At 65.6% G+C, this 53,747-nt stretch carries 59 protein-coding genes (2 of these 59 cut by a window edge); 31 read left to right on the top strand and 28 right to left on the bottom strand.

What is annotated here, in order from left to right; genetic code table 11:
- Positions 1 to 881, top strand: the 3' portion of a protein-coding gene (carA, locus tag ACSQ3P_RS21395) for a glutamine-hydrolyzing carbamoyl-phosphate synthase small subunit (protein ID WP_436167493.1). It extends 328 nt beyond the left edge of the window; the window shows 881 of its 1,209 coding nt (coding positions 329–1,209); the start codon falls outside the window, past its left edge; the stop codon is at positions 879 to 881.
- A 157-nt stretch (positions 882 to 1,038) separates the two neighbouring features.
- A complete protein-coding gene (locus tag ACSQ3P_RS21390) occupies positions 1,039 to 1,377 on the top strand; it encodes an NIPSNAP family protein (protein ID WP_436167492.1) in 339 nt (112 codons plus the stop codon).
- Positions 1,378 to 1,588: 211 nt separating this feature from the next.
- Here the strand turns inward: ACSQ3P_RS21390 and ACSQ3P_RS21385 are convergent, their stop codons facing one another.
- The gene (locus tag ACSQ3P_RS21385; protein ID WP_436167491.1) at positions 1,589 to 2,026 is read right to left on the bottom strand and encodes a type II 3-dehydroquinate dehydratase; all 438 of its coding nucleotides are present in this window, start codon (positions 2,024 to 2,026) and stop codon (positions 1,589 to 1,591) included.
- An 85-nt stretch (positions 2,027 to 2,111) separates the two neighbouring features.
- Positions 2,112 to 2,945: a transporter substrate-binding domain-containing protein gene (locus ACSQ3P_RS21380; RefSeq protein ID WP_436167490.1), complete on the bottom strand. Its 834-nt coding sequence runs from the start codon at positions 2,943 to 2,945 to the stop codon at positions 2,112 to 2,114.
- Positions 2,946 to 3,189: 244 nt separating this feature from the next.
- Here ACSQ3P_RS21380 and ACSQ3P_RS21375 point away from each other — a divergent pair, with 244 nt between their 5' ends.
- From ACSQ3P_RS21375 to ACSQ3P_RS21365, 3 genes are all read left to right on the top strand, one after another.
- Entirely contained in the window at positions 3,190 to 3,882 is a 693-nt protein-coding gene (locus ACSQ3P_RS21375) for a GntR family transcriptional regulator (protein ID WP_436167489.1), read from the top strand.
- A 195-nt stretch (positions 3,883 to 4,077) separates the two neighbouring features.
- Positions 4,078 to 4,911 (top strand): prephenate dehydrogenase/arogenate dehydrogenase family protein, encoded by an 834-nt coding sequence (locus ACSQ3P_RS21370; RefSeq protein ID WP_436167488.1) that lies wholly within the window; start codon positions 4,078 to 4,080, stop codon positions 4,909 to 4,911.
- Between the two features lie 186 nt (positions 4,912 to 5,097).
- Positions 5,098 to 6,696 carry a methionine--tRNA ligase gene (locus tag ACSQ3P_RS21365; protein WP_436167487.1) on the top strand — a complete coding sequence of 533 codons (1,599 nt, stop codon included), beginning with the start codon at positions 5,098 to 5,100 and terminating at the stop codon, positions 6,694 to 6,696.
- Between the two features lie 60 nt (positions 6,697 to 6,756).
- On the opposite strand, the gene ACSQ3P_RS21360 is transcribed toward ACSQ3P_RS21365, so the two are convergent.
- Both ACSQ3P_RS21360 and ACSQ3P_RS21355 read right to left on the bottom strand, forming a co-directional pair.
- A complete protein-coding gene (locus ACSQ3P_RS21360) occupies positions 6,757 to 8,754 on the bottom strand; it encodes a phospholipase D-like domain-containing protein (protein WP_436167486.1) in 1,998 nt (665 codons plus the stop codon).
- A gap of 230 nt (positions 8,755 to 8,984) precedes the next feature.
- Positions 8,985 to 9,917 carry a LysR substrate-binding domain-containing protein gene (locus ACSQ3P_RS21355; protein ID WP_436167485.1) on the bottom strand — a complete coding sequence of 311 codons (933 nt, stop codon included), beginning with the start codon at positions 9,915 to 9,917 and terminating at the stop codon, positions 8,985 to 8,987.
- Between the two features lie 90 nt (positions 9,918 to 10,007).
- Here ACSQ3P_RS21355 and ACSQ3P_RS21350 point away from each other — a divergent pair, with 90 nt between their 5' ends.
- Genes ACSQ3P_RS21350 through ACSQ3P_RS21340 form a run of 3 tightly spaced genes read left to right on the top strand, consistent with a single transcriptional unit; the run spans position 10,008 to position 12,034 of the window.
- A complete protein-coding gene (locus ACSQ3P_RS21350) occupies positions 10,008 to 10,910 on the top strand; it encodes a DMT family transporter (RefSeq protein WP_436167484.1) in 903 nt (300 codons plus the stop codon).
- Positions 10,911 to 10,953: 43 nt separating this feature from the next.
- Positions 10,954 to 11,508 (top strand): DUF1697 domain-containing protein, encoded by a 555-nt coding sequence (locus tag ACSQ3P_RS21345; protein ID WP_436167483.1) that lies wholly within the window; start codon positions 10,954 to 10,956, stop codon positions 11,506 to 11,508.
- Positions 11,501 to 12,034 carry a GNAT family N-acetyltransferase gene (locus ACSQ3P_RS21340; protein ID WP_436167482.1) on the top strand — a complete coding sequence of 178 codons (534 nt, stop codon included), beginning with the start codon at positions 11,501 to 11,503 and terminating at the stop codon, positions 12,032 to 12,034. Before ACSQ3P_RS21345 ends, ACSQ3P_RS21340 begins: the two co-directional genes overlap by 8 nt.
- Before the next feature lie 290 nt (positions 12,035 to 12,324).
- On the opposite strand, the gene ACSQ3P_RS21335 is transcribed toward ACSQ3P_RS21340, so the two are convergent.
- Positions 12,325 to 13,581: a class I SAM-dependent methyltransferase gene (locus ACSQ3P_RS21335; protein WP_436167481.1), complete on the bottom strand. Its 1,257-nt coding sequence runs from the start codon at positions 13,579 to 13,581 to the stop codon at positions 12,325 to 12,327.
- Positions 13,582 to 13,734: 153 nt separating this feature from the next.
- Between ACSQ3P_RS21335 and ACSQ3P_RS21330 the strand changes: the two genes are divergently transcribed.
- From ACSQ3P_RS21330 to ACSQ3P_RS21315, 4 genes are all read left to right on the top strand, one after another.
- Complete coding sequence (locus ACSQ3P_RS21330; protein WP_436167480.1) at positions 13,735 to 14,088, top strand: PilZ domain-containing protein; 354 nt, start codon at positions 13,735 to 13,737, stop codon at positions 14,086 to 14,088.
- A gap of 145 nt (positions 14,089 to 14,233) precedes the next feature.
- Positions 14,234 to 14,926, top strand: a complete 693-nt coding sequence (locus ACSQ3P_RS21325; protein WP_436167479.1) for a class I SAM-dependent methyltransferase — start codon at positions 14,234 to 14,236, stop codon at positions 14,924 to 14,926.
- Positions 14,927 to 15,027: 101 nt separating this feature from the next.
- Positions 15,028 to 15,684, top strand: a complete 657-nt coding sequence (locus ACSQ3P_RS21320) for a DsbA family protein (protein WP_436167478.1) — start codon at positions 15,028 to 15,030, stop codon at positions 15,682 to 15,684.
- Positions 15,685 to 15,782: 98 nt separating this feature from the next.
- Positions 15,783 to 16,478, top strand: a complete 696-nt coding sequence (locus ACSQ3P_RS21315; RefSeq protein WP_436167477.1) for an aspartate/glutamate racemase family protein — start codon at positions 15,783 to 15,785, stop codon at positions 16,476 to 16,478.
- Positions 16,479 to 16,566: 88 nt separating this feature from the next.
- Here ACSQ3P_RS21315 and ACSQ3P_RS21310 read toward each other — a convergent pair whose 3' ends face one another.
- The 3 genes from ACSQ3P_RS21310 to ACSQ3P_RS21300 all read right to left on the bottom strand — a co-directional run bounded on the left by ACSQ3P_RS21310 (position 16,567) and on the right by ACSQ3P_RS21300 (position 18,781).
- Positions 16,567 to 16,989: a GtrA family protein gene (locus tag ACSQ3P_RS21310; RefSeq protein ID WP_436167476.1), complete on the bottom strand. Its 423-nt coding sequence runs from the start codon at positions 16,987 to 16,989 to the stop codon at positions 16,567 to 16,569.
- A gap of 168 nt (positions 16,990 to 17,157) precedes the next feature.
- Positions 17,158 to 18,219 carry a methyltransferase domain-containing protein gene (locus ACSQ3P_RS21305; protein ID WP_310148496.1) on the bottom strand — a complete coding sequence of 354 codons (1,062 nt, stop codon included), beginning with the start codon at positions 18,217 to 18,219 and terminating at the stop codon, positions 17,158 to 17,160.
- A 157-nt stretch (positions 18,220 to 18,376) separates the two neighbouring features.
- The gene (locus tag ACSQ3P_RS21300) at positions 18,377 to 18,781 is read right to left on the bottom strand and encodes an ArsR/SmtB family transcription factor (RefSeq protein WP_436167475.1); all 405 of its coding nucleotides are present in this window, start codon (positions 18,779 to 18,781) and stop codon (positions 18,377 to 18,379) included.
- A gap of 91 nt (positions 18,782 to 18,872) precedes the next feature.
- Here ACSQ3P_RS21300 and ACSQ3P_RS21295 point away from each other — a divergent pair, with 91 nt between their 5' ends.
- From ACSQ3P_RS21295 to ACSQ3P_RS21275, 5 genes are all read left to right on the top strand, one after another.
- Positions 18,873 to 20,090 (top strand): MFS transporter, encoded by a 1,218-nt coding sequence (locus ACSQ3P_RS21295; protein WP_436167474.1) that lies wholly within the window; start codon positions 18,873 to 18,875, stop codon positions 20,088 to 20,090.
- A 144-nt stretch (positions 20,091 to 20,234) separates the two neighbouring features.
- Entirely contained in the window at positions 20,235 to 23,597 is a 3,363-nt protein-coding gene (gene carB / locus ACSQ3P_RS21290; RefSeq protein WP_436167473.1) for a carbamoyl-phosphate synthase large subunit, read from the top strand.
- Between the two features lie 115 nt (positions 23,598 to 23,712).
- Positions 23,713 to 24,189 (top strand): transcription elongation factor GreA, encoded by a 477-nt coding sequence (gene greA / locus ACSQ3P_RS21285; RefSeq protein ID WP_436167472.1) that lies wholly within the window; start codon positions 23,713 to 23,715, stop codon positions 24,187 to 24,189.
- 188 nt (positions 24,190 to 24,377) lie between these two features.
- On the top strand, positions 24,378 to 24,893 hold the full coding sequence (locus ACSQ3P_RS21280; RefSeq protein ID WP_436167471.1) for a hypothetical protein: 516 nt from the start codon (positions 24,378 to 24,380) through the stop codon (positions 24,891 to 24,893).
- A 159-nt stretch (positions 24,894 to 25,052) separates the two neighbouring features.
- The gene (locus ACSQ3P_RS21275; RefSeq protein WP_436167470.1) at positions 25,053 to 25,532 is read left to right on the top strand and encodes a hypothetical protein; all 480 of its coding nucleotides are present in this window, start codon (positions 25,053 to 25,055) and stop codon (positions 25,530 to 25,532) included.
- Here ACSQ3P_RS21275 and ACSQ3P_RS21270 read toward each other — a convergent pair.
- Complete coding sequence (locus ACSQ3P_RS21270) at positions 25,517 to 25,978, bottom strand: N-acetyltransferase family protein (RefSeq protein ID WP_436167469.1); 462 nt, start codon at positions 25,976 to 25,978, stop codon at positions 25,517 to 25,519. The two genes, ACSQ3P_RS21275 and ACSQ3P_RS21270, sit on opposite strands and share 16 nt — an antisense overlap.
- A gap of 7 nt (positions 25,979 to 25,985) precedes the next feature.
- A complete protein-coding gene (locus ACSQ3P_RS21265; protein WP_436167468.1) occupies positions 25,986 to 26,450 on the bottom strand; it encodes an Lrp/AsnC family transcriptional regulator in 465 nt (154 codons plus the stop codon).
- Between the two features lie 90 nt (positions 26,451 to 26,540).
- On the opposite strand from ACSQ3P_RS21265, the gene ACSQ3P_RS21260 reads away from it, so the two are divergent.
- From ACSQ3P_RS21260 to ACSQ3P_RS21250, 3 genes are all read left to right on the top strand, one after another.
- On the top strand, positions 26,541 to 27,530 hold the full coding sequence (locus ACSQ3P_RS21260; RefSeq protein ID WP_436167467.1) for a mitochondrial fission ELM1 family protein: 990 nt from the start codon (positions 26,541 to 26,543) through the stop codon (positions 27,528 to 27,530).
- An 87-nt stretch (positions 27,531 to 27,617) separates the two neighbouring features.
- Positions 27,618 to 28,583: a thioredoxin-disulfide reductase gene (gene trxB / locus ACSQ3P_RS21255; protein WP_436167466.1), complete on the top strand. Its 966-nt coding sequence runs from the start codon at positions 27,618 to 27,620 to the stop codon at positions 28,581 to 28,583.
- A gap of 142 nt (positions 28,584 to 28,725) precedes the next feature.
- The gene (locus ACSQ3P_RS21250; RefSeq protein ID WP_092167121.1) at positions 28,726 to 29,616 is read left to right on the top strand and encodes a LysR family transcriptional regulator; all 891 of its coding nucleotides are present in this window, start codon (positions 28,726 to 28,728) and stop codon (positions 29,614 to 29,616) included.
- A 477-nt stretch (positions 29,617 to 30,093) separates the two neighbouring features.
- On the opposite strand, the gene ACSQ3P_RS21245 is transcribed toward ACSQ3P_RS21250, so the two are convergent.
- The 6 genes from ACSQ3P_RS21245 to ACSQ3P_RS21220 form a co-directional block, all read right to left on the bottom strand.
- Positions 30,094 to 30,657, bottom strand: coding sequence for a methylated-DNA--[protein]-cysteine S-methyltransferase (locus ACSQ3P_RS21245; protein ID WP_436167465.1), 564 nt, complete (start codon positions 30,655 to 30,657; stop codon positions 30,094 to 30,096).
- A gap of 152 nt (positions 30,658 to 30,809) precedes the next feature.
- A complete protein-coding gene (msrP, locus tag ACSQ3P_RS21240; RefSeq protein ID WP_436167464.1) occupies positions 30,810 to 31,766 on the bottom strand; it encodes a protein-methionine-sulfoxide reductase catalytic subunit MsrP in 957 nt (318 codons plus the stop codon).
- Positions 31,767 to 31,965: 199 nt separating this feature from the next.
- Positions 31,966 to 33,075: a 3-isopropylmalate dehydrogenase gene (leuB, locus tag ACSQ3P_RS21235; protein WP_436167463.1), complete on the bottom strand. Its 1,110-nt coding sequence runs from the start codon at positions 33,073 to 33,075 to the stop codon at positions 31,966 to 31,968.
- A gap of 222 nt (positions 33,076 to 33,297) precedes the next feature.
- On the bottom strand, positions 33,298 to 34,887 hold the full coding sequence (locus ACSQ3P_RS21230) for an ABC transporter substrate-binding protein (RefSeq protein ID WP_436167462.1): 1,590 nt from the start codon (positions 34,885 to 34,887) through the stop codon (positions 33,298 to 33,300).
- A 121-nt stretch (positions 34,888 to 35,008) separates the two neighbouring features.
- Entirely contained in the window at positions 35,009 to 35,395 is a 387-nt protein-coding gene (locus ACSQ3P_RS21225; protein ID WP_436167461.1) for a RidA family protein, read from the bottom strand.
- A 100-nt stretch (positions 35,396 to 35,495) separates the two neighbouring features.
- Entirely contained in the window at positions 35,496 to 36,674 is a 1,179-nt protein-coding gene (locus tag ACSQ3P_RS21220; protein WP_436167460.1) for a lytic murein transglycosylase, read from the bottom strand.
- 189 nt (positions 36,675 to 36,863) lie between these two features.
- On the opposite strand from ACSQ3P_RS21220, the gene ACSQ3P_RS21215 reads away from it, so the two are divergent.
- From ACSQ3P_RS21215 to ACSQ3P_RS21200, 4 genes are all read left to right on the top strand, one after another.
- A complete protein-coding gene (locus ACSQ3P_RS21215; protein ID WP_148663597.1) occupies positions 36,864 to 37,049 on the top strand; it encodes a hypothetical protein in 186 nt (61 codons plus the stop codon).
- A 10-nt stretch (positions 37,050 to 37,059) separates the two neighbouring features.
- Positions 37,060 to 37,293: a hypothetical protein gene (locus ACSQ3P_RS21210; RefSeq protein WP_436167459.1), complete on the top strand. Its 234-nt coding sequence runs from the start codon at positions 37,060 to 37,062 to the stop codon at positions 37,291 to 37,293.
- Positions 37,294 to 37,814: 521 nt separating this feature from the next.
- A complete protein-coding gene (locus ACSQ3P_RS21205; RefSeq protein WP_280141730.1) occupies positions 37,815 to 37,946 on the top strand; it encodes a hypothetical protein in 132 nt (43 codons plus the stop codon).
- On the top strand, positions 37,943 to 38,137 hold the full coding sequence (locus tag ACSQ3P_RS21200) for a hypothetical protein (protein ID WP_436167458.1): 195 nt from the start codon (positions 37,943 to 37,945) through the stop codon (positions 38,135 to 38,137). Before ACSQ3P_RS21205 ends, ACSQ3P_RS21200 begins: the two co-directional genes overlap by 4 nt.
- A gap of 15 nt (positions 38,138 to 38,152) precedes the next feature.
- On the opposite strand, the gene ACSQ3P_RS21195 is transcribed toward ACSQ3P_RS21200, so the two are convergent.
- A complete protein-coding gene (locus tag ACSQ3P_RS21195) occupies positions 38,153 to 38,968 on the bottom strand; it encodes a transglutaminase-like domain-containing protein (RefSeq protein ID WP_436167457.1) in 816 nt (271 codons plus the stop codon).
- 92 nt (positions 38,969 to 39,060) lie between these two features.
- Positions 39,061 to 40,011 (bottom strand): hypothetical protein, encoded by a 951-nt coding sequence (locus tag ACSQ3P_RS21190; RefSeq protein ID WP_436167456.1) that lies wholly within the window; start codon positions 40,009 to 40,011, stop codon positions 39,061 to 39,063.
- Between the two features lie 164 nt (positions 40,012 to 40,175).
- Here ACSQ3P_RS21190 and ACSQ3P_RS21185 point away from each other — a divergent pair, with 164 nt between their 5' ends.
- Positions 40,176 to 41,378, top strand: coding sequence for a pyridoxal phosphate-dependent aminotransferase (locus ACSQ3P_RS21185; protein WP_436167455.1), 1,203 nt, complete (start codon positions 40,176 to 40,178; stop codon positions 41,376 to 41,378).
- 5 nt (positions 41,379 to 41,383) lie between these two features.
- A complete protein-coding gene (locus ACSQ3P_RS21180) occupies positions 41,384 to 41,830 on the top strand; it encodes a rhodanese-like domain-containing protein (RefSeq protein WP_436167454.1) in 447 nt (148 codons plus the stop codon).
- A gap of 186 nt (positions 41,831 to 42,016) precedes the next feature.
- Here ACSQ3P_RS21180 and ACSQ3P_RS21175 read toward each other — a convergent pair whose 3' ends face one another.
- Positions 42,017 to 42,778, bottom strand: a complete 762-nt coding sequence (locus ACSQ3P_RS21175; RefSeq protein ID WP_436167453.1) for a class I SAM-dependent methyltransferase — start codon at positions 42,776 to 42,778, stop codon at positions 42,017 to 42,019.
- Entirely contained in the window at positions 42,775 to 43,134 is a 360-nt protein-coding gene (locus ACSQ3P_RS21170; protein WP_069692696.1) for a DMT family protein, read from the bottom strand. Before ACSQ3P_RS21170 ends, ACSQ3P_RS21175 begins: the two co-directional genes overlap by 4 nt.
- A 173-nt stretch (positions 43,135 to 43,307) precedes the next feature.
- Between ACSQ3P_RS21170 and ACSQ3P_RS21165 the strand changes: the two genes are divergently transcribed.
- The 3 genes from ACSQ3P_RS21165 to ACSQ3P_RS21155 all read left to right on the top strand — a co-directional run bounded on the left by ACSQ3P_RS21165 (position 43,308) and on the right by ACSQ3P_RS21155 (position 46,165).
- Positions 43,308 to 43,784 (top strand): YaiI/YqxD family protein, encoded by a 477-nt coding sequence (locus tag ACSQ3P_RS21165; protein ID WP_436167452.1) that lies wholly within the window; start codon positions 43,308 to 43,310, stop codon positions 43,782 to 43,784.
- Between the two features lie 164 nt (positions 43,785 to 43,948).
- Positions 43,949 to 44,938 (top strand): Bug family tripartite tricarboxylate transporter substrate binding protein, encoded by a 990-nt coding sequence (locus tag ACSQ3P_RS21160; protein WP_436167451.1) that lies wholly within the window; start codon positions 43,949 to 43,951, stop codon positions 44,936 to 44,938.
- 99 nt (positions 44,939 to 45,037) lie between these two features.
- Positions 45,038 to 46,165 carry a PQQ-dependent sugar dehydrogenase gene (locus tag ACSQ3P_RS21155; protein ID WP_436167450.1) on the top strand — a complete coding sequence of 376 codons (1,128 nt, stop codon included), beginning with the start codon at positions 45,038 to 45,040 and terminating at the stop codon, positions 46,163 to 46,165.
- A gap of 48 nt (positions 46,166 to 46,213) precedes the next feature.
- Here ACSQ3P_RS21155 and ACSQ3P_RS21150 read toward each other — a convergent pair whose 3' ends face one another.
- Together ACSQ3P_RS21150 and ACSQ3P_RS21145 are read right to left on the bottom strand one after the other, a co-directional pair.
- Positions 46,214 to 47,446, bottom strand: coding sequence for a DUF5666 domain-containing protein (locus ACSQ3P_RS21150; RefSeq protein WP_436167449.1), 1,233 nt, complete (start codon positions 47,444 to 47,446; stop codon positions 46,214 to 46,216).
- Positions 47,443 to 48,282 carry a DUF6502 family protein gene (locus ACSQ3P_RS21145; protein ID WP_436167448.1) on the bottom strand — a complete coding sequence of 280 codons (840 nt, stop codon included), beginning with the start codon at positions 48,280 to 48,282 and terminating at the stop codon, positions 47,443 to 47,445. Before ACSQ3P_RS21145 ends, ACSQ3P_RS21150 begins: the two co-directional genes overlap by 4 nt.
- Before the next feature lie 307 nt (positions 48,283 to 48,589).
- Here ACSQ3P_RS21145 and ACSQ3P_RS21140 point away from each other — a divergent pair, with 307 nt between their 5' ends.
- Positions 48,590 to 48,766 (top strand): hypothetical protein, encoded by a 177-nt coding sequence (locus tag ACSQ3P_RS21140; RefSeq protein WP_436167447.1) that lies wholly within the window; start codon positions 48,590 to 48,592, stop codon positions 48,764 to 48,766.
- Between the two features lie 65 nt (positions 48,767 to 48,831).
- Here the strand turns inward: ACSQ3P_RS21140 and trmD are convergent, their stop codons facing one another.
- From trmD to ffh, 6 genes are all read right to left on the bottom strand, one after another.
- A complete protein-coding gene (gene trmD, locus ACSQ3P_RS21135; protein ID WP_436167446.1) occupies positions 48,832 to 49,518 on the bottom strand; it encodes a tRNA (guanosine(37)-N1)-methyltransferase TrmD in 687 nt (228 codons plus the stop codon).
- Between the two features lie 3 nt (positions 49,519 to 49,521).
- On the bottom strand, positions 49,522 to 50,193 hold the full coding sequence (locus ACSQ3P_RS21130) for an HAD family hydrolase (protein WP_436167445.1): 672 nt from the start codon (positions 50,191 to 50,193) through the stop codon (positions 49,522 to 49,524).
- Complete coding sequence (rimM, locus tag ACSQ3P_RS21125) at positions 50,183 to 50,710, bottom strand: ribosome maturation factor RimM (RefSeq protein WP_436167444.1); 528 nt, start codon at positions 50,708 to 50,710, stop codon at positions 50,183 to 50,185. The genes ACSQ3P_RS21130 and rimM overlap by 11 nt, the downstream gene beginning before the upstream one ends.
- Before the next feature lie 99 nt (positions 50,711 to 50,809).
- The gene (rpsP, locus tag ACSQ3P_RS21120; RefSeq protein ID WP_310148378.1) at positions 50,810 to 51,169 is read right to left on the bottom strand and encodes a 30S ribosomal protein S16; all 360 of its coding nucleotides are present in this window, start codon (positions 51,167 to 51,169) and stop codon (positions 50,810 to 50,812) included.
- 43 nt (positions 51,170 to 51,212) lie between these two features.
- The gene (locus ACSQ3P_RS21115) at positions 51,213 to 51,476 is read right to left on the bottom strand and encodes a hypothetical protein (protein ID WP_069692704.1); all 264 of its coding nucleotides are present in this window, start codon (positions 51,474 to 51,476) and stop codon (positions 51,213 to 51,215) included.
- Positions 51,473 to 53,074, bottom strand: a complete 1,602-nt coding sequence (ffh, locus tag ACSQ3P_RS21110; RefSeq protein WP_436167443.1) for a signal recognition particle protein — start codon at positions 53,072 to 53,074, stop codon at positions 51,473 to 51,475. The genes ACSQ3P_RS21115 and ffh overlap by 4 nt, the downstream gene beginning before the upstream one ends.
- Positions 53,075 to 53,499: 425 nt before the next feature.
- On the opposite strand from ffh, the gene ACSQ3P_RS21105 reads away from it, so the two are divergent.
- Positions 53,500 to 53,747, top strand: the 5' portion of a protein-coding gene (locus ACSQ3P_RS21105) for a hypothetical protein (RefSeq protein ID WP_436167442.1). The gene runs 184 nt beyond the window's last position; 248 of the gene's 432 nt are visible here — the first part of the coding sequence; it begins with the start codon at positions 53,500 to 53,502; its stop codon lies beyond the right edge, outside the window.

Genomic DNA, 53,747 nt, shown 5'->3' with positions numbered 1-53,747 from the left:
ACTGGCGCGCCAACCGGCATTTCGACGCCTGGCTGAAGGCCCGCAACATCGTCGGCATCAGCGGCATCGACACCCGCGCGCTGACCGCCCTGATCCGCGACAACGGCATGCCCAACGCGATCATCGCCCACAGCCCCGACGGTGTCTTCGACATCGAGCGGCTCAAGCGCGAGGCCGCGGCCCTGCCCGACATGGCCGGGCTCGACCTCGTGCCGCTGGTCACCGCCGCCCAGCGCTATAGCTGGGACGAGACGCCATGGGTCTGGCCCGTGGGCTATGGCAAGCGCGAGAGCGTGGTCCACAAGGTCGTCGCCATCGACTACGGCGTGAAGCGCAACATCCTGCGCCTGCTCTCCAAGGCCGGCTGCGAGGTCACCGTCGTGCCCTCGACCGCCAGCGCCGAGGACATCCTGGCGCTGCAGCCCGATGGCATCTTCCTCTCGAACGGACCGGGCGACCCGGCCGCAACCGGCGAATATGCCGTGCCGGTGATCAAGGCGCTGCTCGACAAGAAGATCCCGACCTTCGGCATCTGCCTCGGCCACCAGATGATGGCGCTCGCCATCGGCGGCCAGACCATGAAGATGAAGCAGGGCCACCACGGCGCCAACCACCCTGTGCAGGACAAGACCACGGGCAAGGTCGAGATCGTCTCGATGAACCACGGCTTCGCGGTCGATCCCGCCTCTTTGCCGGCGCATGCGGTCGAGACGCATGTCTCGCTCTTCGACGGCTCCAACAGCGGCATCGCGCTGACCGACCGCCCAGCCTTCAGCGTGCAGCATCACCCCGAAGCGTCGCCCGGCCCGCAGGACAGCCACTACCTGTTCACCCGCTTCGTCGAGATGATGGCGGCGGAAAAGGCCAAGACAGCGGCCTGAAGACGGCAGCCTGAATGCGGCATTAGGCCTTCATCCGGGGGAGTGGACGCAGTCCCCGTCTCGAAGGATGCTCCAGCAGGCTCTGGACCATCCCCTGAGGCGCTGCTTTCGCGGTTCCTCGGGATGAGGGCTGCGACTATCGTCAAAGGAGCCGGGCATGATCCACCAGCTGCGCATCTACGAGATCTTCGAGCGCAACAAGGCCGCCTTCCACGCCCGCTTCCGCGACCATGCGATGCGGATCATGGCGCGGCACGGCTTCCAGATCGTGGCGATGTGGGAGACCGCAAGCGCCGGCCGCACCGAATTCGCCTATATCCTCGCCTGGCCCGACAACGAGACCCGGACAGCGCGCTGGACGACGTTCCTCGCCGACCCGGAATGGATCGAGATCAAGCGCGTCACCTCGATCGAATATGGCAATCTCGTCGGCATAATCGAGGACCGGATCATGACGCTGACTGATTATTCACCGACCGGCGCGATCTCCGCTTGAGGACAGGCGCCGAGCCCGTATTGGACGACGCCGACGGGAGCCGCCACATGAAGGCCCCGGTCCGGCTGAGAGGCTTGGTTGCAGGAGCCTGGCACCAGCCGCGAACGCTATCCGATCTTCCAAAGTCCGCTGCTTGCGCTCAGAAGCTCTCCGTCATCCCGAGCGCCCGAAGGGCGTCCCGGGATGACGGTTCCTGTCTGGTCGAAAGCCGTTAGTTCTGGCTCAACAGGTCCCGCATCGCGAGCAGCGCGGTAGCGTAGCCACGCGCGCCGAGGCCGGCCATCACCGCCGTCACGACCGGCGAGATCAGGGATTTGTGGTAGATCGCCTCGCGCTTGTGGACGTTCGAGATGTGGAACTCGATGATCGGCCCCTCGAACATCTTGAGCGCGTCCATGATCGCGACGGAGGTGAAGGTGAAACCGGCCGGGTTGATGACGATGCCGTCGCCCTCGTCGATCGCCTCATGGATCCATTCGATCAGCTCGTATTCCCGGTTGGACTGGCGGAAGACGATCTCGCGCTCGGGGACCGCAGCCCGGCAGAGCGCCTCGACCTCGGCCAGCGTCGTATGGCCGTAGATCTCGGGTTGGCGGCGGCCGAGGCGGTTCAGATTGGGTCCGTTCAGGACATAGATCGGCTTCTTCATGGACAGGCTCCGCAGCGACCGCCGCTGGCTGGATGGAATCGAATCCACCGCGCCGCCGGAATGACGGCGCGGCGGCGAGCCACGGTTAGCTGACGGTGAAGGGGATGTTCTCGATGCTGTCCGGGAATTTATGCACCGGCACCTTCATCCACTTGTCGTAGACCTTCTGAAGCTCGCCATTGGCCTTGATCTTGTCGATGAAGACATTGATCGCGGCGTTGATCTCCTTCTCCCCCAGCCGCGTGCAGGCGCCGTTGTAGAGGTTCTGGAATTCGAGCTTGTTCTCGAAGATGCCGGGCCGCGCCTGCTCGATCCGCTGGAGGTAGAAGATGTTGCCGCCCAGCGCCTGGACCTGGCCCGAGACCAGCGCCTGGATGCTCGGCGCATCCCCGTCATAGCGGCGGATCGTCGTATTGGCCGGCGCGTTCTTGGTCACCTGCGTGTCCTGGGCCGCACCCTTCGCCACGCCGATGGTGTAGCGGCCCATATCCGCATTGGTCTTGATGCTTTCCGCCTTCGGGCCGATCAGGACGATCGTGTTGGCGACATAGGGCTTGCTGAACTGCACGGCCTTGGCCCGCTCCGGCAGCATCGCCATCGTGGCGAAGAGCAGGTCGACGCGCCCGGTCGTCAGCGCGGGAATGCGGTTATTGACCTCCAGCGCCACGAACTCGATCGCCACGCCAAGCTCCTTGCCGAAGAGCTCGGCGATATCGGCATCCAGCCCCTCCTGCTTGCCGGCGCTGTTGACGAAACCCCATGGCGGGTTGTCGCCCTGAATCCCGACCACAAGCTTGCCCCGGCTCTTGATCTCGGCCGGCGTGATCGCCAGCGCCGGCCGGGTCGCAATCGCCGGCGCGGCGAGAAGCGCAGCGCCTCCCAGCAGGATGTCGCGTCGCAAGAGTTTCGGTCCAGACATCGTCGTTCCCTCCCCAGGGTTACAGGTCGCACGGTGCTTTACGGCCCTGATCGGCTCTTACCCCCGCTTGCACGGGTAGCTCAGGCATCAATCTTTCATCTGCTGAAATTAATTTCAACTGATGAATCATGAAACATCAGATATAATGAAAGTTGGCATTGACCTTTATGCCCCGGCTGGCCTCCTTTCCAGCCCCGGTCTATGCGGGGTCCGGAGACGGGCATTGCGAATGCGAGCACTGTGAATGAACGAGCTTCCAGCCCAGATCCTGCGCGACGAAACGGAAGCCGGAACGGCCGGCGAGCAGGCCTATGAGCGGCTGCGCGGCGACATCGTCTTTGGCCGCCTGCAGCCCGGGCAACGGCTCAAGCTAGAGCGGCTGCGCCTGGATTACGGCGTCGGCATCAGCACCTTACGCGAAATTCTCAACCGCCTGGTGCCGGAGGGCCTGGTCGTCGCCGAGGGGCAGCGCGGCTTCCAGGTCGCGCCCTGTTCGGCGGCCGACCTCAAGGAGATCGCCGCGCTGCGCCTCCTGCTCGAGTGTCATGCGATGGCGCAATCCTTCCAGGCCGGCGACATGGAATGGGAGGGCCGCGTCGTCGCCGCCCATCACAAGCTCGCCCGGATGGAGGCCCAGTTGCTCGCCGGCAACCGCTCCAATGCCGAGCCTTGGAAACGCTATGACTGGGAATTTCATCAGGCACTGGTCTCGGCCTGCGGTTCGCGCGCGCTGCTGGCCCTGCATTCGGGCGTCTATGACCGCTATCTCCGCTACCAGATGGTCTTCGTCATCTTCCGCGGCGAGATCGCCGCCGACGAGCACCGCGCCTTGCTGGACGCCGCCTTGAAGCGCGAGGCCGCCAGGGCGCAGGAAATCCTGTCCGCCCATATCTGGGGCTGCGTCGACTTCGCGCTCAGCCGGGGCCTGTCGAGCTGAGACCAGCCCTTAGCCGGTTGACAGCCCCGCCGGCGCGGGATTTAAGCGGCGCATGACCAGCCCCGCCCTGCTTCGCACCCAGCAGTATTACGCGCTCTTTTCATAAGAGCGGGCGCATTCTCATGTTCAACCGCTGCGCTTGGCGGATGAACTAAAGGCAGTCACCCGGCATCGCGGCCCCGAGAGGACCAGACGATGCCTACCCAGCGAAAAACATTCTCCTCCATCGGCCTGATGGGCTTTGGCGCCTTCGGCCGGCTGATGGCGCGGCACCTCCAGCCGCATCTGCCGCTTGTCGTCTTCGATCCGGCGCGCGCGCCTGAGACCGACGGCTCGGGCAAGGGCCTGGCTCCCGGCGGCATTGCGCAGGTCGCCGCCTGCGACATCGTCATTCTCGCCGTCCCGGTCGACCGGCTGCCGGAGGCCATAGCGAGCCTGCGCCCGCATCTGCGCACCGGAGCGATCGTGCTCGATGTCGGCTCGGTGAAGATCGAACCGGCGCGCCTGCTGCTCGCCGAATTGCCCGACAATGTCGAGATCATCGGCACGCACCCGCTCTTCGGCCCGCAAAGCGCGCGCAACGGCATCGCAGGCCTGAAGATCGCGCTCTGCCCGATCCGCGGCGACAGCTTTCGCCGGATCGCCGCCTTCCTGCGCCATGCCCTGAAGCTCGATGTCATCCTGACCACGCCGGATGCGCATGATCGCGACATGGCGATGGTACAGGGGCTGACCCATCTCGTGGCAAAGATCCTCGTCCGCATGGAACCGATGCCACGCCGCATGACGACGAAGAGCTTCGAGCTGTTGATGCAGGCGACCGAGATGGTGCGCCATGACGCGCCCGGCGTCTTCCTCGCGATCGAACGCGCCAACCCGCACGCGCGGGCCGTGCGCGAGCGCTTCTTCAGCTATGCCGAGGAGCTGACCGAGACATTGGAGCGCGGGCATCGAAACCCGCCAACAAGCGCGATAAACCCGCCAATCGTGTCGGATTCCGCCATTGGCGAATGTCTTCGCATCGACTAAGCTCGCTCCATGATCAATTCCGCGCCGTTCATCGCATCCGCCATGATGATGCCGCCCTGCAAACCGGGAGCGGTCCCCTTCGGCATGTGACTTGATCAAAACGTCCGACACGCCTGAGCCGCTTCCACCCGAAGCGGCTTTTTCATTTCCGGAATCGCCGCCTCATCTTGAGCGAGGATTCCAGAAATGCCGATCGAAACGCTTGAACCAGGCGCAAGCCCTCACCGCTACATCACCACCGCCATCCCTTATGTGAACGCCGCGCCTCATGTCGGTTTCGCGCTGGAGATGGTGCAGGCCGATGCCTTGGCTCGCTTCTATCGGCAGTCAGGCAATGAGGTGCGCTTCCAGGCGGGAACCGACGAGAACAGCATCAAGAACGTCCAGGCCGCCAACATCGCAGGCATCCCGGTCGCGGAACTCGTCCAACGCAACGCGCTGCGCTTCCTCGCCCTGAAGGACAGCCTCGACCTCTCCTTCGACGACTTCATCCGCACCGGCGCCGACCCTCGGCACAGGGTGGGGACTGAGCGCCTCTGGAAGGCCTGCTGCGACAATGGCGACACCTATAAGAGCGCCTATCGCGGCCTCTATTGCACGGGGTGCGAGCAGTTCTACGGGGTGGACGACCTTCACGACGGACGCTGCCCCGAGCACGGCACGATCCCCGAAACGGTCGAGGAGGAGAATTGGTTCTTCCGGCTGTCGCGCTACCGAGATCGCCTCCGCAGCCTCTATGCACGTGGCGAGATCGAGATCGTCCCGGAAAGCCGCCGCAACGAGGTTCTCGCCTGGATCGAGCAGGGGCTCACAGATTTCAGCATCTCACGCAGCGCAGCGCGAGCCGGTGGATGGGGCATTCCCGTGCCCGGAGACCCCGCGCAGGTGATCTATGTCTGGTTCGACGCGCTCGGCAGCTATGTCACGGGGCTGGGCTACGGAAGCGATGAGGCTCTTCTCTCCCGCTACTGGACAGGTTCTGCCTCCCGCGAGCATGTCATTGGCAAGGGCATCACCCGCTTCCACGCCGTCTATTGGCCAGCCATGCTGCTCTCCGCCGGCCTGCCCGTGCCGACGCGCATCCTCGTCCATGGCTATGTCACGGCCGAAGGTCGCAAGATCGGCAAATCCGCCGGCAACGCGATCGATCCGGTTCCGCTCGCGGCGGAGCTCGGCACGGATGCGTTGCGCTACTACCTGTTGCGCCATATCCGCTCGACCGGCGACGGCGACTTTTCGCACGAACGCTTCCGGCAAGCCTATGAATCCGAACTCGCGGGGCAGCTCGGCAACCTGGCGCATCGCGTCCTCAGCATGATCGAACGTTATTGCGGCGGGATCCTGCCAGCGCCGCCGGACGGGTTCGCGGCAACCGACAGGCTCTCGAAGGCGGGCCGGCACCTGAACGCCACGGTCGCCGGGCATCTGCAGGCCTTCGCCTTCGACCATGCGCTCGACGCACTCTGGCTCTTCATCGCCGAGGCCAATCGCTATGTATCCGAGGAAGAGCCCTGGATCCTGGCAAGGAAAGCGGCATCAGGGCAGGATTCCGGCCAGAATTCCGGCGATGCCGCCGCGAGCCTCGCCAAGCTCCACGGCTGCCTGTTCAGCCTTGCCGGCGCGCTCCAGACGATAGCGGAATGCATCGCCCCGCTGCTCCCGGCAGCCAGCCGAAGGCTGAGCGAAAAACTCGGCAAGGATGGAGGCTACTCAGGACCAGCCTCCCCCGACGCCTTGATCGGAACCAGAGTTGCGGCCGGAGCCCCACTTTTCCCGATGCGCTGACGGGCACAGCCAGCCTTGTACCAGATGGCGCGCATCGTCTACACCTGCCAAGTGCTGCCGCTATTGCGCGAAATAGGCCGAAATCCGCCGGTTTGCATTGATCTGCCAACGGTCGTCAGTGCTGAGGAAGCCATCAGTGGGGCTTGATGACGCGGCGATGCCTGCGCGCTTCATCTCCGCCGATTTCTCCGCCTCGGCGGCACGGAAGCGGTAGTGGTCGAACACGTCGAGCACATGTGCGGCATAAGCCTGGGCGAGCGAGGGATCGCGCTGGATGATCACCAGATTCTCGTCGTTGGAATAGGATGCCTTGTAACCGAGATTGTGGCTGCCGAAGGCGACCACGCAGTTCTCCCGGTCGAGCGGGTCGATCACCAGGATCTTGTCGTGGATGATCGCCTTGCCCGCGCTCAGGATTTCCTTGTTGACGAAATTGCCGAGCTCGCGGCCGATATCACGATCGGTGAGTGCGGTTGCCCGCACGACATTGACGCCGCCCTGCTGGATGATGAAGGGCGAACTCGGTACCAGGGGCTTGCCGTCCGGGCCGACGCCCGAGGGCTGATAGCCCCAGGCCACCGGATCGGAGATCGCACCGACCACCTCCAGGCTGGTATCAGCCAGGCCGAGATCGATCGCTTGCGCGATGATCGAGTGCACCCCGCCCTTGGATGGCAGGAACACGGCGAACAGGATCATCTTGTGCGCACGGCGCATCAGCGAGAACAACCGGTCCATGTCGGGCGGAGGCGGCGGTTGGCGCTTGGCGCGCGCCGAAGGCGGCTGTTTCGCGCCTGGCACATTGGGCGAGAACCAACATTCGAACGCAGCGCCATTGGCGAGATCGCCGGTCACCGGCGTACAGTCCTTGTTCTTTACCACATCGCCCTGATCGGCTCCGGTGTTGGCATCCCCCGTATTCGCTGGCTGCGGCAGCGGGTGATCGAACAGGCGCTGCCAGTACCCGAGGAACGCGCGCGCCACATTCGCATCCTCGACGACAATGCAATTATTGCTCTGGCCGGAGATGCCGCTCCACGTCCAGTTGGTCGAGCCGGTCAGCACCGCCTGAGGCGTTCCCTGGTCGTCAGACCAGATGACGAATTTGTTGTGGCCGATATGGCCGCTGCCATTGAACAACCGGTCCTGCATGCGGAACGTCGCTCCCGGCGCATCGGCGATTGCGCGCAACGTCGCGCGGGCGTCCTTGTTTCGCGTGTCGTAGTCGGTGTGAATGACCTTCTTGGTCACCTTGTCCTTGGTGTCCCGGGAGCCTGCATCGGACAGGATCAATTGCATCCGGGGAGCTGCGGCGACCAGAAGGTCGAGCAACTGCCGATCTTCAAGCTCATAGAGGGCGGCATGGAAGCGCCCGCCCGCTCGGCTTAGGAACTCCGTGATCGTCGTGGGAACATCGCCGGCCAGATAGCGCCGCAGCACGTCGGCCGGTTCGCGCAGGCGCGCTTCGAGTTCACTGCGCCCGACCTTGCCGTCATCCTCCTCGAGCACGCGGATCAGGAACTGGCTCGAGAGAATGCCGTTGGTGAAGGTAGAGATGAACGGGCCCCGTCGACGTGTCGCCTCGATGATATTGGTGAATGCCGCGGGTCCGAGATAGCCGAGCCGCACCGGCGCGCCTTGATAGCCATGCTCGACGCGCCGATTGCGCTTTGCGTCCCAATGGCTCTCGCGGACGGGCACCACTTCCTCGAGCCCCGCGCGCAAACGGCCGACCGGACGGATGCGGTAGCGCAGCCGCTCGTTCTCGGGCCGGAGATTTGCGGCGTCACGGCGACGCCGCAACGTAAGGTCGCGCCAATTGAACTTCTGGACCGGCCAGACGCTGGTGTTCTGCGCCTGCCAGTCGGGGTTCGACTGCCCCTGGAAAGCGACATAAGCAGCAAGCGGCCGCTCGCTCGTCACCTGGTCGTTTGCGTCGAGATATTCTCGAACGATATGGAAACCGATACAATCAGGGACCGGATCGGGATCGGTCCGCCATGCGAGAAACGCGACTTCATTGTTGACGATTGCGGTTGCCTTGATGATCTGCATCATGCCGCCCCCCAGACCACGACCCAGCCCGGCGGCCGGTGGTGGCACGATAGAATGCGCGTCGCCGATGACCAATGCATGTCGCTGTCGCCTTGAATCCGCACTGGGCGGTTAGCGGAAGCTATTGGCGTGACATGCGAGCCCATGGCGATGTGGAAGCCTGGCCGTTCGGGCAAAAGCAGATCGGTTGAGGGGCGAAGGCGGCAGCCCGCGCCGGAACAACGCTCCAAGCCTCACGCCGCCTTCGCCTCCATCTTCAGGAACCCTGCGAGCTTGCCGGCCGACAGACCCGCCTCGTTCGCTATCCGCAGCGCCAGCGCCAGTGCGGCCGGACGCGGCTGGCCGAGCGGGCGGTCGAGCCAGTAGGACACCGGGTTCAGCGCGGTGCGGGGGTCGACCATCGCCACCCGGCCCGCCTCGACCTGGGCATGTGCCAGAGGCGGGCGCGCGAGAGCCAGCCCAAGCCCACAGGCGGCGGCGTCGAGCACGAGATTATAGTCCTCGAACCTTCGATCCTGCGGGCGTGGGCGATAATCCAACCCGTGGCTCGCGAACCAGGCACGCCAGCCGGCGGCATCCGAATCATGGATCAGCGGATGCGCCAGCAGGCGCTCCGGCCGGCCCTGCCCGATCGCCCGGGCGAGCTCCGGCGAGGCGATCGGATAGCACCATTCCTCGAAGAGCTGCACCGAGATGCGGCCGGGCGCGCCGCCGCGCCCGCAGCGAATGGCGAGGTCGATGCCCTCATCGTCGAGATCGACGCGACGGTGGTCGACCTGCAGCACGATGCGCAGGGCCGGATTGCCGCTTTCGAGCTGGCGCATGCGTGGCATCAGCCAGAGGCTGCAGACGGAGGGCGTCGCGCTGAAGCGCACCACGGCCGCGCCTCGCGCTTCGGTCCAGCGGTCCGAGGTATCGGCAATCAGCGAAAACGCCTCCTGCGTGCGCTGGAGCAGGCGCTGGCCCTCCGGCGTCAGCGCCACGCCGCGCGCCTGCCGCTCGAAGACGCGCAGGCCCAGCCAATGCTCCAGCTTGGCCACCTGCCGGCTGATCGCACCATGGGTCAGGTTCAGCGCCTCGGCCGCGGCCGAGAAGCTGCCGGTGCGCGCGGCGGTCTCGAAAGCGCGCAGCGTATCGAGCGGAGGAAGGTTCGAGCTGTGATCCATTCTCACAGCTCACCCTCGAATTCATCGTTTGTCAATCAGCTGGGGCAGGTATCTATGGCGGGTCATGCTCTCTCCTCGATGAGGTTCGCCATGACCGCCGCCTGCACCGCAGCGCCAATCCCCACCAAGTCCGCCTTCGACTCGACGACGCTGGGGCTGGCGATCTTCACCATCATCGCCTGGGCCTCGGCCTTCCCCGCGATCCGCGCCGCGCTTGGCGGCTTCGGGGCGCTCGAACTGGGCGCGGTGCGCTTCGCCATCGCCGCCGTGCCGGCCGCGCTGTTCCTTGCCGTCACACGGCCAAAGCTGCCGGAATGGCGCGACGCCTGGCGCTTCGGTTTTGGCGGGCTCGTCTTCGTCGCGGGTTACACCGTGCTGCTCAATCTCGGCCAGCAGACGGTCTCGGCCGGAGCGGCAAGCTTCATCATCAACATCAACCCGATCATCACGGCAGCGCTCGCCATGCTGGTGCTGGGCGAGCGTTTCACCGGCAGCCAATGGCTTGGCAGCGCGATCTCGCTCGCCGGCGTCGGGGTGATCGCCTTCGGGCAGAACGGCGCGGCGCTCGACCTCGGCATCGGCGTGCTGCTGGTGCTTGGCGCCGCGCTATGCAACTCGCTCACCACCATCGTGCAGAAGCCGCTCTTCGCCCAGCACAAGCCGCTGACGGTCACGGCCTGGAACATGGTGGTCGGCGGCCTCCTGCTCTCGCCCTTCCTGCCGAACGGCATCGCCCAGGCACAGACGGCCTCGAGCGCCAGCCTCTACGCCATGTTCTATCTCGCCATCGTGCCGAGCCTGATCACCTATGCGACCTGGACCACGCTGCTCTCGCGCCTGCCGGCGGGCCGCGCCTCGAACCTGCTCTATGCCGCCCCGCCGGTCTCGCTCCTGATCAGCTATCTCTGGCTCGGCGAGGTGCCCAGCCTGCTCGGCATCCTCGGCGGCGCGATGGCCCTGGGCGGCGTCGTCATCGTCAATCTGAAGCGCTGACGCCGCGCTTCCAACCCGGCGGTGGGGCTGCGATACTGCCGCCATGCCTGTGACGATCTTCCTCCTGCGCGCCGTCAATCTCGGCGGCGCCAGCACCATCAAGATGGCGGCCCTGCGCGCGCTCTGCCCGCCGCTGGGCCTTCGCCATGCCGCGACCCTGCTGCAGAGCGGCAACCTCGTCGCCTGCCATGACGGCGAGGCGCGCGACATAGTCGCCCGGAAGCTGGAAGAGGCCATAGCCGCCACGCATCCGATGCGTCCGCGCGTGATTGCCCGCAGCCAGGCCGAGCTGCAGGACATCCTGACGCATTCTCCGCTGCCGGCCGCAGAGCGCCAACCGAACTGGCTTCTGGTGATGCCGCTCGACGCGGTCCCGACTGATGGCGCAATCGACCGCCTGCGCGCCTGGCATAAGGGGCCCGAGGAGATCGGCCTGCGAGGCCGTGATCTCTATCTGCACTACAGCGAGGGCATCGGCCGCTCGAAGCTGACCAATGCCGTGATCGAAAGGCATCTCGGCGTGCAGGGCACGGCGCGAAACTGGACGACACTGACGAAGCTCGCGGCACTGGCCCAAGAGGTCGCCGGCCATGGCTGAGACCGAAGGCGACGTCACGATCAGGCCGCTCGATGCCACTGACGCGGAAGCCTATCGGGCCTTGCGCCTCCAGGCACTGCTTCAGGCTCCCGAGGCCTTTGGCGCAAGCCATGCCGAGGAGGCGGCGCGCCCGCTTGCAGCCTTCATCGAGCGCATCACACCTGCTCCGCCGAGCCTCGTCTTCGGGGCATTCGCGCATGCGGAGCTGATCGGCATGGCGGGTTTCCTCACCGGGAACTCCGAGAAGAGCCGGCATCGCGGCACGCTCTGGGGCGTCTATCTCGCGCCGGACTGGCGCGGTCGAGGCGTCGCTCAAGCGTTGGTCGAGGCGGTGATCGCCCATGCGGCGCATCATGTGCTGGTGCTGCAGGCACGCGCCGTGACGGCCAACAGCGTCGCGCTGCGTCTCTATGACCGCCTCGGCTTCAAGCCCTACGGCATCGAATCGAAGGCGCTTCGCGTTGACGGGACGTTCTTCGACGAGGCGTTGCTGGCGCTGGATTTTTCGGAGGCCGAACCCGGCTGAAGAACGCGGTCATCACTTCGATCAGCGCGATCGACGCTCCAGCGCCTCAGTAAGCCAGACCACGGCCTTGCGCGCCGCGAGCAGGGCCTCGTCCTTCGTCTTGTAGCTCAGGTCGGAATAGTGCTGCACCGGCGTCCAGGCGCCGCCATCCTCGACGTCGCGCCGGAATTCCTCGAAGCCGAAGCTGCCATCCGGCCGCGAGAAGCGATCGACGCAACGATCATGCTCGTCGTTCTCGACACTGTCGAAGACGAGCCAGGATGGGTCGATGCGCCCCGACAGAACCTTCTTCAGAATCCGCGCGCTTCCAGCGCCTTCTCGGCATCCGTGATGTAGTCACGCACCACCGGGACGGCGCTCTTATGCGGGCCGAGCAGGAGCTGGAAGACCATATCGCCGCCGATGTCGAAGGAGATCTCGCAGGCCGAGAGATAGAACTCCCACATCCGCGTGAAGCGCTCACCCATCATCGCCACGACTTCAGGCCGATGGGCCATGAAGCGCTCGCGCCAGGCGTGGAGCGTCCAGTGGTAGTGCCGCCGCCAGAACTCGCAATCCGACGACCACAGGCCGGTCTGCTCGACCGCAGCGAAGACCTCCGACATCGCCGGCGCGTAGCCGCCCGGGAAGATGTATTTGTCGAAGAACGGCCCGGTGAAGCCCGGCGGCCCGACGCGGCCGATGCAGTGCACCAGCGCAATGCCGTCCGGCGTCAGCAGGTCGCGAATGGCCTCGAAATATTCAAGGTAATGCGCGACGCCGACATGCTCCATCATGCCGACCGAGACGACACGGTCGAAGCTGCCCTTGAGCTCGCGATAGTCCTTGTTGATGAAAGTGACGGCATCACCGACGCCCGCCGCCTCGGCACGCTTCTGGGCAGCCGCCATCTGGTCGGGCGAGACGTTAAGCCCCGTCACCTTCGCGCCGCAGGCCTTGGCGAGATAGATCGCGAGCTCGCCCCAGCCCGAGCCGATATCGAGCACGGTCATGCCCGGCTCGATCTTCAGCTTGGCCGCGAGATGGCGCAGCTTGGCCTTCTGCGCAGCTTCCAGCCCAGTCTCGGGGCTGTGCCAATAGGCGCAGGAATAGGTCATCGTCTCGTCGAGCCAGAGCTTATAGAACTCGGTCGGGATGTCGTAGTGATGCTTGACCTTCTTGCCGGCAAGCCCGAGCGGGTTGTGCATGCGGAAGCGCCGGATGCGGAAGCGGATATTGCGGACGACCTTCTGGATCGGGTGCTTGCGCAATTCCTTGCGCTGCATCCAGAACAGCGACAGCAGATCGTGGATCGACGAGCCGTCCTCGAAATCGATCCGACCGTCCATATAGCCTTCGGCCAGCGCCATTTCCGGATTGAGGAAGATCTCGCGTTCGATCTTCTCGTCATGAAAGCGAACGGTGACGGCCGGCGCCGTCTTCATCTGGCCCGCGAACAGGATCTCGGCCGGCCCGGAGCCGAAGACGTGGCGCTCGTTGTCGGGGGTGATCACGGTCAGCCGGCCGTGCCGGACGAAGCGCTTCAACAGCTTGGGTAGCAAAAACATCATCGCCCTCGGATTCGCCCGAAGCTTAGAGCCGGCGCCGCGCTTGGCAAGCCGCGCACCCTCACCGCCTCGCGGAGGCGCTGTCTCCAGCCCCGCGCAATCCCACTGGATCAGGTTCTCGGACCGAAGCGCAACTGCAAGAAGGCAACGCGCATGGAAAAACGAAGCTCGAAGCGCTGGCGCTCGCGCCTGCGCTCGGCGAAGCTGTTCGACGCATCGCAGCGTCTCCTCGTCGAGTGTCGCATCATCGACCTGTCGCCGAGCGGCGCCCGGCTGAAGCCGGAGAGCGACCGGCCGCTGCCGCTCGAGCTTTTCTATCACGACGACGACAAAGTCTTCGCGCCGGCGGCCCTCATCTGGATCAAGAAGCGCGAGATCGGCATCCGCTTTCTCGACGCGATCGCAGTCGAGGGAGAGGCCGCAGACCCCGAGCCCCTGAACACGGAGTTGCGCAACGGCTCCCCATCGGCCGAGAGCCGGATGCTGTCGGATGGAACCACGAAGTGATCCCATCCGACATCTGAATTCGTCCCTCATCCAGCCGTGAGAGCAGGATCGATACGAAAAACCGGTTTCCACTTTCTCGCATCCTGCTCTAGTCGTGGCGGGACCGGCCGCAGGAGGCTGCCGGCAAGCGGCGAACGGCGAGACCATGTCCTGGCGCGATTTCTGGAACGGCGAGCATTCCATCTACGTTTCGCCGCGCCACAAGACACTGCATTACCGGCAGATCGCCAAGGATCTGGTCGGCCAGATCCCGGCGTCCGACGCCGTCGTGCTCGACCATGGCTGTGGCGAGGCCTTGAGCGCCGACCTTGTCGCCGCTGCCTGCGGCAAGCTCTATCTTTGCGAGGCCGCGCCGAACGTGCGCGAAAGGCTGCGCGCGATGTTCGGGCGCATCGGGCATGTCGCCGTGGTCTCGGCGGAGGAGGTCGAGGCGCTGCCGGAAGCAACGCTCGACCTCGTCGTGGCCAATTCACTGATCCAATATCTCGGCCGCGAGGAGCTCGCAGCCCTGCTGCGCAGCTGGCTCGCCAAGCTCAAGCCGGGCGGCAAGCTCGTCATCGCCGATGTGATCCCGCCCGATGTCAGCCCGCTCACCGACGCCTCGCAACTCCTCGCCTTCGCCTGGCGCGGCGGCTTCCTGGCAGCAGCGCTGGCCGGGCTCGTGCGCACCGCCTTTTCCGACTACCGCAAGCTCAGGGCGCAATACGGGCTCTCGACCTATACAGCGGAGCAGATCACGGCGCTGATCGCGCAGGCCGGTTTCGAGGGCATCGCGCCGGCCAGGAATTTCGGTCACAATCCACACCGCATGACCTTCGCTGCGAGGCGTCCCGGCTGATAGGCTTGTACAAAACGATCCGTCATGTTCGGCCGCTTTGAACGAATACAGCCGACAATCTATCTCAACGGCATGGCGGTCCCGGCAGAAGCGAACCTGCGATGATCCAGCTCGACTATCTGTTCGATCCGCTCTGCGGCTGGTGCTACGGCGCCACGCCGATGATCGCGACGCTGGCGGACCATGCCGAGATCGCCCTGCGCCTGGTGCCGACCGGGCTCTTCGCCGGCCCGGGCGTGCGACGCATGGACGAGGCCTTCGCTGCCTATGCCTGGTCGAGCGACCAGCGCATCGCGCAAATGACCGGGCAGAGCTTCACCGAGGCCTATCGCAGGCAAGTGCTCGCCGTGACGGACCAACTACTCGATTCAGGTCCGGCCTCGCTGACGCTGACAGCGGTTACCCGGCATGCACCCGAGCGCGAGCGGGAGACGCTCCGGGCGATCCAGGAGGCACGCTATGTCGAGGGGCAGGACATCACCTCCCTGCCGGTTCTCCTCGGCATCCTGGAGCGGCTCGACCTGCCGGCGGCGGCGGCCGAACTCGCCAACCCCAGCGACGAGCTGCTCGCAGCCGACGAGGCGCGCATCACGGAAGGCCGCACCCTGATGGCCGCGCATCGCGCCAGCGGCGTCCCGGCGCTCATCCGGCACGATGGCGATGAAACGCGGCTGCTGCGCCTGGACGCGCTCTTTGGAGACTTCACCGCCTTTCTCGGCCAGCTTGGCCTGGCCCAGCCGGGCAGAGCGGCCCCCTGAGCACTGGCTCGCGAACCTGGCTGGGCCGGGTTTCGCCAAACCGCGCGGCGCGTTAAACCGGCATGGTCGCCGCAGGCGCGCTTCTAAGGACATATCCCATGCATATCGGCTTGATCGGAGGCATCGGCGTTGCGGCGACGGTGGTCTACTACCAGCGCCTGACGGCTGCTGCCGCAGAGCGCGGCGTAGCAAGGCTCGAGCTTACGATCGTCCATGGCGAGATTCAGGAACTGATCCGCAACAATCTCGCCGACCGCAGGGCCGAGCAGGCACAGGCGTTCCTTCCGCTCGTCACACGGTTGGAGGATGCAGGCTGCGATTGCGTCGCTCTGTCATCGCTCGGTGCACATTTCTGTCTGGATGAGCTGGCGGCCCTGTCGCCCTTGCCGATCGTCTCCGCCGTCGCTCCGCTCGACGCCTATTTCGTTGAACAGGGCATCAAGCGGATCGGCCTTCTCGGAACGCGGGTCGTCATGCGCACACGCCTTTACGGCCAGCTCGCTCGCACGGACGCCATCGCACTGGACGACGAGATCGAGCGTCTCGGTCAAACCTACCAGGACGTCGCGGTCGCCGGCACATGCTCAGCCGCGCAACGCGAGCTGTTTCTCGACGCAGGCAGGCGCATGACCGCGGCCGGAGCTGACGCGATCGTTCTCGCCGGAACCGATCTCAATCTGGCTTTCGATGGGCAAAACCCTGGATATACGGTCATCGACGCGCTGGACATCCATGTCGCGCTGCTCGCGGATTTGGCTTCGGGGCGTCAGTCCTTGAGCGATATTCCATCATAGCATTGAGGGCATTCGCGCTTCCGAACATGCCCAGCCGTGACGGAGTTGGCGGCTCATAGCCGGGATGCGTCGAAGCACCTTTCGGGCCTTACTCCGCCCGGTCGGCGAAGCTGAAGAACTTGTGTCCGAGGAACGAAAACACCATCACGATCCCCGTGGTGACGAGCTGCATCTGCAGATAGGGCAAGCCCAGCTTGCCGACGAAGAGATGCATCAGCACGCCGGTGAGGACGAAGCCTCCGGCTGCGATCAATGCGAAACGCCAGGTCGCCTGGGCGTGGCTGTGGGTCGCGTCAAAGGTCAGCCAGCGATTCAGCGAATAGGAAACGATGGCGCCGAGCACGAAGCCCGCCAGCGTCGCCGGCACCGGATCGACATGGCCGAGTTCGACGAGGCCGATCAATAGCGCGTAATGCGCCACGGCCGTGATGCCGCCGGCGAAGACATAGGCCAGGAGCTGGCGGGACTGGCGCGGGTACTGCTTGAAAGGCGGGTACTGCTTGAAAGACATGCCGGGCCTTTAAAGCATCGGCCCGAAAAGTGGATGCGGTTTTCGAAAAAAGCCGATGCCTCATCGAGGAGCAACCGCATCGGGCCGGATGGTCTATCTGATCCGATGCGGCTACCCGGCATGCCGAGGGCGAGTTCATGAGCCCGCCGAGTGTTTGGCCTCACATTCTCAGGCCCGGACCTCGAAGACCATGTTGAACGGCGTCTCGGTCGCGCGACGGAAGCGGGTGAAGCCGGCGTCGAGCGCAACCCTCCGCAGCCGCATCTCGCCGGCCTGGGCGCCGAGCCCGAGGCCGACCTCCTGCGACAGCGAAGCCGGCGTGCAGATCATCGTCGATGCCCCGTAGAAGATCCGCCCGACCGGATTGAGGTTGTCCTTGAGCTGGTCATGCGCGAAGGGCTCGACGATCATCCAGGTGCCATCATCGGCAAGCGTTTCCTTGACGTGACGGCCAGCCCCAGCGGGGTCGCCCATGTCGTGCAGGCAATCGAACATCGCGACGAGATCGTAGCCCCGCGCCGGATAGGTCTTGGCCGAGGCCTGCTCGAAGACGACCCGATCCTCGACCCCCGCCTTGGTCGCAGCCTCCCGTGCCCGGTCGATCGACGGACCGTGGTAATCGAAGCCGAAGAAATACGAATTCGGGTAGGCCTGCGCCATCAGCACGGTCGAAGCGCCATGGCCGCAGCCGACATCGGCGACGCGGGCACCCTTTTCGAGCTTGGCCTTGACCCCGTCGAGCGCCGGGATCCAGCTGTTGTTGAGGTTGCTGTTGTAGCCGGGCCGGAAAAAGCGCTCCGTGCCGCGGAACAGGCATTTGCTGTGCTCGTGCCAGCCCACGCCGGCGCCGGTCCGAAAGGCCTCGGCGATTTTTGGCTCGTCGAGCCACATCGCCCGAACGATCTCGAAGGCGCCAGCGAAGAAGGCGGGGCTGCCCTCCTCCGCAAACGCCATCGCCTGTTCGGCGGAGAGGCTGAAACTGTCGGTGTCGGCGTCGTAGTCGATATATTCGGCGGCCGCCTGCGCCGAGAGCCACTCCCGGACATAGCGCTCCTTGAAGCCGGTCTTGGCGGCGAGGCCCTCGGCGGTCATCGGCTTGCCGTCCGCCATCGCCTTGTAGAGGCCGAGCTGGTCGCCGAGGACGACGAGCGCGCCGGTTACCGACGCTCCGACATCACCAACCAGACGTCCGACAAGCGCATCGAGTTTCTGAGGGTCGGCTTCACGCATGGCCATGCTCCTCTGGATAGGGCGTAGCCGGGTCTGACGCGAACCGGCTCGACGCCATCGCGGAAGCAGCGACGCTATACCCCCCACAGACCGAGTCAATGAACCGGAATAGGTACCGGAAAGCTCAGCGCTTCGGCCGGGCCCGGACCACGTCCGCTCAGGAAACCGTCAGCGGGCCGGACAAGCGCGGCAGGTTGGGGTCGCGCCGCGCCGTCTCCAGCACGCTGTCGAGCAGGCCCGGAAAGCGGCGGTCGAGATCCTCGCGCCTGATCGAAAGATAGCGCGAGGTGCCTTCGACGCGAAAACGCGTGATGCCGGCCTCGCGCAGCTTGGCGAAATGGTAGGACAACAGCGACGGCGAGGCGAATTCGGTGAAGCTGTTGCAACGCGCCTTTTCGACCTCGGGCACGTCGGCGAGCGCGACCAGGATGCCGAGCCTGATCGGATCGGCCAACGCCGCGAAGACATCGGCCGCGGCGATATCGTCGATATCGGGATGGAACACCGGTTTCATGACCCTGCCGAGATAGGAGATCGCGACGCTCCTGACAATATTCAACATTCGTTGAAGTTAGCCTTGCGATCTCGCATCTGCGAACGTAAGTTCAATGATCGTTGAATTTCCGGGAAACCGGATATGGAAGGACTGTCCGATGGACGCACGTCTTCTCTGGCTGGCCGGCGGCGCTTTCGCCATCGGCACCGGCACCCTGATCATCACCGGCATCCTGCCCAATCTCGCCACCGGCTTCGGTGTCTCGATCGATACCGCCGGCCTGTTGCTCACCGCCTTCGCGATCGCTTATGCGATCGGTTCCCCGGTGCTCTCGACCGTTTTCGGCAATGTCGAGCGCAGGCACGTTCTGGCCGGATCGCTGGCCGTCTTTACGCTGGCCAATCTCGGAGCGATCCTGGTTGCCGATTTCTCGCATCTGATGGCAGCACGCGTCATCATGGCGCTCGCCGCTGGCGTCTACATGCCTGCAGCCAACGCGGTCGCCGTCGCGCTGGTCTCGCCCGAGCGGCGGGCGCGGGCGATCGCACTCGTCACCGGTGGCATGACGGTCGCGCTGATTCTCGGCGTGCCGCTTGGCACGGCGGCGGCCGCAGCTGGCGGCTGGCACTTCGCCTTCCTGCTCGTCGGCCTCTTCGGCGCGCTGGCGCTCGTCGGGATCCTGTGGAGGCTGCCCGTCGGCCTGCCACGCGGCGCCAACACCATGACTGAGCGGCTGCAAGTGGCGCGCCGCGGCGACATCCTGCTGGCCCTGGTGACGACCATGCTGTGGACCACCGGCGCTTTCACGCTTTACGGCTACATCGCGCCCTTCCTCGGCAACCATGCCGGCATCACAGGGCCCTGGCTTGGCGCGGCGCTGGTCGTCTCAGGCATCGGCTCGGCGCTCGGCAACCAGCTTGGCGGCATCGCCAGCGATCGCTACGGGCCGGAACGCACGCTCGTCGTCGTTCTCATCGTACTGGCGGCAGCTCTCGTCGCCGCCTCGCTGGTCGCCGTGACGCTGCCGCCCTCCATCGCCGTCTTCATCATCCCCGCGATCCTGCTGGTCTGGAGCGCGGCAGGATGGGCCGGACACCCCTCGCAGATGTCGCGGCTGGCGGCGATGGCGCCCAATACGGCTGTGATCGCGCTCTCGCTCAATGCCTCGGCGCTCTATATCGGCATCGCGGCCGGCTCCACGCTCGGCCAGCTGACATTGCGCCATTTCGGCACCTGGCCATTGGGCTTCGTCGGAGCCATCTGCGAGGTCGCAGCACTCGCCGTGCTCTGGCTCGCATTGCGCCGCAAACGCACCGTGAGGCACAGCGCGAGCACAGTCACCGAGATCGTGATCGCCGCACCGCCTGTGCGCTAGCAGCTGAGAGAAGCGCTTTCCGCTTCCCCCAACGGCTCCTCACCTCTATAGCGAGCGCCTAGCATTCATTCAGGCGCTCGCTTGGTCTCCGCTCGCTCGATCGGACCGGAGCTGCGCGCGCCCGCGAACATTTGGCCAGAGACCATGCCCAAGCGCACAGACATCAAGACAATCCTGATCATCGGCGCCGGCCCCATCATCATCGGCCAGGCCTGCGAGTTCGACTATTCCGGCACCCAGGCCTGCAAGACGCTGAAGGCCGAGGGCTACCGCATCGTCCTGGTCAATTCGAACCCGGCCACGATCATGACCGACCCGGATCTGGCGGATGCGACCTATGTCGAGCCGATCACGCCCGAAGTCGTCGCCAAGATCATCGAGAAGGAGCGCAACGTCCTGCCCGGCGGCTTCGCCCTGCTGCCGACCATGGGCGGCCAGACCGCACTGAACTGCGCGCTCTCGCTCAACAAGAAGTCGCTGACGGATGCCTCGGGCCGCTCGATCAGCGTGCTGGAGAAGTTCGACGTCGAGATGATCGGCGCGACCGCCGAGGCGATCGACAAAGCCGAGGATCGCGAGCTCTTCCGCGACGCGATGACCAAGATCGGCCTCGACACGCCCCGCTCGCACCAGATCAAAACGCTCGGCCAGGCGCTCGACGCCCTCGACGACATCGGCCTTCCCGCGATCATCCGCCCGTCCTTCACCATGGGCGGCACTGGCGGTGGCATCGCCTACAACAAGAGCGAGTTCATCGACATCGTCGAGCGCGGCATCGACGCCTCGCCGACCAGCGAGGTCCTGATCGAGGAGAGCGTGCTCGGCTGGAAAGAGTACGAGATGGAGGTCGTCCGCGATAAGAAGGACAACTGCATCATCGTCTGCTCGATCGAGAACATCGACCCGATGGGCGTCCATACCGGCGATTCGATCACGGTGGCCCCGGCGCTGACGCTGACCGACAAGGAATACCAGATCATGCGCGACGCCTCGCTGGCGGTGCTGCGCGAGATCGGCGTCGAGACCGGCGGCTCGAACGTACAGTTCGCGGTCGACCCCGAGACCGGCCGCATGATCGTCATCGAGATGAATCCGCGCGTCTCGCGCTCCTCGGCACTCGCCTCCAAGGCGACCGGCTTCCCGATCGCCAAGGTCGCGGCGCGCCTGGCGGTGGGCTACACGCTCGACGAGATCGAGAACGACATCACCGGCGGCGCGACGCCTGCCTCGTTCGAGCCGACGATCGACTATGTCGTCACCAAGATTCCGCGCTTCGCCTTCGAGAAATTCCCCGGCGCCGAGCCGACGCTGACCACCGCGATGAAGTCGGTCGGCGAGGCGATGGCGATCGGCCGGACCTTCCAGGAATCGCTCCAGAAAGCGTTGCGCTCGCTGGAGACCGGTCTCGACGGCCTCGACGAGATCGAGGTCGACGGCATGGGCCATGGCGACGACAAGAACGCGATCAAGGCCGCGCTCTCGACGCCGACGCCCGACCGCATCCTGCATGTCGCCCAGGCCATGCGCTTCGGTTTCACTGACGAGCAGATCCATGAGAGCTGCAAGATCGACCCCTGGTTCCTCGCCCAGATGCGCGAGATCGTCGACATCGAGGAGAAGGTGCGCGCCCACGGCTTGCCGCAGACGCCCGGCGCCTTCCGCCAGGTCAAGGCGATGGGCTTCTCCGACAAGCGCCTCGCCGCGGTAGCCGGAAAGACCGAGGCAGAGGTCAAGGCGCTGCGCCGCTCGCTCGACGTCAGGCCCGTCTACAAGCGCATCGACACCTGCGCCGCCGAATTCGCCTCGCCGACGGCCTATATGTACTCGACCTACGCCATGCCCTTCGCCGGCAAGGCCGATGACGAGGCGCGTCCCTCCGACCGCAAGAAGGTCGTCATCCTCGGCGGCGGCCCCAACCGCATCGGCCAGGGCATCGAGTTCGACTATTGCTGCTGCCATGCCTGCTACGCGCTGCGCGACGCCGGCTACGAGACCATCATGGTCAACTGCAACCCCGAGACCGTCTCGACCGACTACGACACCTCGGATCGTCTCTATTTCGAGCCGCTGACCGCCGAGGATGTGCTCGAGATCCTCGACACGGAGAAGCAGAACGGCACGCTGCATGGCGTCATCGTGCAGTTCGGCGGGCAGACCCCGCTGAAGCTGGCGAACGCCCTGGAAGAGGCCGGCATCCCGATCCTGGGCACCTCGCCCGACATGATCGACCTCGCCGAGGATCGCGACCGCTTCAAGCGCCTGCTCGACAAGCTGCATCTCAAGCAGCCCAAGAACGGCATCGCCTATTCGGTCGAGCAGGCCCGCATGATCGTCGCCGAGCTCGGCCTGCCCTTCGTCGTGCGCCCGTCCTATGTGCTCGGCGGCCGCGCCATGGCGATCATCCATGACGAGACCCAGTTCGAGAACTACCTGCTCGGCACGCTGCCCAGCCTGATCCCCTCCGAGGTCAAGGCGAAATACCCCAACGACAAGACCGGGCAGATCAACACCGTGCTCGGGAAGAACCCGCTGCTGTTCGACCGCTATCTGTCGGATGCCATCGAGGTCGATGTCGACTGCCTCAGCGACGGCAAGGACGCGTTCATCGCCGGCATCATGGAGCATATCGAGGAGGCCGGCATTCATTCCGGCGATTCGGCCTGCTCTTTGCCACCGCGCTCGCTGTCGCCCGAAATCATCGCCGAGCTGGAGCGCCAGACCAAGGCGATGGCATTGGCACTCGATGTCGGCGGACTGATGAACGTGCAGTACGCCATCCAGAACGGCGTCATCTACGTGCTCGAAGTGAACCCGCGCGCCTCGCGCACCGTGCCCTTCGTCGCCAAGGTCATCGGCATCCCCGTCGCCAAGATCGCAGCCCGCATCATGGCCGGCGAGAGCCTGGCGAGCTTCGCGCTGAAGGCGGAGAAGCTCGACCATGTCGGCGTCAAGGAGGCGGTCTTCCCCTTCGCGCGCTTCCCCGGCGTCGACGTGCTGCTCGGGCCGGAAATGCGCTCGACCGGCGAGGTCATCGGGCTCGACCGCTCCTTCGACATCGCCTTCGCCAAGAGCCAGCTCGGCGCTGGCTCCAAGGTGCCGGTCAAGGGCACGGTCTTCGTCTCCGTGCGCGACGAAGACAAGCCGCGCATCGTGCCCAGCGTGCGCATCCTCGCCGATCTCGGCTTCCGCATCCTGGCGACGGGCGGCACGCTACGCCTGCTGCAGGACGAAGGCATCGCCGCCGCCAAGATCAACAAGGTGCTGGAAGGCCGCCCGCACGTGGTCGACGCCATCAAGAACGGCGAAATCCAGCTCGTCTTCAACACCACCGACGGCCCGCAGGCGCTGGCGGATTCGCGCTCTCTTCGCCGAACGGCCCTCTTGCACAAGGTGCCCTATTATACCACCTTGGCCGGAGCGATCGCGGCGGCGGAAGGCATCAAGGCCTATTGCAGCGGCGATCTCGAGGTTAGATCGCTGCAATCCTATTTCGTGCGCGCAGCCTGACGGCAGCGCGCGGGACATAGAGTTCGGCAGTTTTAAAAAATGAACGAATGCCACGGACGCAGGCCGCAAAACAGGCGGCCGGCGGCTTCTGGCTTTCGCAATTCGGGATGAGACTATGGAAAAGGTTCCTATGACCGCGGGCGGCTTCGCTGCCCTTGAGGCGGAGTTGAAGGATCGCCAGCAGGTGCAACGTCAGCGCATCATCCAGGCGATCTCGGAGGCCCGCGCCCATGGCGATCTCTCGGAGAACGCCGAATATCACGCGGCCAAGGAATCGCAGGCTCTCAATGAAGGCCGCGTCCAGGAGCTCGAATCGCTGATCGGCCGCGCCGACATCATCGACGTCGCCAAGCTCGCCGGCGGCGACACAATCAAGTTCGGCGCGACCGTGCAGTTGATCGACGACGATACCGAGGAAAAGAAGGTCTACCAGATCGTCGGCGAGCCGGAATCGGATGTGAAGTCCGGCAAGGTCTCGATCGGCTCGCCGATTGCGCGCGCGCTGATCGGCAAGAAGGTCGGCGATTCCGTGCAGGTCAACACGCCCGGCGGCGGCAAGTCCTACGAGGTCGTCAGCATCCAGTTCCGCTGACGGGCGCCCCGTCATCCGGCGCGGTTTGCCGCGCCGGCGCGCCCTTCGATTTGAACTTGTCTGCACGCTCCGCGTTCATGCCCTGGGGCGCGCCAATGTTTCTGCGAAAAGTGACGCAGACACCATCCGGGGATGGGAATCGTCGGATCGGCGCGCTATCCTCCCGCCCAGTAGCTGGAGACAGGCTCATGACCACCCGCCGCACCGTCCTTGTCGCCTCTTTGGCGGCGCCTGCCTTGGTTCTGGCGTCTCTGCGCCGCGCCGAGGCCCAGGCACAGGTTCCGTCGATCGGCGCGATTCATGTCGATGTCTCCAGGCTGGCGGCGCAGGGCTGGGGCTCCAACGCGCTCGCAATCAAGATCGGGTTGGAGCAGGAGCTGACGGCAGCGCTCGGACCGACCTTGCGACGCGGTGCCGGCCCGACCCTGAACGTCGCCGTACGCGGCGTCTTCCTGAACAGCTATGCCGGCGGGGGCGGTGGCGGGGGACATGTCGGCAGCGGCGCGAGCCAAAGCTCCGATTCCTTCGACAGCGAGGCCACGCTGGTCGGGCGCGGAAACCGAATCATCGCAACCTATCCGGTGCTCACCACCGTGCCCGCGAGTGCGGCCGGCCCCTGGTATCTGCCCGATATCGACCAGCGCCGCCTGACCGGGCTGATCCAGACCAACGCCGCCTGGATCAAGCGCTACGTCTCCGGCTGAAGCCGTTCCAGGCCTGATCACGACCCAAGCCCGCTCACAACCAAGCCCGATCACGACCGCGCTACCGCCATGGCGAGGCGCCTGCGCCTGATCTAAGCTCTCCGCAGCCGGCATCGCTGTCGCGTCGCGACGGAAATGTCGGGATGACAGGAGCAGATCATGCTGAACCGTCGCGCCCTTCTTTCCGCCGCCCTTGCCGCGCCAGCCGTCCTGATGGCGAGCGGGCGCTTCGCCAGTGCCGCCGGCGCCGTCCAGGTCGATGTCTCGCGTCTCACCACGCAAGGGCTCGGCCCCAATGCGGCGCGCATCAAGCTGGCGATGGAGCGTGAGCTCGCAGGCGCGCTCGGGCCCAGCCTACAAGGCCGTGGCGCTTCGCTCGTGGTCAGGGTCCTGGGTATCAGCATGCCGAGCTATTCGGGCGGAGCGACCGGCTTCGGCGGGGCGGGAGCCGATGACGGCATGGAATCGGAAGCGACGGTGATCGGGTCCGACGGACGCGTCATCGCGACCTATCCGGTGCTGTCCTCCTCCTCGGCCGGCATGGCCGGGAACTGGTACACGCCGGGCATCGACACGGCGCGCATTGACAGCATGGTGCGCACCAATGCGGGCTGGATCAGGCGCTATGTCGGTGGCTGATCGGGAGGCCGCCTGATCTGGAAGGCAGTCTTGCCGCGCACGAAGCCGCAGGATTCGTAGAAGGCCAGGACGGCGGGGTCTGAGCGCCCGGTCATCAGCATGACCTTGTAGCAGCCCGCGGCCCAGGCCTGGGCGAAAGCCGCCTGGATGACGCGCTTGCCCAGACCATGCCCGCGCATCGCGACCAGCGTCACCACGTTCTCGATCAGGGCGAAGGGGCTCTGGTTGCGCGTCAGATTGGGCACGATCACCTGGACGCAGGTCGAGACGGCGCGCCCATCGACTTCGGCGACATGGACGGTGACCATCTCATTGGCAAGAATCGCAGCCCAGGTCTCCGCGGCGTCCTCGGGCCGCGGCAGCTCGTCATCGGTGCTGAGTTCGGCATAGAGCGCCAGGAGCGCCGGAAGATCGTCCGGAACGGCCTTGCGGAGGATGACCTGCATCGCCGCCTCAGCCAAAAGGCACGATCGGCTCGTCCTTGACCCGGTCGAAGGCAAGCGCAGTGCGGACATTGCGGACATTGGGCAGCGCCGTCAGGTCGCCGACGAAATCCTGGAAGGCCTTGAGGTCGGGCGCGACGCATTTCAGCATGAAATCGATGTCGCCCGAGAGCTTCCAGCATTCGCGCACCGCATCCCAGGCCCGGATGCGAGCCTGGAAGGCTTCGAGATCGGGCTCCGCCTGGCTGGCGAGATGCACGAAGGCGAAACAGACCACATCCAGCCCGAGCTTGCGCTCGTCGAGAAGGGCGCGGTAGCCGATGATCAGCCCGGCCTCCTCCAGCGCGCGGACGCGGCGCAGGCAAGGCGGCGGCGAGATGCCGACGCGGCTCGCCAGCTCGACATTGGTCATGCGCCCATCGGCCTGGAGCTCGCGCAGGATGCGCAGGTCGATGTCGTCGAGTTTTGAACGCACGAAAGGCCCCGAAAAAAGGTCGCGCTGGTGTAGACGCAGCACAGACGCGATACAAGGCATCGACCGTGCCAGCCTGGGAGTACGCCCGCCTTGCCCACCCACCCGCTCCCGACGATCTGGGTCCTGACCGATGGCAAGGCCGGCGACGAGGTGCAATGCCTCGGCGTGGCCGAGCGACTCGGCATCGTGCCCGAGATCAGGCGCGTCGCGCCGCGCGCGCCTTTCGTCTGGTTGATGCCGCGCGGGCCGATTGACCCCCGCGAAGGGCCGGACCGGGAAGGCAGCCCGATCCGCCCCCCCTTCCCCGACATCGTCATTGCCTCGGGCCGGCGTGCGGTCGCCTATCTGCGCGCGGTCAAGAAGGCCTCGAACGGCCGCAGCTTCACCGCCATCCTGAAGGACCCGCGCACAGGGACCGGCGCAGCAGACTTCATCTGGGTCGCCGAGCACGACCGCCTGCGCGGACGGAACGTGCTCGTCACCACGACCTCGCCGCACCGGCTCGCGCCGGGGCAACTGGCGCAGGCCCGCGCGCATCCGCCCGCCGCGATCGCAGCCCTGCCCTCGCCACGTGCGGCAGTCATCGTCGGCGGCGACAGCCGGCACCATCGCTTCCGGCCCGAGGATATCGCGCGCTTCGCCGGCCTGCTCGACCTACTCGCGCAATCAGGCGTGGCGCTGATGGGTTCGCGCTCACGGCGCACATCGGCGGCGCTCGATGCGGCAGTCGCGGAGGTCTTCGCCCGCCACAAGGGCTGGTGGTGGGACGGCACGGGCGAGAACCCTTACGTCGCGCTGCTCGCCAATGCCGACGCGATCGTCACGACGGCCGATTCGACCAATATGATCGGCGAGGCGACCGCAACCGGCGTGCCGATCCTGATCTTCGAACCGCATGGCGGTCACGGCAAGCTGGCGAAGTTCCTGGAGGCGCTGAAGCGGCAAGGCGCTGTGCATCACTTCGAGGGGCATCTTGCTGGAGCGCGCTATGAGCCGCTAGACTCGACGGCCGAGATTGCAGAGGCGGTCCGCCAGGGCTGGCTCAGGCATCGGGCGGAACTCGGGCTTGCCGAAGCCTGAGCCGGCGCGGCCTTGCACCAGCCGATCGAGACCGTATCTGACTGAATGAAGTCGTGGCATCGGCCGCGCGAACAGGAATGTGAGACGATGGCCCATACCCATGCCCGCGTCATGATCGTCGGCTCCGGCCCCGCCGGCTACACCGCCGCGATCTATGCCGCCCGCGCGATGCTCGAGCCAGTGCTGATCTCCGGCATGCAGGCCGGTGGCCAGCTGATGATCACCACCGATGTCGAGAACTATCCCGGCTTCGCCGATGTGATCCAGGGCCCCTGGCTGATGGAGCAGATGCGTGCCCAGGCCGAGCACATGGGCACGAAGATGGTCTCCGACCACATCTCTAAGGTCGACCTTTCCCAGCGGCCCTTCCGGCTCTGGGGCGATGGCGGCGAGACCTATTCCTGCGATGCGCTGATCGTCGCCACCGGCGCGCAGGCCAAATGGCTCGGCCTGCCCTCCGAGCAGAGCTTCCAGGGTTTTGGCGTCTCGGCCTGCGCCACCTGCGACGGCTTCTTCTTCCGCAACAAGGAGGTCGTGGTCGTCGGCGGCGGCAATACGGCAGTCGAGGAGGCGCTCTACCTCGCCAACCTCGCCAGCAAGGTCACGCTGGTCCATCGCCGCGATTCGCTGCGCGCCGAGAAGGTGATGCAGGACCGGCTGTTCAAGCACCCCAAGGTCGCGGTGGTCTGGGATAGCGAGATCGCCGAGATCTGCGGCGGCACGCAGCCGCCCAACGTCACGCATCTGCGCCTGCGCAACCTCAAGACCGGCGCGGAGAGCGAACTCAAGACCGACGGTGTCTTCATCGCGATCGGCCACAAGCCGGCGACCGAACTCTTCGTCGGCCAGCTCGCCATGCGTGATTCGGGCTATCTCGACGTCGTCCCCGGCACCGCCCAGACCAATGTCCCGGGCGTTTTCGCAGCCGGCGACGTCACCGACGAACATTACCGCCAGGCCGTGACGGCAGCGGGCCTCGGTTGCATGGCTGCGCTCGATGCCGAACGCTGGTTGCAGGCCAGCGAATTGGAGCAGCGCCAGGCGGCCGAGTAAGACCTCATCCCGATATATCACCAATTGTGATGGATTTCGTCACCAGATTCAGTGCGAAAAAAGAACATCAATGTCACGCAGACATTGACCTGCAATGGTTTTGCCCCCCAACATGCACGAAACGCATAACGGGGGGACCGCGGTGGATTGGGACCGCATCAGGATTTTTTATACCGTCGCTGAATCCGGCAGTTTTACCAAGGCGGGAGACGTTCTGGGCCTGAGCCAATCTGCGGTTAGCCGCCAGATTGGCGCGCTGGAGCGCGAATTGCGTGCGCCCTTGTTCCATCGGCATACGCGCGGGCTGATCTTGACCGAGCAGGGCGAATTGCTCTGGCGCGCTGCGCGCGAGATGACGCAGCGCCTGGAGCGAACCCGCGCCCAGCTTTCGGAGACGCGCGAGCACCCCTCGGGCGAGCTCAAGGTCACCGCGACGCGCGGCCTCGGCGGGCACTGGCTGACGCCCCGCCTCGCCGAGTTCCTGGATCTCTACCCCGACATCAAGGTCGAGCTCATCCTCACCGACGAGGAACTCGATCTCTCGATGCGCGAGGCCGACATCGCGATCCGGCTGCGCCAGCCGCAACAGCCCGACCTGATCCAGCGCAAGCTCTTCACCGTGCACTTCCACGTCTACGGATCGCCGGCCTATGTGAAGCGCTTCGGCGAGCCCAAGAGCTATGAGGAGCTGGACAACCACCGCATCCTCTCCTTCGGCGGCACCTCGCCATCCTACCTCACGGCCGTGCACTGGCTCGGTACTCTGGGCCGCGACCAGCGCAACCCGCGCCCGATCCATCTGACCGTGAACAACATCACCGCGATGAAGCGCGCAGTCGATTCGGGCGCCGGCATCGCCGTGCTGCCGGATTATCTGATCGAGACCGGTTCACCCCTGATGCAGTTGCTGCGGGAGACCGAAATGCCGCAGCTCGAGAGCTATCTGGTCTATCCGGAAGAAATGAAGTCGGTCGCCCGCGTGCAGGTGTTCCGCGACTTCCTGATCCAGAAGGCGCAGCGCTGGACCTACTGAGCCCGGTTTTCAGGCAAAAGCCGCCTTGCGCATCGCGCAAGGCGGCTTTTCTGCGTCAGGCGCATAAGCTTCCAACAATTTCGTGACAATTTACAACTATTTACCACTCATCATGCGCAAGGCGCATAGCTGATACAATCTATGCTGCATTGCAAAAAGGCAGCTGCTGCCCGATATAGCAAACACGGTTGTTCGCAACGGGCTCCGCTACCTCCTCCCGGCGTTGAGTTCGTTGCAGCCGTTCCCCTCTGAGATGTTTGGCGCTTGCGCTGGATGTTTCAAACTTCAAAGGCCGGCTCCCTCGGGGGTCGGCCTTTTTTTCATGCGCTTCCGGCATGCCGAAAGCGCGCCGAGACAATTTCCATCATGGGGCTTGTCCCGACCATCCGCGTCTTCGCTGGCCGAGATCCGCGGTCAAGACGTGGATGCCGCCACAAGGGCGAGCATGACGGCTGAGCCGCTCCGAAAGTCGCTCCCTCAGCGCCGCCGCGCTTCCAATGGCAAGGCCCCGAACAGGCTAGGCTCGGCGCTGGTGCGCGCTTTCTCGATCGTCAGCATGCGCAATTTGGTCTCGACGCCGCCATCGGCGGAGAAGCCGCCGGTCTTGCCGCCTGCCGCCAGCACGCGATGACAGGGCACGATGATCGGCCACGGATTTGAACCCAGCGCCACACCGACAGCGCGCGCCGCGCCCGGCTCGCCGATACGGGCAGCGACCTCGCCATAGGTCAGCGTCTCGCCCGGTGGGATCGTCAGGGCAACGTCATAGACCTTGCGGTTGAAGGCCGGTGCGCTGTCGAGATCGATCGGCAGATGCGCAAGATCGCGCGGCTCGCCCTGGAGAAGCGCCCGGATCTCGTCCATGGCGCTCGTAATGAAGGCGACAGGCGCCGCTTCGCTCGCCTCCGGAAAGCGCCGCGCCAGGCGCCGGCGCGCCGTCTCTTCGTCCCTCTCAGGCAATTGCGCACCAATGATGCGCTCGCCCTGCCACGCCAGTGCGCAGGGGCCGATCGCCGTGTCGAAGAGAACGAAATGCTGCATGCCTGCGTTATAGCTCAACGGCACGGGCCGAAGAAGGCTCTCGCGAATTCGTCGATATGAGGCGGCTAGAGCCGGAACTGAGTGAACATAAGTCCAACAGCATCGGAAGCGCAGAAAGCCGCGTCAAACGGGTGCAACGGTAGAATTCGCGCTCAGACGTAGAGCCGTTCGCCCTCCAGCCCCTTGTAGAGCCCTGCGACCTGCTCGGCATAGCCGTTGAACAGCAGCGTCGGGCGGCGCTCGCGCGTGCCCAGCACCTGCTCGCTCGCCTGGCTCCAGCGGGGGTGCGGAACTTCCGGGTTCACATTGGCCCAGAAGCCGTACTCGGAAGCCTGCAGCCCCTCCCAGAAGGTCTTGGGACGCTCAGCGACGAAGGAGATCTTGCTGATCGACTTCACCGATTTGAAGCCGTATTTCCACGGCGTGATCAGGCGCAGCGGCGCGCCATGCTGGGGCGGGGTCGGCTTGCCGTAGATACCCGTCACCATCAAGGGCAGATCGCTGGTCGCCTCAGCGATGGTCAACCCCTCGGTATAGGGCCAGGGATACCAGCGCTGCGACTGGCCGGGCGCGACCTTCGGGTTCATGAAGGTCTCGAACTTCACATATTTCGCTGATGCGAGCGGCTTGGCGAATTCGACCAGCGACTTCACCGTGAAGCCGGTCCAGGGCACCGCCATCGACCAGGTCTCGACACAGCGGAAGCGATAGAGCCGCTCCTCCAGCGTCATTTTGCGGATCAGATCGTCGATGCCGATCTCCATCGGCTTCTCGACCAGGCCGTCGATCGCGATCATCCAGGGCCGCGTCGCCAGCCGCTTGGAGGCGCTGGCGACATCCTTAGACGTGCCGAACTCGTAGAAATTATTGTAGTTCGCCGCCAGATCCTCCTCCGTCACCGGCCGGTCGAGCGTGTAGGCAGCGTTCTTCTTGGCTGGGTAGAGATCGAGCGTCGGGTCGGCGACTTGCGCGGCGGCGAGCTTCGGCAGAGCCGCGCTCGCGATCAGCCCCGCGCCCGCACCGAGCAGGCCGCGGCGGTTCATGAAGACGGCCTCGGGCGTGGCCTGGCTTTCGGGCATCTCCCAGCCAGCGCGGCGTTTGATCAACATCGGACGGACATGCTCCGTTTCAGATGCGATCAGTCTAGCGCACGCTCCGGGGTCACACGCAACTCACGAGGGGGAGAGGTGGAAGGGGCAGTCGGCAATGGGCAGTCGGGACGTTCCTACTGCCTACTGCCTACTGCCTACTGCCTACTGCCTACTGCCTACTGCCTACTGCCTACTCCCTACTGCCCACGCAACAGCCTCAGCCCCTCGCCTCCAACGCCTTGACGATCGCAGCCCCCATCTCGCTGGTCGAGACGGCGTTCGTGCCCGGGGCGGCGATGTCCTTGGTACGCGTGCCGGAGCCGAGCACGTCGGCGATCGCACCTTCGAGCCTGTCAGCGGCCTCGATCGCCCCGAAGGAATAGCGCAGCGCCATGGCAAAGGAGCCGATCATCGCGATCGGATTGGCCAGGCCCTTGCCGGCGATGTCCGGAGCCGAGCCGTGGACGGGCTCGTAAAGCGCCTTGCGCTTGCCCGTGACGGGATCCTCTGCGCCGAGCGAGGCTGAGGGCAGCATGCCAAGCGAGCCAGTCAGCATCGCCGCCACGTCCGACAGGATATCGCCGAAGAGATTGTCGGTGACGATGACGTCGTACTGCTTGGGCCAGCGCACGAGCTGCATGGCGCAGTTGTCAGCGAGCACATGCTCGAGCTCGACATCGGCATAGTCCTTGGCATGCAGCGCCGTGACCGTCTGCTTCCAGAGCACGCCGGTCTTCATGACATTGTGCTTCTCGGCCGAGGAGACCTTGTTGCGGCGCGTGCGCGCCAGCTCGAAGGCGACGCGGCAGATCCGGTCGATCTCGGGGGTGGTGTAGACCTGCGTGTCGACACCACGCTTGGAGCCGTCCTCCAGCGTGACGATCTCCTTGGGCTCGCCGAAATAGACGCCGCCGGTGAGCTCGCGCACGATCAGGATGTCGAGGCCTTCGACGACCTCGGGCTTGAGCGAGGAGGCCGAGGCCAGCGCCGGATAGCAGATGGCGGGACGCAGATTGGCGAAGAGTCCCAGATCCTTGCGCAGGCGCAGCAGGCCGGCCTCGGGGCGGTGTTGATAGGGCACATCAGCCCATTTCGGCCCGCCGACCGCGCCGAACAGCACGGCGTCCGCGTCCTGGGCGAGCTTCATGTCGCCTTCGGAGATCGCCTGCTTATGCGCGTCATAGGCACAGCCGCCGACGAGCCCCTTCTCGATCGCGAAGCCGGCAAGGCCCCGCTTCTCGAACCAGGAGACCACGGTCTCGACCTGGGCCATCACCTCGGGGCCGATGCCGTCGCCGGGCAGGAGCAGGAGCTTATGGGTCGCCATGGGTCGCCTCGCGCGTGGTTCTTCGTCTCGCTCCGGCCTGAAGGCCCAGCGCGGCGTGATTACGAGCGGAAGCGTGCGGAGGCAAGCGCATCACGTTGCGGGCAGCCTCGCAGCGCACGCAGACCCGTCATGGCGAGGAGCGCAGCGATAAGCAATCCAGGGGACCGGAGCGGGACCTCCTGGATTGCTTCGCTGCGCTCGCAAGGACGACGAGAAGCCTCCTCAGGCCTTCTTCTCCATGTTCCAGAAGAACTGCGCCGGCGAGAGCACCATGCCGGTCAGGCTCTTGCGGAACGCCATCGGCTGCTGCACCAGCCCGGCGGGAACATAGGGCACAAACTCGAAGGCGCGCCGCTCCAGCGAAGCCGCGATCTCCTTCTGCTTTCCGGCATCCGGCTCGGCGATCCACTGATCGCGCAGGCCTTCCATCGTCGGGTCGTCCGGCCAGCCGAACCAGGCGGCACCGCCATTGGCGCGCATCAGCGGATGCAAGGCCGGGTTCAGCGTGTCCGCACAGGACCAGAGCGTATGGAAGGCCGACCAGCCGCCCTGCTCGGGCGCGCCGCGATTGGCGCGCCGGCCGATGAAGCTTGCCCAATCGGTGGCGACGAGCTCCGCATTGATGCCGAGCTTCTTGAACAGATCCTCGGTCACCAGGCATTGCTGGTAGGCGATCGGCTGGTCGGCCGGCGCGAGCAGCACGACCTTCTCGCCCTTGTAACCGGCCTCCTTGAGCATGGCCTTGGCCTTCTCGAGATTGGCCTGCATCGCTTCCGCGCCACCCGCCCCGGTCGACATCGGCGAGCCCGGCGTGAGGAAGGTCTTGGCCTCCTTGTAGTAGTCGGGATTGCCGACGACGGCTTCCATGTAGTCGGTCTGGTTGACCGCCATCATCACGGCGCGACGGATGCCGGGATTATTGAAGGGTGGCTGCATCTGGTTGAAGCGCATCAGCAGGAACAGGCCGAGCGGCACGTTCTCGATCGCGATGTCCTTGTTGCCCTTGAGCACGGGCAAGAGATCCACCGGCGGCTGCTCGTACCAGTCGACTTCGCCCTGCATCAGCGCGCCGACCGCCGCAGAGGCTTCCGTCAGCGCCACCCACTCGATGCGGTCGATCCTAGCGACCTTGCCGCCCGCCGCCCAGGACGGCGCCTCCTCGCGCGGCTTGTACTTGCCGAAGCGCTCATAGATCGCGTTCTGGCCGGGCACCCATTGCTTGTCCATGAAGCGCCAGGGACCGGAGCCGACTGCCTCGGTGATGTTCTTCATGTGGTCGGTTGTCGCGACCCGCTCGGGCATGATGAACGGTACGTTCGACGACAGCTTGCCGAGCGCCGCCGGCAGCATCGGGAACGGCTTCTTCAGCCGGATCGCGAAGCTGCGCTGGTCGAGCGCGTCGTAACCTTCAACGAAAGTCGCGAAGGTCTGGCCGAAGGCGTCGCGCTTCGACCAGCGCGCGATCGAGGCGATGCAGTCCTGCGCGCGCACCGGCTCGTCGTCATGGAAGAACAGCCCGTCGCGCAGCCGGAAGGTCCATTTCAACCCGTCCGGCGCGGTCTCCCAAGCTTCGACCATCTGCGGCTTGATACCGAACTGGGCGTCCGTCGCGAACAGGGTATCATATATCAGATAGCCATGATTGCGGATGACATAGCTCGTCGCCGTGATCGGATCGAGCGACGGCAGGGGCGTCGACGGGATAAAGCGCAGGATATTGGCCCGACTTTGCGAAAAAGCCCGGTTCGGCATGAAACCGGAAGCAGCCAGCGCAGCCGCTCCCTTCAAAGCATTGCGGCGGTCGATCAGCATAGCATCTCCTCCTGCTGTCCGGGTCAGCTCTATGGCAGGCCCAACTCAAGCAAGAGATATACCAGACGTCAATCATTCATCGACCATCGCCGCGCGGTCTCTGCCGCAGCGGCAGGCGAGATCACGGCACGAGCCGCGCGGTGACCTCGATCTCGACCTTCATCTCGGGTTTGAGCAGGCCGGCGACGACATAGATGCCAGCAGCCGGGCGGATCTGCCCGAAGACCTCGCCACAGACGCTCAGCACCGGCTCGCAATAGGCGCGGTCAGTGACGAAATACTGCGCCCGTACCGCTTGGGCGAGCGAGGAGCCGGCCTCGGCCAACACGGCCTGGATCGTGCGGAAAATATTGCGTGCCTGCTCGGCTGCATCCTCCGGCAACGTCATGCTGGCATAGTCATAGCCGGTCGTGCCGGAGACGAAGACGAGGTCGCCGTCGATCACGGCGCGGGAATAGCCGAAGGCGGTCTCGAAAGGTGAACCGGTGGAGATGAGGCGGCGGGTCATGGCGATAGGCTCCGATGAGGTCATCCGCGCTGTCTGAAACCGAGCGGCGCGTCATGCCACCCGATTTCTGCGCGCGACGGAAAGCGCCAGCGTCAACCCCTCACACCCGCCCGCTCTTCAGCGCGCGCAGTACCTTCTCGCCCGGCCGACCGGTCTGCGCCATGCCGATCTTGGCCTCAATCTGCTTGATCGCCGCCCGCGTCAGCGCGCCAACCGCGCCGTCCGGCTCGCCGACATCATAGCCGCGCGCGATCAGCAGGCGCTGGAGCTCGCGGCGCTGTTCGCGCGAGAGCGGCAGATCGTCGGTCGGCCACTGACCCTGCACGCCAGGCCGGCCACGAATACGGTCGGATAGGAGGGAGATGGCCAGAGCATAGGAGTCCGCGCCGTTGTAGCTGTAGGCCGCGTCATAGTTCTTGAAGACGAGGAAGGCCGGTCCCTCGCGCCCCGCCGGCATCAAAAGCCCGGCATTGCCGGAGCCGGTCAGCGCCGAGCCGTCGAATTTGACGATGCCGCGCGCCGCCCAGGACGAGACCGGTTGCTTGGGGTTGCGCCCGGTCGAGCCGGAATAGCCTGATGGCACCTTGACCTCATAGCCCCAGGGCGCGCCGGTGACCCAGCCCGCCTTGGCCATGAAGTTCGCGGTCGAATGCAGCGCGTCGGGAATCGAATCGACCAGATCGCGCCGGCCGTCGCCGTCGCCATCGACAGCCAGGCGCAGATAGGTCGAGGGGATGAACTGGGTATGGCCAAAGGCGCCGGCCCAGGAGCCGAACAGCCGATCCGCCGAAACGTCGCCGCGCTGGATGATCTGCAGCGTCGCGATCAGCTCGCCCTTGAAGAAGGCGTTGCGGCGCGGCGCTAGACAGGCCCCGGTCGAGAGCGCCTGGACGAGCGGCATCTTGCCCCGCGCCTTGCCGAAATCGCTCTCGACACCCCAGACCGCGACGATGGTGTGGCGGTCGACGCCGAAGCGGCTTTCGGCGGCGGCGAGCGTCGCGGCATGCTGGCGCAGCATGCCGCGACCTTCCGCGACCTTCTCGTCATCGACCAGCGTGCCGAGATAGTCCCAGATCGGCGTCTTGAACTCCGGCTGGTTGTTCATCGCCTCGATCACCTTCATGTCGGGCTGAACGCCCGCCATGGCGCGGTCGAAGGTGGCGCCTGAGACGCCCTTTCCACCCGCCTCCGAACGCAGGCCCGCAAGGCAGGACTGGAAATCCGCCTGCGCTGCCGAGGCGACGAGGATCAGAGGCAGGGCCAAGGTCAATGCGCGCATCATCTCACCGAAAACTGGGTCCACCGAATCACAAGCTTGGCGCGAATCTAGGGCCGGCCGGTTAACGGGGGTTAACCCTGGCGGAGGCCGGTCGTTCCGTCTTTATGCCCGCTTTATGCGCGGCGGCGTCTTCCACATCGCAAGCTTACCGGCATCGGACCTACATCTCCGGCATCGATGGAGATCGAGATGACCACGCATTCGCACTACCCCAACCCCAGTCAGCAGCGCCGCGCAAAAGCCGTCTACGGCACGCTGCCCAGCAAGCGGCCGATGGTCCGCCTGTTCGCTGCGGAGCTCTGCCTGCTGGGCCTGATCGCGCTCGCAGCCGCCGGCTTCATCGGCCTGCGCGCCTGGCTCACAGTGGCGAACTGAGGGCATCGCGATGGGCCAAGCCAAGCCGTTCCACCCCGAACTCGACACCACCAGCCATCTCTTTCTGGTCGGTCGCTCGACAGCCGGCTTCTGGGTCGCACGCGATCTCGAAGGCCGTTCGGAAGGGATTTTCCGCGACAAGAAGGACGCGGTCCGCTTCGCCTTGTTCGAGGGCGGCCATGCCAACGCCGTGATGCTCTCGCCCAACGCGGTCGAGCCCAGCTTCGGCATGGGTGTCCGCTGACCGACGCCGAACAGGCGGCCAGGCAGGCGCGCCGCCTGGACCGCGATCTCGCCGCCATCCTGCTCCGCGCAGCCGGCGAGATCATCGAGCAACTCGTCGCGGTCGGTATCACCGACCCGGCCGATATCGCGCGTCGGCTCAACCGGCGCGGCTTTCCCTGCCATGGCCGCGCCCGCTGGACCGCGGGCGCGGTGAAGTCAGTGCTGCGGCGCAGGCTGCGCTGCGATGAGGCTGCGTGAAGACTAGCGACCTGAAGAAACAGCGTGCGCTGTCCGCGCCGCTGTCCTAGACTCATCACCTGCTTCGACATGACGAGGCTTGGCGTTCCGCCAGGCCCCGGCCGCGGCAGGCGAAAGCCGGCCAGCCATGATGTGGCGATCCCAGAATATAGCGCCCCCTCTTCGCCGCCCGGCGCGCCGGCCGAGTCGTCTCGACCCGGTTGCTCCTTGGCGCGCGCATCCCAAGGTTCGCAGCCCGCGAACCCCATAGTCCCTAACAACCTCAAGCCCAGGAGCCTGACGATGTCCAAAGAACAGCGCGGCAATCGCGAAGCCAAGAAGCCCAAACAGGACAAGCCGAAGGTCGCGGCCGCAGCGCCATCGACTTTCGCGGCCGTCGTCGCCAAAGCGGCAGGCGGACCAAAGAAGAAATGATCCGCTTCAAGACGATCGAGCCCGAGAAGGCCGAAAAGCCTGCGGACAAACCTGTCGCACCGGCGCCAGCGATCATAGCGCCGGAGCCGGCGATTGACGACGAAGAGCCGGTTGCCAAGCCCAAGGGCATGACCCGCAAGACGCCGCTACGGGCGAAGAAGCCGGAAGCGGCGCCGCTCTTCGACAAGTAGCGGCAGCAGCAGGTCTTACGCCGCCTCCGCCACCTCCTCGGTCCAGACCTTGAAGCTCGTCAGCACATTGGGGCCGAAGGTGGTGGCGATGGCGACGTCGGCGGCGTCGCGGCCGCGCGCGATCAGCACCCGGCCGATGCGTGCGACATTGTTGCGCGGATCGAACGTCTGCCAGCCGCCCTCGAGATAAGCCTCGAAGGACGCCGCGAAATCGCCCGGCGGCCAGGGCTTCGGCGTGCCGATATCGCCGAGATAGCAGGTGCAATAGCGCGCCGGGATGTTCATCGCCCGGCAGAAGGCGATGGCGAGATGGGCATAGTCACGGCAGACGCCGCGTCCCTCGCGATAGGCGTCGGACGCGGTGCGGGTCACGCTGGCGTCCATGTAGTTGAAGGCGATGCGCTGGTTGACGAAATCACAGATCGCCTGAACGCGCGGCGCTCCAGGCTGGGTGTGGCCAAAGAGCTGCCAGGCGAGATCGAGCAGGCGATCGGAGTCGCAAAACCGGCTCGCGATCAGGAAGGTGATGCACTCCTCCGGCAATTGCTCGACTGGAATCTGCCCCGCATTGCGATTGAAGGATTCAGGCAAGCCCGTATCCGAGATCACGGCATCGGCCGTGATCCGCATATGGCCCTGCGGCGCGAGCAGCCGGCTGCACCAATTGCCGAACACGTCGCGATAGGCGCTGACGGGGACGGAGGGGCTGATCCGCATATGGTCGGGTGCAGCGAGATCCGAGACCCGGCTGAAATGCACATGCAGCATCAGGATGACCGGAGTCGGTTGCGGAAAGTCGTAGTCGAGCTCGTAGCCGATCCTGAGTTTCACGCGATGCCTTTCGCGCGACATTGCGCGCTGGTGATGGGTGGCCCCTCAGCCGATGCGACCATCATGCACGTTTCCGGCCAAGCTGGCGCGCTTCATGGCGAAGTCGCCGGCCGGCCCGGCTGATTGCGCATACGGTCAGCCCATTGGAACAGCTCGCGCTGCCGATCGGCCTGGCTCGGCGCACCGGGCAGGCGGGACGGGACCGCGGGCGTATCGAGCCAGGCCGGGCGGCGCGGACAGAGCGAAGCGATCTCGTAGACGGTGTCGGCCGGCAGCGGCGCACGATAGCGCGGCACCAGCCCGTCATAGGGCTTTCGCGAGCTCCAGGCCGCCTCGGTGTAGTCGATCGCTTCAGCCACGGCCCCAGTGTCCGCGTCGTCAGGGTAGCGCAGCGCCGGATCCGACAGCGTGATCACCACCTCTGCAATGCCGTAGAGCCCGGTCGGAAAACTCGTGCGGCCGGTGTCGTAGGAGAGCCCGCCGCCGCGTCCCGAGCCGCCGCCGAACAAAGCCGGGCCCGCCATGCCCACAGCGCGCTGGTCGAGCGCATAGGTGAAGGTTTCGGCGCGCCGCACCAAGGGCTTCTCGACGCGATCGGGAAACGCCTTCCGATAGGATTCGGATATCTGCCAGCTCGGCGGCTGGCGTGGCGGCACAGTGGCCTGCGAGATCAGAACCGCCTTGTTGGCGCGCATCACCGCATGCATCGCCATCATCCGGCCAATCATGTCAGGCCCGGCGACGCGCATATAGCTGTCGACACGCGCCTTCAGCAGCCCTTGCAGACAGGAGGCCGGCGAGCTCGCCTCGCCGCAGCCGCCACCACCGCTCTCGCCATCGCGCTCGATGCGCGAGACCAGATTACGGAACCCCGCAACATCGAGCGAACCCATCGCGCAGATGTCGGTTTGGGCCGGCTGGACGGATTTTGCCGTGACGAAGCGATACCAGCCGGCCCGGCCGAGACCATAGAGGAAGCACAGCCCGATGAAGCCGGCGACGCAGAGCTGGAAGGCATGTTTGCGGATCCAGTCTCCCGACATCGCACTCGCGCTCCTGCCCGCATGTCGGCCGGTCGATGGCATCAAATTCGCTTCGTTGCTGGCAATGATCAAGCACTCTTGCTTGCGGTGCCGGCGCTTGAGTCCTAAACCACGCGCGCGCCAGCATCGGCGCTACCTTGTCCGCCCCTCCGGAGATCAGTCCCATGGCCTTTCTTGCCGACGCCCTGAAGCGCGTGAAGCCGTCTGCGACCATCACCATCACGCAGAAGGCCCGCGACCTGAAAGCGCAGGGCAAGGACGTGATCTCGCTTTCCGTCGGCGAGCCCGATTTCGATACGCCGGACCATATCAAGGAAGCCGCCATCGCCGCCATTCGCCGCGGCGAGACGAAGTACACGCCGGTCTCCGGCATCCCGCAATTGCGCGAGGCGATCACGCGCAAGCTCAAGCGCGAGAACGACCTCGACTACAAGCCGAGCCAGACCATCGTCTCCACCGGCGGCAAGCACGTCATCTACAACGCCCTGCTCGCCACGCTGAACCCGGGCGACGAGGTGATCTGCGTCTCGCCCTATTGGGTCAGCTATCCCGAGATGGTGGCGCTCTGCGGGGGAACGCCGACCTTCGCCGAGACCAAGATCGAGAACGAGTTCAAGCTCCAGCCGGAGGAACTCGAGCGCGCGATCACGCCCAAGACCAAGTGGGTCATCCTCAACTCGCCTTCGAACCCCTCGGGCGCGGCCTACAGCCATGCCGAGATGAAGAAGCTGACCGACGTGCTGATGCGCCACCCCCATGTCTGGGTACTGACGGACGACATGTATGAGCACCTGGTCTATGGCGACTTCAAATTCGTCACGCCCGCCCAGGTCGAGCCCGGCCTCTACGAGCGCACGCTGACCATGAACGGCGTCTCGAAGTCCTACGCCATGACCGGCTGGCGTATCGGCTACGCGGCGGGCCCGCAGCATCTGATGAACGCCATGGACCTCGTCCAGGGCCAGCAGACCTCGGGCACCTCGGCGATCTCGCAATGGGCCGCGGTCGAGGCGCTGGATGGCACGCAGGAGCATATCCCAGTGTTCCGCAAGGCCTTCGAGCGCCGGCGCGACCTCGTCGTCTCCATGCTGAACCAGACGCGCGGGCTGGTCTGCCCCAAGCCTGAAGGCGCCTTCTACGTCTATCCCGACTGCTCGGCGCTGATCGGCAAGAAGCTGCCCAACGGCAAGACGATCGAGACCGATGAGGATCTGGTGATGGGCCTGTTGGAAGATCAGGCCGTCGCCGCCGTGCACGGCTCGTCCTTCGGGCTCGGCCCCAACTTCCGCATCTCCTACGCGACTTCGGACGAGAAGCTGGAAGAGGCCTGCCGCCGCATCCAGCGCTTCTGCGCCGAACTGCGCTGAGCTACATGGCAAAGGGCGAGAGCCGGCCGCAGGCTGCCGCTCGCCCTTTGTCCCGCCGCCATCTGCTGGCAGGGCTCGCCTCGATGGCGCTGGCGAAAACCGCCCGCGCGCAAAGCTCGGGCACGCTATCGGCCCGCGAGACCCATGACGGCGTCACGGCCGGCGCCCTGCTCGTCATCGACATCCGCACACCCGACGAATGGACCGACACCGGCGTCCCGCAGGGCGCGCTCCGCCTCGACGCCGAGTCAGCCGGCTTCGAGGTCCGGCTCGCAGGAATACGCCTCGACCATCCCGGCAAGCGCATCGCCTTGATCGACCGCAGCGGCGGGCTAGCAGCCAGTCTTCAGACGAAGCTGGCCGGCCGCGGCTGGCGCGATCTCGTCATGGTGCGCGGCGGCATGCTGGGGCCTGGCGGCTGGCTGTCGGAGAAGCTGCCGGTCGCGCCTTAGAGCAGGATGCGAAAAAGTGGGCACCGGTTTTTCGCATTGATCCTGCTCTCACTCTTAGATGAGAGACGGATTCAGATTTCAGATGGGATCACTGTGTGATCCCATCTGAAATCATCCGGCTCTCGCAGGATGCGAAAAAGTGGGCACCGGTTTTTCGCATTGATCCGTCTCTGACCGCCCCGCAGATCAGGTGATCTCCGCCAGCCTTGTGTCCTGCGACAGCACCAGGCACCAATGCGGCTCGAAATCGGCGCCCAGCGGCCAGATGAAATCCTCGAAGATCGCAAGCAGCCGCGCCTGGTAGCGCTCGAACCAGGCCCTCTCGCAGAGCACGAACTTGGTCGCGCCGACGATGGTCTCGCGGTCGATCACGCAGAGCGGCACGATCTCCGGGTTGGCCTCGAGATAGGCCTGCACCGTCACCATCAATGTCGGGTAGCCCGGATGCAGCATGTCGTCGAGCACGATCAGCCCGCCCTCGCTGAGGCAGGCCGTGGCAAGCGCGAGGTCCTTGGCCAGCGCCGCGCGCGAATGCTCGCCGTCGATATGGATGAAGCGGAAGCGCGAGCCGCCGGCATGGCCCATCAGCTCGGCCGGTGTCATCGCGCCGCTGTCGCCCTTCACGGTGACGCGCCGCTCGGGCCCGATGCCGTGCTTCAGGCAATTGGCCTCGAAGCGGCTCTTCACCCCATCATCGGGCCAGGAGAAGATGTCGAGCGCGACCGCAAGCTCGCCTCGCTCCAATGCGTGCGCCAGCGCGATGAAGAAACGACCCTCGAAGGCGCCGATCTCGGCAAGCGGCCCGCCCACGCCTTCTTCCGTCTGGAGCCGCAGCAGCCGCGCGCAGATCGCTGCGGCAAAGCGCGAGGACATGCCGACGACGCTGTCATAGCCCTGCGCGAGATAGGCAGCGACTGCGGAATGCCCGGGCGAGGGAATGTTCGTCACGCGGTCCTGCCCTGGAAGATGAAGAAGGCTCCGGCCGCAATCAGCGCGAAGCCGATGGCGTGGTTCCAGCTCAGATCCTCCTTCAGCCAGAAGATCGAGAACAGCGCGAAGACGCTGAGCGTGATCACCTCCTGCATCGTCTTGAGCTGGGCGGCGGAATAAACCGCCGAGCCGATGCGGTTGGCCGGCACGGCCAGCATGTATTCCGGCAGCGCGATCATCCAGCTCGCCAGGATCGCAAGCCAGATCGCCGTGCTCTTGTAGCTGAGATGCCCGTACCAGGCGAAGGTCATGAAGACATTGGAGCCGATCAGCATGACGATCGGCAGGATATGCGCGGTGGAGATTGCGGGCATGGAGGAGACGGTTCCGTTGGCGGGACGCTGGACAACTCTAGGGCGGCTGCACTGTTCCCGGCAGGGTCGAGCTTCAACCCAAGGGTTGGATAATCGTGCGTGGCGCAATGGCGCCAATGCGAGCCAAATGCAATCGCTCTTCACCCGTGGAACAGGCCTGCTATAGCGGGCCGATGACGGATCAACCCAAACCGATCGCCATCTATGTCGATGCCGACGCCTGCCCGGTGAAGCCGGAGATCTACCGTGTCGCCGAGCGCCATCGCCTGAAGGTCTTCGTCGTCGCCAACAGCTTCATGGCTGTGCCGCGCGAGCCCTGGATCGAGCGCGTGATCGTCTCGGACGGTTTTGACGCCGCCGACAACTGGATCGCCGAACGCGTATCGCGCGGGTCGATCGTCATCACCTCCGACATCCCGCTTGCCGACCGCTGCATCAAGGCCGGCGCCGACGTCATCGGCTCGACCGGCAAACCCTTCACCGAAGCCTCGATCGGCATGGCGCTGGCGACACGCGACATGATGGAGGATTTGCGGGCGATGGGTGCGGCAAGCGGCGGACCGAAGCCCTTCTCGCCGAAGGATCGCTCGGCCTTCCTGCAGGCGCTCGACCTGGCAGTCCAGCGCTTGAAGCGGGCGGGCTTCGGCTGACCCGTCATCGCGAGGAGTGCGGCGACGAAACAGGTCGCCCGCCGTTCCGCGCAGGCGAATGGCCTTGGGCAGACACTCACCTGCCGCTGGACGCATGCCGCCTTTGTCCGTAAATCACCAAGCAACAAGGCCCGTCTCCAAAACGGGCGCTGGGGAGGAAATTCATGTCGTTGACCCGCCGTTCCGCGCTCGGCCTGATGGCCGGGGCCGTCTCTGTGCCGTCACTCCTGGCGCCCTCGATCATCCGGGCGCAGAGCTTCCCGGCCAGGCCGATCAGCCTCGTCGTGCCCTATCCGGCGGGCGGCCCCACCGACGCCATCGCTCGCTTCGTGGCGCAGGAGATGTCGAGCTCGATCGGCCAGAACGTGCTGGTCGACAACCGCGCCGGCGCCTCGGGCGCGGTCGGGACGCGTGCCGTCGCCCATGGCGCTGCCGACGGCTACACCATCGTCTTCGGCAACAACCAGACGCATGGCAACAACATGTTCCTGCTGAAGGAGCCGGGCTATGACGCGGTCAAGGATTTTGCCCCGCTCTGCGGCGTCGGCGCCTTCGAGCATGCCTTCGTCGTGCGCAACGACCTGCCCGCGAAGACCATCGCGGAGCTGATCGCGCTGGCCAAGACCGATCCGGGCAAGCTGAACTACGGCTCGACCGGCGTCGGCTCCGGCTCGCATCTTGCGATGGAGCTGTTCATGCAGCGCACCGGCATCAAGATGACGCATGTGCCATTCCGGGGCGCGGCTCCCCTGGTGCAAGAGATCGTCGGCGGGCGCATCGACATCGCCAATTCGACGCTGCCGAGCGTGCTTGAACAGATCAACGCCGGCTCGATGCGCGCGCTTGCCTTGGCAAGCCCCGAGCGCAACCCGCGCGCCAAGGACATCCCGACCTTGCGCGAACAAGGCGTGAGCAATGCTGACGCCGATAGCTGGGCTGCGTTCTTTGCCCCCGCGGCGACGCCCACCCCCATTCTCAACCAGCTCTCCAAGGCGGTGATGGCGGCAATCGCCAAGCCCGCGATCACGGAGTCGATCCTGAAGCTTGGCTTCACGCTGAAGGTCCGCGATCCCGACGCCTTCAAGCCCTATCATCTCCAGGAGATCGCGACCTGGAAGCAGATCATCGCCGATGCCGGCGTGAAGCCGGAATGACACGCGCCACCTCACGTCAGCGTGAGATGGCAGCAATCCGATTGGCCGCCGGCACGGTTCCCCCTATCTGACGTTGCGACGTCAGATCAGGAGCCCATGATGCATCGATCCGTCCTCGCCCTGGCGCTCGCAGTCGCGCTATCCTCGCCTTTCGCGTCAGTCCAGGCCCAGCAGCGCTTTCCGTCGAGCGCGGGGGAACTTGTAGTCGAGACCGTGGCGAGCGGACTGGAGCATCCCTGGGGCCTCGCCTTCCTGCCCGATGGCCGCATGCTGGTGACGGAGCGCCCGGGTCGATTGCGGATCGTGCCCAGTGACGGCGCGCTCTTGCGGCCACTGACCGGCGTGCCCAATGTCGCGGGCCGAGGCCAGGGCGGCCTGCTCGACGTGGCGCTCGATCCGAAATTCGCCGAGAATCGGCTGATCTATCTCTCCTTCTCCGAGCCTCGCGTCGGCGGCAACGGCACGAGCGTGGCGCGCGGGCAGCTCAATGCCAACGGCACGGGGTTGGAGAATGTCGCCGTCATCTTCCGGCAGATGCCGGCGATCAACAGCACCTTGCATTTCGGATCGCGGCTCGTCTTCGACCGCGCCGGCGCGCTCTTCGTCACGGTCGGGGATCGCTACAGCGAGCGCGACCAGGCCCAGAATCCGGGGAACCATCTCGGCAAGATCATCCGCATCCGTCCCGAAGGCGGCACGCCCGCCGATAATCCGAAGAAGCCGGGCTGGCAGCCGGAGATCTGGTCGATCGGCCACCGGAATGTGCAAGGCGCGGCGCTCCACCCCGACACCGGCCAGCTCTGGACCGCCGAGCATGGCGCGCGTGGCGGCGATGAGGTCAACACGCCCAAAGCCGGGCTGAACTATGGCTGGCCCATCATCACCTATGGCGTCGACTATTCCGGCGCCAGGATCGGCGAGGGCACGGCCAAGCCCGGCATGGAGCAGCCGTTGTTCTACTGGGATCCCTCGATCGCGCCCTCGGGAGCAGCCTTCTATACTGGCAACGTGTGGCCAGCCTGGAGGAATTCGCTCTTCGTCGGGGCGCTTGCAGGCCAGATGCTGATCCGGCTCTCGACCAACGGCGAAACGGTGAGCGGCGAGGAGCGGCTGCTGACCGCGCTGGGCGAGCGCATCCGCGACGTCCGCCAGGGGCCCGACGGCTATCTCTATCTGCTCAGCGACGATGCCAAGGGGAAAGTGCTGAGGGTGCGCCCGGCACGGTGATCCGCACCCCCATTCGGAGCTTGCCTGCGGCAGTCCTGTCCTGAAAGCTCAGCGCGGTCCTCCGCCTCCACCGCCGGAGCCGCCGCCACCTCCACCGGCACCTCCTCCGCCACCGGGACCCCCGCCACTTCCACCAGCACCACCTCCGCTGCCGGGGCCGCCACCACTTCCACCAGCACCACCTCCGCCGCCGGGGCCGCCACCGCCGCCCTCGCCGCCGCCACCGGCGCCAGCGCCTCCCGGGCCACCGCCCGGTCCGCCTCCGGGACCGCCAGCTCCCGGACCACCAGGCCCTGCACCACCCGGTCCGGGCGCACCGCTGCCAGAGCCGCTACCGCCTTCCGAGCCGTTGCCACCGCCCTCGACCCGGATCGCGGTGAGGCTCAGCCCGCCCCGTATATCGACCATGAGTTCGACCACTGCACGTGCCGTCGTCAGATCGGGGATCGATGCCGCGCCAGCGGCGTCCGCAAAGGCCAAGCCCATACCGAAGCGCAGATTCACGCCCTCGCGACGCAGGAAGGCCTCGAGCGACAGGCGTGTCACGCCCGGTTCGAGCGGCAGCGCCTCGAGCGCCGCATGCGCGACGACGAAGCCCGCAGCGGTCGGCCGACCGGTCACGACGAGGCGTTGCCCGGCCCAGGCGGGGTCGGCCCCGGCGAGCTTCAGCCCATCGATCCAGAGTCCTTCATCATCGGCTTCGACCGTCCCGGTGACGCGATCGCGCCTCGCCTTGGCAGGCTCGACCAGGCTCGCCACGATGACCGCGTCCGGCCGGCGCAGGCCGCTGACCGCAACATATGCGCCCGGGCGCCACCAAGGCGCAGGCTCCAGCCCGGACACGTCGACACGCTGGTTGAGCACATTCATCGTTCCGTCTGCGATCTCGCGGATCCGGCCGACGACCTCGTGCGCGACCGCGATCCGGGAGGTGACCGGTCCGGTCGTTCCCGGCCTGGTTGCCACGCGCACGACCTGGCCGAGGCGCAGATCCCGCGGCGACGCAGACCTGCCGTCGATCGTCACCGGAACGCGTGGCGGATAGGCGATACGGACATCGTTGACGACGATGCTGCCGAAACGGCGAATCGTGCCGACGAAACCGGTGCCGCCAATGCCGCGATCGCCGCTGGCCTCGGTGGAGGGTGCAGCCCCCGTGCCGCCAATGCCCCGGTCTCCGGCCGTCTGCGCCTGCAGGCGCTGCACCGTTTCCGGCAAGACAAGGCCACCGGCGAGCAGGGCCAGCACATGGCGGCGCGAGAGCAGGGAAACGCGCCTCACCTCGGCTCGCCGGCATCTGCGCCGGTCGCCTCGCGATAGACATAGACGCCGAAATTCCAGCGCGCCGAGCCGCCCGGATCCGTCAGGCAGGCAGCATGCGCCTCGCGATTGGCCGTCTGCAAAGCCTCCAGGGCAAGCACCCGGGCGCGCTGCTCTAGCTTGCGGGCAAGCTCCGGCGAAAGGCCGTCATAGTGCACGGCGCGCTCCAGGAAGGGCGGTTCGGCGGCAAGCACGTTGGAGACCGCTGCAGCGACATGATCGTGCAGGTTTCGGCCAAAATAATAAAGCTTTCGCTCATCGTCCCCGCGCGGAACGAAGGCCGCCTCGGCGAGCACGACCCGCCCCTCGCCGTCGAGGCTGACGAGTCCGCTGTCGAGCCACTCGTCGAGCACCGCGCGCGGCCGGACATCGCGTGTCACCGAAGCGACGAGCGCCTCGAAGGAGGGCTCGGCATCGCCCGCCAGGCGCGCCAGCGGCAATGGCTTGCCGTCGGGCGCGCTGAAGGCCGGATCGGCCAGCCAGCGCGAGACGATCGACGACGTCCGCGAGACAGAGGCCGGTACGGTCGCGACCGGAGCGCCGGCGCCGCGCAACCGGCTGACCTCTTTGCGGTGAATGCCCGTCAGCAGGCTGACGCGGCTATCCGTCTGTTCCTTACCCGGCAGGCCGAAATCATGCTCGGCCACATTGACGTAAAGCTCGCGCAGGAGCTGGGCCAGCGCCGGAAAAGTCGTGCCGCTGCGGATGCATAATCGCACCAATGGCCGCAGCAGGCGAGCGAGTGGCCCCTGCAGCGCGGCGGCTTCCGGGGTGGAACGCGGCGGCACGAATGTCATCGCTCTCCCTTACCCAATCACGGCGTGGGATACAATCCCACAAAATTTTTGCACCGCACTCTTGACGCGGGAAGCTCGTCCGGATTTATATGTGGGAAATATACCCACACGAAACATTTCGAGACAAACATGGTCGCCGCCAGCTTCGCCGCAGAGCCTCCCCTCACGATCGACCACCCAGCTTCCCAACGGAGCCACCAAGCGGGCCTAGCCCGGCTTGCCCGCTGCCTGTGGCTCGGCTGCGCCTTCGCGACGCCCTATCTCGTCTTCTTGTGGCAGAGCCATGCGCGCTGAACGGGTCTTCTCGATGAACGCGTTCGAACCGGCCAATCGCAAGGCTCAACCTGTGCGCCAGATGACAGCGGGCCCGCAGGAGGCAGCGACGTTCGACCTCAACACCGGGCTGATCATCTTCATGCTCGGGCTGATCATCGGCTTCGTCTTCGCCGTGCCCTATGCGGTCTTCATGCTCGGACTGGAATAGCGACCCGGGCAGAATTGGGTCGCGAGGACGTTGGCAGAGCCAACTTGCCGATCAAGCCTTGCCGATCAGACCTTGCCGATCAGGTCCGGCCGCCGCTCGCGCGTGATTGTCTCCGCCTGTTCGCGCCGCCATCTGGCGATGCGGGCATGATCGCCCGAAAGCAGCGCCTCGGGCAGGCCCCTGCCCTCCCATTCGCGCGGGCGCGTATAGTGCGGGTATTCGAGCAGGCCGTTCTCGAAGCTTTCGTCCTGGCCCGACAATTCCTTGCCCATCACGCCGGGGATCAGGCGCACGCAGGCATCGAGCAGCAGCAGCGCCGCCATTTCGCCGCCCGACAGGATATAGTCGCCGACAGAGATCTCGGTCAGATTGCGCCCCTCGATGACGCGTTCGTCGACGCCTTCAAAACGACCGCAGACGATGACGACGCCTTCGCCCGCCACCCATTCCCGCACCAGCCCCTGATCGAGCCTGCGGCCGCGCGGCGACATCAGCAGGCGCGGCCGGCTGTCGTCAGCAGGAACCGCCGCATCGATCGCCGCCGCCAGCACGTCGCAGCGCAGCACCATGCCGGCTCCGCCACCCGCCGGGTTGTCGTCGACATTGCGATGGCGGCCGATGCCATGGTCGCGGATCTGGTGTGCGTCCAGCGACCACAGGCCCTTGCGCAAGCCCTCGCCCGCCAGCGAGACGCCAAGCGGGCCAGGAAACATCTCTGGATAGAGCGTCAGGACGGAGGCGCGAAAAGCCATCGCTCAAGCAAAGCGCAGCGCGGGCAGCCCGTCCAGCGCCGCGAAATCCTTGGCGCTGGCGATGACGTTGTCGAAGCCGGTGAAATCCTTCGCGCCGAGCATGCTCAGGATCGCAACCGCGCGCATGCCGGCGCGGCGTGCGGCCTCGACGCCGTTGGGCGCGTCCTCGAAGACGACGCAAGCTTCCGGCGCGACCTTCATGCGTTCGGCAGCCCCCAGGAACAGGTCCGGATTCGGCTTGCCGCGAAAACCCTGGGACGGCGCGATGATCGTGGCGAAGCGCGAGCGCAGGCCCAGCGTGTCGAGCACGATGTCGATATTCCCGGGCGGAGCCGCCGTGGCGACAGCCATCGGCACGCCAGCCGCATCGGCCCGCGCCATCAGGTCGAGAAGGCCGGGCATCGGCGCGACATGCGGGCCGTATTCCCGCCGGTAGAAGAGCTCCTTCTCCTTGCCCATCGCCTCGATCTCGGCGGGAGTGGCATTGGGAAAGAGTGGGCCGATGATCTCGCCGACCGCCATGCCGGCGGTATGCGAAAAGAAGCTGTCGCGGTCGAAGGGCAATCCATGCGTCACATGCAGATGCTCCCAGGCATCCTCATGGAAGCGCATATTGTCGACGATGGTACCGTCCATGTCGAAGATCAGGGCACGGACGGGACCGTCACTTGTCATCGTCGACCTCGAACAGGCCCTCGGGCGGCTCGGCCTCGATACGGCGGGCCGTGACGTCGATACGCGGCGCGAAAGCCTTGGTGAAGGGCATCAGCACCGAGCGGCCGTCAGGCATCGCGATGTCGAGCAGATCGCCGGCGCCGTAATTGGCGACGGCCGTGACCGCACCGAGGATGACGCCATCCGGGGCTACGACCGTGCAGCCGATCAGATCGGCCTGCAGGAACTCGTCTTCATCCTCGACCAGTGGGAGCTTGTCGCGGGAAACGAAGAGCTTCACCCCGGCCAGGCTCTCGGCCGCCTCGCGGCTGGTCACGCCCTTGAGCCGAGCGACGACCACTTCCTTGGCCGGGCGGATGTCGGCGATCTCGAAACGCCGGCCCGCCTCGTCGCTCAGCGGGCCGTAATCGGCGATCGCCAACGGATCACCGGTGAAGGCTTTGATCCGAACCTCGCCCTTGATGCCATGAGCTGCGCCGATGACGCCGAGCAGGACGAGTTCGGTGTCAGCGGCCATCAGGCGTCATGGCCGGGCTTGACCCGGCCATCTCCTGCCAGAGGTTCTCGGATCGAAGCTGAGCTTCGCCCGAGAATGACGCCTGGATCCGCATCAAGCTCACGCCTCGGCTTCAGCCGGGGCAGCGCTCTTGGCGGCGTTCTTCTCGGCACGCTCCTTGGCCTTCTCGCCAGGAAGAGCCTTGGTCGGGTTGTTGCGAGCCGGACGCTTGGCGAGGCCGGCAGCGTCGAGGAAGCGCAGCACGCGGTCGGTCGGCTGAGCGCCCTTGGCGAGCCAATCCTTGGCCTTCTCGAGATCGAGCACGACGCGCTCGGCCGAATCCTTGGCCTTCATCGGGTCATAGGAGCCGATCTTCTCGATGAAGCGGCCATCGCGCGGCGAGCGGGCGTCGGCGACGACGATGCGGTAGTACGGGCGCTTCTTGGCGCCGCCACGGGTCAGGCGGATCTTGAGGGACATTCGCGTCTTCCTTGGTTAGGTATCGTTTTGGGTTGGGTTGAACTCAGGCTTTGTTGTCGTCGACCAGTTGATCGATCATGGCCCAGGGATCGTCCTTCATGCCGGTCGACGTGAAGACTTCGAGATCGATGGAGCCGTCCTCGAGAACGTCGATCTCCCAATATTCTCCGGGCGCATGCACGAAGAAGGAGAAGGCGTCGTCCCGGTAGGATGAGGTTTCGTAGGACAGGTTGGCGTCGTCGAGACGCGCCTTCACCTGCTTGAACACGTCGAACATGCCGACGCGCATATCGGTCGGTTTGGTCATTTCTTCTTCCCTCCGAAGGGATTGTTGCCCCCAAGCCCTGGCAGAGACCTGCCCGGGAGACCACTGCCCAGTCCCGGCAGCTTCGGCATCATGCCGGCAGGCGGGGTGACGCCCTTGGGCAGCCCCGGGAAACCGCCAGGCGGAAGGCCCGGCATGCCGCTGCCTGCCCCCATCTGCTTCTGCAGTTCGGCGAGTTGCGCCGGATCCATCTTCGACGGATCGAGCCCGCCGGGCAGGCCGCCCATGCCGCCACCGCCGATCCCGAACATCTGGCCGAGCTTGCCGAGCATGCCACCCTTCTGCTTGCTCATCGCCTTCATCATGTCGGCCATGCCGCGATGCATCTTGAGCAGCTTGTTGATCGCCTCCGGCGTGGTGCCCGAGCCCGCTGCGATGCGCTTCTTGCGGCTGTTCTTGAGCAGGTCCGGGTTCTTGCGCTCGGCTGCCGTCATGGAATCGATGATGGCAATCTGGCGCTTGATCATCTTGTCGTTCACGCCGGAATTGGCGAGCTGACCTTGCATCTGCTTCATGCCGGGCAGCATGCCCATCACGCCGCCAAGCCCGCCCATCTTCTCCATCTGCTGCAATTGCATGCGCATGTCGGAGAGGTCGAAATTGCCCTTGGCGAGACGCTGCGCCAGCGCTTGGGCCTTGTCGGCATCGACCGTCTCGGCCGCGCGCTCGACCAGGCCGACGATGTCGCCCATGCCGAGGATGCGGTTGGCGACGCGCGAGGGATGGAAATCCTCGAGCGCATCGACCTTTTCGCCGGTGCCGACGAGCTTGATCGGCTTGCCGGTGACGGCGCGCATCGAGAGCGCCGCGCCGCCGCGGCCGTCGCCATCCATGCGGGTCAGGACGATGCCGGTGAGGCCGACGCGCGCATCGAAGGCGCGCGCCGTGTTGACGGCGTCCTGGCCGGTCAGCGCATCGGCGACGAGCAGAACCTCATGCGGGTTCGTCGCAGCCTTCACCTCGGCGACTTCCGCCATCAGCGTATCGTCGAGTGTGACGCGGCCGGCGGTATCGAGCATGACGACATCGTAGCCGCCGAGCTTGCCGGCCTCGATCGCGCGACGCGCGATCTGCACGGCGCTCTGGCCAGCCACGATCGGCAAGGTCTCGACGCCGACCTGCTTGCCCAGGATGGCGAGCTGCTCCATCGCGGCAGGCCGCCGCGTATCGAGCGAGGCCATCAGGACGCGCTTCTTGTTGCGGTCGGTCAGGCGCTTGGCGATCTTGGCCGTCGAGGTCGTCTTGCCCGAGCCCTGAAGACCGACCATCAGGATCGGCACCGGCGGCACGGCATCGAGCGTAATGCCTTCACCCTCGCCGCCAAGCATGTCGATCAGAGCGTCATTGACGATCTTGATGACCTGCTGGCCGGGCGTAACCGATTTCAGCACTTCCGCGCCGACGGCCCGCTCGCGCACCTTCTCGGTGAAGGAGCGCACGACCTCGAGCGCGACGTCGGCCTCGAGCAACGCCTTGCGCACCTCGCGCAGCGCGGCGTTGACGTCCTCCTCGGTCAGCGAACCCCTGCGGGTGAGACCCGAGAGGATGCCCGATAGCCTGTCGCTCAAAGTGCCGAACATGCTGTGCCTCAACGAGCCGAAACGAAAAGCCCTATCGCCAAACGGTTTCGCGCCCGAGGGCGCGGACGCGCTGTCGGGCGTTGACCTCCGGGCTCGAAATGCTCAGGGAGCGGCCCGGTCGGCTGATGCGGTCTCGTCGATGTCGGCGAAACGAATGCGCGGGTTAAAGCGGGAGAATGTGGCGAAAGTCAAGGTTGGCACATGAGATCAGAACGTTTTCGAGCGAAGTGGCCACCGGTTCGCGTGAAGAAAACGCGCTAAAACAAAAAGCTAAGGTGGCTGAACGATCCAACCGGGATCGGATCGACCTGATCGATGAACCCGTCTCTCGTTATTTGATAGAGCACGAGCCACGGCGCGAGCGCTTGCCTGAGCCACAACCCTGAGGTTTAAAGGCGCGCCTAGATTTTCATCAGGGAATTGCCATGGCCGCGCGCACGACGACCCTTTCAGCCCTTGCCTTCACCGCCTTGTTCCTCAGCCTGTCGCAAGCCCAGGCCCAGCAGGCCTGCCATAATAATTTCAAGACCGATGGCGTTCCGATGGTGACCGGCCTGACCTATCGCAGCTGGGACCTCGTCACGAATCGCGCGCCTGCAGCCGTGCTGAAGAACCTGGCGGCCGCCGTCGCCGCGGAGGGCTTCGCCGGTATCCGCGTCGATAATGCCACGAG

Origin of the sequence: Allobosea sp. LjRoot9, from assembly GCF_964252745.1 — a bacterium.
Lineage (GTDB): Bacteria > Pseudomonadota > Alphaproteobacteria > Rhizobiales > Beijerinckiaceae > Allobosea.
The sequence above is the reverse complement of the archived record's forward strand: the minus strand, read 5'-3'. Positions and strand labels throughout refer to the sequence as shown.

Bases quoted from the DNA above. Each gene is read 5' to 3' on its own strand.
- ACSQ3P_RS21130 (WP_436167445.1), bottom strand. From the start codon at position 50,193: ATGACAAGTGACGGTCCCGTCCGTGCCCTGATCTTCGACATGGACGGT.
- ACSQ3P_RS21295 (WP_436167474.1), top strand. From the start codon at position 18,873: ATGGACGCACGTCTTCTCTGGCTGGCCGGCGGCGCTTTCGCCATCGGC.
- ACSQ3P_RS21165 (WP_436167452.1), top strand. From the start codon at position 43,308: ATGACGGATCAACCCAAACCGATCGCCATCTATGTCGATGCCGACGCC.
- ACSQ3P_RS21115 (WP_069692704.1), bottom strand. From the start codon at position 51,476: ATGACCAAACCGACCGATATGCGCGTCGGCATGTTCGACGTGTTCAAG.
- ACSQ3P_RS21180 (WP_436167454.1), top strand. From the start codon at position 41,384: ATGGCAAAGGGCGAGAGCCGGCCGCAGGCTGCCGCTCGCCCTTTGTCC.
- ACSQ3P_RS21215 (WP_148663597.1), top strand. From the start codon at position 36,864: ATGACCACGCATTCGCACTACCCCAACCCCAGTCAGCAGCGCCGCGCA.
- ACSQ3P_RS21155 (WP_436167450.1), top strand. From the start codon at position 45,038: ATGCATCGATCCGTCCTCGCCCTGGCGCTCGCAGTCGCGCTATCCTCG.
- ACSQ3P_RS21350 (WP_436167484.1), top strand. From the start codon at position 10,008: ATGACCGCCGCCTGCACCGCAGCGCCAATCCCCACCAAGTCCGCCTTC.
- ACSQ3P_RS21305 (WP_310148496.1), bottom strand. From the start codon at position 18,219: ATGCGTGAAGCCGACCCTCAGAAACTCGATGCGCTTGTCGGACGTCTG.
- ACSQ3P_RS21230 (WP_436167462.1), bottom strand. From the start codon at position 34,887: ATGCTGATCGACCGCCGCAATGCTTTGAAGGGAGCGGCTGCGCTGGCT.
- ACSQ3P_RS21270 (WP_436167469.1), bottom strand. From the start codon at position 25,978: ATGCAGGTCATCCTCCGCAAGGCCGTTCCGGACGATCTTCCGGCGCTC.
- msrP (WP_436167464.1), bottom strand. From the start codon at position 31,766: ATGTTGATCAAACGCCGCGCTGGCTGGGAGATGCCCGAAAGCCAGGCC.
- ACSQ3P_RS21310 (WP_436167476.1), bottom strand. From the start codon at position 16,989: ATGTCTTTCAAGCAGTACCCGCCTTTCAAGCAGTACCCGCGCCAGTCC.
- ACSQ3P_RS21190 (WP_436167456.1), bottom strand. From the start codon at position 40,011: ATGTCGGGAGACTGGATCCGCAAACATGCCTTCCAGCTCTGCGTCGCC.
- ACSQ3P_RS21335 (WP_436167481.1), bottom strand. From the start codon at position 13,581: ATGTTTTTGCTACCCAAGCTGTTGAAGCGCTTCGTCCGGCACGGCCGG.
- greA (WP_436167472.1), top strand. From the start codon at position 23,713: ATGGAAAAGGTTCCTATGACCGCGGGCGGCTTCGCTGCCCTTGAGGCG.
- ACSQ3P_RS21220 (WP_436167460.1), bottom strand. From the start codon at position 36,674: ATGCGCGCATTGACCTTGGCCCTGCCTCTGATCCTCGTCGCCTCGGCA.
- ACSQ3P_RS21360 (WP_436167486.1), bottom strand. From the start codon at position 8,754: ATGATGCAGATCATCAAGGCAACCGCAATCGTCAACAATGAAGTCGCG.
- ACSQ3P_RS21330 (WP_436167480.1), top strand. From the start codon at position 13,735: ATGGAAAAACGAAGCTCGAAGCGCTGGCGCTCGCGCCTGCGCTCGGCG.
- trmD (WP_436167446.1), bottom strand. From the start codon at position 49,518: ATGGCTTTTCGCGCCTCCGTCCTGACGCTCTATCCAGAGATGTTTCCT.
- ACSQ3P_RS21275 (WP_436167470.1), top strand. From the start codon at position 25,053: ATGCTGAACCGTCGCGCCCTTCTTTCCGCCGCCCTTGCCGCGCCAGCC.
- ACSQ3P_RS21300 (WP_436167475.1), bottom strand. From the start codon at position 18,781: ATGTTGAATATTGTCAGGAGCGTCGCGATCTCCTATCTCGGCAGGGTC.
- ACSQ3P_RS21170 (WP_069692696.1), bottom strand. From the start codon at position 43,134: ATGCCCGCAATCTCCACCGCGCATATCCTGCCGATCGTCATGCTGATC.
- ACSQ3P_RS21385 (WP_436167491.1), bottom strand. From the start codon at position 2,026: ATGAAGAAGCCGATCTATGTCCTGAACGGACCCAATCTGAACCGCCTC.
- ACSQ3P_RS21315 (WP_436167477.1), top strand. From the start codon at position 15,783: ATGCATATCGGCTTGATCGGAGGCATCGGCGTTGCGGCGACGGTGGTC.
- ACSQ3P_RS21225 (WP_436167461.1), bottom strand. From the start codon at position 35,395: ATGACCCGCCGCCTCATCTCCACCGGTTCACCTTTCGAGACCGCCTTC.
- ACSQ3P_RS21205 (WP_280141730.1), top strand. From the start codon at position 37,815: ATGTCCAAAGAACAGCGCGGCAATCGCGAAGCCAAGAAGCCCAAACAG.
- ffh (WP_436167443.1), bottom strand. From the start codon at position 53,074: ATGTTCGGCACTTTGAGCGACAGGCTATCGGGCATCCTCTCGGGTCTC.
- ACSQ3P_RS21245 (WP_436167465.1), bottom strand. From the start codon at position 30,657: ATGCAGCATTTCGTTCTCTTCGACACGGCGATCGGCCCCTGCGCACTG.
- ACSQ3P_RS21145 (WP_436167448.1), bottom strand. From the start codon at position 48,282: ATGACATTCGTGCCGCCGCGTTCCACCCCGGAAGCCGCCGCGCTGCAG.
- ACSQ3P_RS21210 (WP_436167459.1), top strand. From the start codon at position 37,060: ATGGGCCAAGCCAAGCCGTTCCACCCCGAACTCGACACCACCAGCCAT.
- ACSQ3P_RS21390 (WP_436167492.1), top strand. From the start codon at position 1,039: ATGATCCACCAGCTGCGCATCTACGAGATCTTCGAGCGCAACAAGGCC.
- trxB (WP_436167466.1), top strand. From the start codon at position 27,618: ATGGCCCATACCCATGCCCGCGTCATGATCGTCGGCTCCGGCCCCGCC.
- leuB (WP_436167463.1), bottom strand. From the start codon at position 33,075: ATGGCGACCCATAAGCTCCTGCTCCTGCCCGGCGACGGCATCGGCCCC.
- ACSQ3P_RS21340 (WP_436167482.1), top strand. From the start codon at position 11,501: ATGGCTGAGACCGAAGGCGACGTCACGATCAGGCCGCTCGATGCCACT.
- ACSQ3P_RS21320 (WP_436167478.1), top strand. From the start codon at position 15,028: ATGATCCAGCTCGACTATCTGTTCGATCCGCTCTGCGGCTGGTGCTAC.
- rpsP (WP_310148378.1), bottom strand. From the start codon at position 51,169: ATGTCCCTCAAGATCCGCCTGACCCGTGGCGGCGCCAAGAAGCGCCCG.
- ACSQ3P_RS21355 (WP_436167485.1), bottom strand. From the start codon at position 9,917: ATGGATCACAGCTCGAACCTTCCTCCGCTCGATACGCTGCGCGCTTTC.
- ACSQ3P_RS21280 (WP_436167471.1), top strand. From the start codon at position 24,378: ATGACCACCCGCCGCACCGTCCTTGTCGCCTCTTTGGCGGCGCCTGCC.
- ACSQ3P_RS21200 (WP_436167458.1), top strand. From the start codon at position 37,943: ATGATCCGCTTCAAGACGATCGAGCCCGAGAAGGCCGAAAAGCCTGCG.
- carB (WP_436167473.1), top strand. From the start codon at position 20,235: ATGCCCAAGCGCACAGACATCAAGACAATCCTGATCATCGGCGCCGGC.
- ACSQ3P_RS21370 (WP_436167488.1), top strand. From the start codon at position 4,078: ATGCCTACCCAGCGAAAAACATTCTCCTCCATCGGCCTGATGGGCTTT.
- ACSQ3P_RS21365 (WP_436167487.1), top strand. From the start codon at position 5,098: ATGCCGATCGAAACGCTTGAACCAGGCGCAAGCCCTCACCGCTACATC.
- ACSQ3P_RS21140 (WP_436167447.1), top strand. From the start codon at position 48,590: ATGAACGCGTTCGAACCGGCCAATCGCAAGGCTCAACCTGTGCGCCAG.
- rimM (WP_436167444.1), bottom strand. From the start codon at position 50,710: ATGGCCGCTGACACCGAACTCGTCCTGCTCGGCGTCATCGGCGCAGCT.
- ACSQ3P_RS21325 (WP_436167479.1), top strand. From the start codon at position 14,234: ATGTCCTGGCGCGATTTCTGGAACGGCGAGCATTCCATCTACGTTTCG.
- ACSQ3P_RS21160 (WP_436167451.1), top strand. From the start codon at position 43,949: ATGTCGTTGACCCGCCGTTCCGCGCTCGGCCTGATGGCCGGGGCCGTC.
- ACSQ3P_RS21375 (WP_436167489.1), top strand. From the start codon at position 3,190: ATGAACGAGCTTCCAGCCCAGATCCTGCGCGACGAAACGGAAGCCGGA.
- ACSQ3P_RS21185 (WP_436167455.1), top strand. From the start codon at position 40,176: ATGGCCTTTCTTGCCGACGCCCTGAAGCGCGTGAAGCCGTCTGCGACC.
- ACSQ3P_RS21345 (WP_436167483.1), top strand. From the start codon at position 10,954: ATGCCTGTGACGATCTTCCTCCTGCGCGCCGTCAATCTCGGCGGCGCC.
- ACSQ3P_RS21380 (WP_436167490.1), bottom strand. From the start codon at position 2,945: ATGTCTGGACCGAAACTCTTGCGACGCGACATCCTGCTGGGAGGCGCT.